This is a genomic window from Serratia sp. CC22-02, assembly GCF_900182895.1.
In the GTDB taxonomy this organism is placed as follows: domain Bacteria; phylum Pseudomonadota; class Gammaproteobacteria; order Enterobacterales; family Enterobacteriaceae; genus Serratia; species Serratia nevei.
In genome coordinates, this window is sequence record NZ_FXUD01000006.1 from 227,209 (window position 1) to 283,404 (window position 56,196).

The window sequence follows — 56,196 nt, forward strand, 5'->3', positions numbered from 1 at the left end:
GCCATGCACTCGGCGCTGCAATTGACCGAGGCGGCGCGTCCGGTGTTGCGCGGCGAGGTGGCGCTGCAGCTGGCGGTGCCGCGCATCCAGAGCCTGAAGTCGCGCAGCAGCGCCAACCAGAAATCCTACGGCGGCAATTACGATCGCAAGCTGTTCGCCAAGCTGCGCAAACTGCGCAAATCGATTGCCGACGAAGAAAACATTCCGCCTTACGTGGTGTTCAACGACGCCACGCTGCTGGAAATGGCCGAACAGATGCCGATCAAGGCCGGCGATCTGCTGAGCGTCAACGGCGTCGGCCAGCGCAAACTGGAGCGTTTCGGCGCGCCCTTTATGGCGATGATCCGCGACCATCTCGACAATGACGAAGACTGAGGGCGATAAATCATGCTGATGCTGTTTCTCACCGTGGCGCTGGTGCATCTGATTGCGCTGATGAGCCCGGGGCCGGACTTCTTTTTCGTGTCGCAAACCGCCGCCAGCCGCTCGCGCCGCGAGGCGATGATGGGCGTGGTCGGCATTTCGCTCGGCATCGTGGTGTGGGCCGGCGTGGCGTTGATGGGGCTGCATCTGATCCTGCAGAAGATGGCCTGGCTGCATCAGATCATCATGGTCGGCGGCGGCATTTACCTGTGCTGGATGGGGTGGCAGCTGCTGCGTTCCGCGCGGGCGCAGCAAGCGCAGCCGGCGGCGGAGACTCAGGTGGCGTTGCCGAAGGCCGGGCGCAGCTTTATTCGCGGCTTCCTGACCAATCTGTCCAACCCGAAAGCGGTGATCTATTTCGGCAGCGTGTTCTCGCTGTTCGTTGGCGACAGCGTCGGCGCCGGGGCGCGCTGGGGACTGTTCCTGCTGATCGTCGCCGAGACCTTCGTCTGGTTCAGCCTGGTGGCGGTGGTGTTCGCGCTGCCGGCGATGCGCCGCGGCTACCAGCGGTTGGCCAAGTGGATCGACGGGGTGGCGGGCGTGCTGTTCACCGGCTTCGGGTTACACCTGATCTTTACCCGCTGATCGGCAGTGACATGCCCAAGGCCGAGCAGCGATGCCCGGCCTTTTTTGTCAGGCTTTGCGGGCGGTCGCCAGCAGCCCCGCCACCAAAATGAACAGCGAACCGAACACCCGGTTGAGCAGCTGCATCTGGCGCGGCGTTCTCAGCCAGCCGGCGATGCGCGTCGCCAGGGTGGCGTAACCGATCATCACCAGAATATCCACCACCACGGTAGTGACGCCGAGCACCAGATACTGCTCGGCCTGCGGCTGATTGGGCAAGATGAACTGCGGGAACAGCGCGGCGAGGAACACGATGCTTTTCGGGTTGGTCAGGTTGACCAGCACCGCGCGGCGGAACAGACGGCGGCGCGGCATGCTGCCCGCCAGCGCATGCAGATCCAGCGCCCCGGCGGCGCGCCATTGCTGGATGCCGAGCCACACCAGGTAGGCGGCGCCCAGCCATTTCAGCAGCTCGAACGCCAGCAGCGATTGAGAAATCAGCGCGCCGAGACCGATGCCCACCAGCACGATGTGCGCGCTCAACCCGACCTGCAGCCCGGCGATCGACGCGGCGGCGCCGCGATAGCCGTGGCTGATGCCGGTGCTCATGGTGTTGATGGCGCCTGAGCCGGGGGACAGGCTGAGGATAAGCGTGGTCAGCAGGTAGGTTAACCACCAGTCCAAGGTCATGGTTCTCGGCTCCCTGAAAGTGTCGTTTTGTGCCACAATGCGCCGAGGCGGCGCCGTTTTTTGTAAGAATTGAATCACAATACGCTAGTATGATTTCTTGTGCCAGCGGTCACATTTTCCGCCGGCCCCACAGGGAAAACGCTCTCGATGACCTCGTTCACTCTCAGCTCCGATGACTGGTTAACGCGTGAAACGCAGTTCGCTGCCTTCGCCACCGGGCCGCTGCTGGACTTCTGGCGGCTGCGGGAAGAGGGCGAGTTCAGCGGCGTGGACGGCGTGCCGATCCGCTTTGTGCGTTTTCGCTCCGCGCGACATCAGCGGGTGGTGGTGGTCAGCCCCGGCCGCATCGAAAGCTACGTGAAATACCCCGAGGTGGCCTACGATCTGTTCCACTGCGGTTACGACGTGGTGATCGTCGATCATCGCGGCCAGGGGCGCTCCGGCCGTTTACTGGCGGATACGCACCGCGGTCATGTGGTAAACTTCGCCGACTACGTGGACGATTTCGAGCAGCTTTGGCAGCGCGAGGTCGAATCGCGCGGTTATCGGCAGCGCTTCGCGCTGGCGCATTCGATGGGCGGTGCGATCCTGGCGCAGTTCCTGCAGCGCCGGCCGCAGGCATTCGACGCGGCGGCGTTTTGCGCGCCGATGTTCGGCATCCAGTTGCCGATGCCGGGCTGGCTGGCCGACCGCATTCTCGACTGGGCGGAGACGCGCCCGGCGATCCGCGACTACTACGCGGTGGGCACCGGCCAGTGGCGTCCGTTGCCCTATGTGGTCAACGTGTTGACCCACAGCCGCGAGCGCTATCGGCGCAGCCTGCGCTATTACGCCGATTACCCCGAGCTGCAGGTGGGCGGGCCGACCTACCATTGGGTGCGGGAGAGCATCCGCGCCGGCCGGCAGATTATCGCTCAGGCCGGGGAGATAACAACGCCGCTGTTGCTTTTGCAGGCCGGTGAGGAACGGGTGGTCGACAACCGTTCGCATCAGGCTTTTTGTCAGGCTCTGTCAGACGCGGGGCGCCCTTGCGAAGGGGGGCTCCCGTGGGTTATCAACGGCGCACGCCATGAGATCCTGTTCGAGCGGGACGCGATGCGCGCCGAAGCACTGAACGCAATCCTGCGCTTCTTTGCTCAACACTTAGGCGGCGCGCTGCCGCCGACAACTCCATCAGAGGTTAGAACATAACGCTATGTATCACGTCGTCGCTTCCGATTTAGATGGCACGCTGCTGTCTCCCGACCATACCCTGTCGCCGTACGCCAAAGAAACGCTGAAGTTGCTGACCCAGCGCGGCGTGCATTTCGTGTTCGCCACCGGCCGCCACCATATCGACGTGGCGCAGATCCGCGACAGCCTGGAGATCAGCGCCTTTATGATCACCTCTAACGGCGCGCGGGTGCACAACACCGCCGGCGAGCTGATTTTCAGCCATAACCTGGACGGGGATATCGCCCGCGATCTGTACGGCATGCTGCACGACGATCCGGAGATCACCACCAACGTCTACCGCAACGATGACTGGTTCATCAACCGCGAAAGCCCTGAGCAGGAAGAGTTCTTCCAGGAGTCGGTGTTCAAATATCAGCTGTTCGAGCCGGGCCTGCTGGAAACCGACGGCGTCTGCAAGGTTTACTTCACCTGCGAAGATCACGAGCGGCTGCTGCAGGTGGAAGATGCCATCAACGCGCGCTGGGGCGATCGGGTCAACGTCAGCTTCTCGTTCCCGACCTGCCTGGAAGTGATGGCGGGCGGCGTGTCGAAAGGGCATGCGCTGGAAGAAGTGGCCAAGATCATCGGCTATACGCTGCAAGAGTGCATCGCCTTCGGCGACGGCATGAACGATCTGGAGATGCTGTCGATGGCCGGTAAGGGCTGCATCATGCGCGATGCGCATCAGCGCCTGAAGGATATGCTGCCGGAGCTGGAAGTGATCGGCTCCAACGTCGATAACGCGGTGCCGCACTACCTGCGCAAGATGTTCCTCTGAAATCACCCGGCCGTTTCTCTGAAATAACAAGGGCGCCTTGCGGCGCCCTTAAAGTCAATGATAAACCGGATGACGTTGCCGAGCTGACAGTGGGCAATATCTAAAAAACAAGGAAAATCAATTTATTGATTTTCGACTGATATCCACAAAGGAGGAAAAACCACGTTTTTTCCTCCTTTGTCAGCAATTCAAGGGCGCCTTGCGGCGCCCTTGGCATTACTTGTGCTGGCCCTGCTTCTGCAGGAACTGCACGCCCTTGTCCGGGAAGTCGGTGAACACACCGTCGACGCCGGCCTGGTTGTAAATCACGTCATACAGCTGGTTCACGTCGGTCACGTACTTCGGCAGCGCATCGGCGCGGATGGTGAACGGGTGCACCGCCAGCTTGCTGGCATGCGCTTCTTTCACCATGTCGGTCAGCACGATGTGGCCCGGCTTGGATTGATCCGCGACCACCAGCATGTGGTAGTCCGGCCCGATGCCGTCGGCATACTGAGCGATTTTCTTCATCGCGCCCGGCTTGAACATCCAGTCGTAGTCGTATTCTACCCACTTGCCGTCGGCTTTCTGCTCGTAGGTTTCCTGCCAGTCGTTATAGGCGATCAGCTGCACCAGCTTCAGATCCATGCCCAGCTTCGGCTCCAGCTCGTTCTTGATGCGTTTGAGCTCGTTGGCGTCGAAGCACTGCAGGTAGACGTTATCGTTCTTGCCGGTGTAACCGTACTGCTTGAGTACCGCCAGCACTTTGCTGGAGATGTCTTTGCCTTCCTGTTTGTGGAACCACGGCGCCTTGATTTCAGGGTAGATGCCGATGTTTTTGCCGGTCGAATGGTTCAGACCCTGCACGAACTCGATCTCTTCCTGGAAGGTGTGTACGCGGAAGTCGGATTTGCCCATCGGGAAGCGGCCAGGATAACCCTGTACCTTCTTGCCGTTTTCGATTTCAAAGCCTTCGGTGAACTTCAGCGATTTGATCTCCGCCAGCGTAAAGTCGATGGCGTAGTAGCGGCCGTCTTTGCGCGCGCGGTCCGGGAAGCGTTCGGCGACGTCGGTGACGCGATCGAGGTAATGGTCGTGCAGCACCACCAGCTCGTTGTCCTTGGTCATCACCAGATCTTGTTCGAGGTAATCGGCGCCCTGGGCGTAGGCCATCGCTTTCGCCGGCAGGGTGTGTTCCGGCAGGTAGCCGCTGGCGCCACGGTGGGCGATCACCACTTTGTCCGCCGCCTGTGCGGCGCTGACCATCGAGGTGGCGAGAATGATCCCTGTCAGCAGGGCTTTGACTTGAGTCCGCATTCCGTTTTTCTCCGTGTTGTTGGGGGCAGGGTAGTAAAAAGGCCGCAGGGCGGCCTTTAAATCATGCAAAAGTCGTGTGACGCTTAACCGCGCTTGGCGGCGATTTCCGCGTGGTGTTTCTTTTCGTTCAGCATGGTCAGCAGCAGCAGGATAACCGCCAGCACGCCGCCGCCGATCATCACCATGAAGCCGCCGTCCCAACCGAAGAAGTCCACGGTGTAACCGACGATGGCGCTGGCCGCAACCGAGCCGCCCAGGTAGCCGAACAGACCGGTGAAGCCCGCGGCGGTGCCGGCGGCTTTCTTCGGCGCCAGCTCCAGCGCGTGCAGGCCGATCAGCATCACCGGGCCGTAGATCAGGAAGCCGATGACCAGCATACAGATCATGTCCACGGTCGGGTTACCGGCCGGGTTCATCCAGAACACCACGGTGGCGATGGTCACCAGCGTCATGAAGAACACGCCGGTGGCGCCGCGGTTGCCTTTGAACACTTTGTCCGACATCCAGCCGCACAGCAGGGTGCCCGGGATACCGGCGTATTCATACAGGAAGTAGGCCCAGGACGACTTGTCCAGCGCGAAGTGTTTCACTTCTTTCAGGTAGGTCGGCGACCAGTCCAGAATGCCGTAACGCAGCAGATAGACGAACACGTTGGCGACCGCGATGTACCACAGCAGCTTGTTCGGCAGAATGTACTGCATGAAGATCTGCTTGGCGGTCAGCTCTTCTTCGTCTTTTTCGCTGTAGTCGTCCGGATAGTCGTTTTTGTACTCTTCAATCGGCGGCAGGCCGCAGGATTGCGGGGTGTCGCGCATCAGGGCGAAGGCGATCAGGGCAACCAGGATGGCACCGAAGGCCGGCATGTACAGCGCCGCGTGCCAGTCGTTGAACCAGGCCATACCCAGCAGGAACAGCAGCGGCGGCAGGCCGCCACCCACGTTGTGGGCGCAGTTCCAGATGGAAACGATGCCACCGCGTTCTTTCTGCGACCACCAGTGCACCATGGTGCGGCCGCACGGCGGCCAACCCATGCCCTGGAACCAGCCGCACAGGAACAGCAGGACGAACATGATGGCGATGCTGGAGGTGGCCCACGGCACGAAGCCCATGAACAACATCACCGCCGCCGCCAGGATCAGGCCGGCAGGCAGGAACACCCGCGGGTTGGAACGGTCGGAGACCGAACCCATGATGAATTTGGAGAAGCCGTAGGCGATGGAGATGCCCGACAGCGCGAAGCCGAGGTCACCGCGGCTGAAGCCTTGTTCGATCAGGTAAGGCATGGCCAGGGTGAAGTTCTTACGCACCAGATAGTAAGCGGCGTAACCGAAGAAGATCCCCAGGAAAATTTGCCAGCGCAGCTTACGGTAGAGCGGGTCTACCTTATCGCTCGGCACACGGGCGGTGTGTGCGGCCGGCTTAAAAATACTCAACATGAGCGCCTCCGATGGCTTTATCTGTTATCACATCAATATGACCTTTTACGTTCATTTGATGATTGAGCGGATATCGAATGTGGTGTTTTTGTGTTCCATAACGAGCGCCATTGTCATCAAATACGCCTGGTGTCGCTGTGACGAATGGCGCAATTGTTACACTTTCATGAAACCACGGCGGATTTTGAGCGATTCGTTAACGTTATGAAATAGAAAAACGTCCAAAAATCGTGATTATGATCACATTGATGGTTTTTTGTGGACATTTTTATTTCGTTTCATGTTCGTTATTGTTCCTTATCAAACAAAGACCCTAATAACCGTGGCTCAATAGGCTCATAACTACCGATCCTGAGGGAGCGACATGAGCAGCTATTTTGACGGCGGCGAAACGGATGTGATCATCATCGGCGGCGGCGCCACCGGTGCAGGCATCGCCCGCGACTGTGCGCGGCGCGGCTTGCGCTGCATCTTGCTGGAGCGCCACGACATCGCCACCGGCGCCACCGGCCGCAACCACGGTTTACTGCACAGCGGCGCGCGCTATGCGGTGACCGACGGCGAGTCGGCGCGCGAGTGCATCGAAGAGAACCGCATCCTGAAACGCATTGCCCACCACTGCATCGAGCGCACCGATGGGCTGTTCATCACCCTGCCGCAGGACTCGCTGGACTATCAGCAACAGTTTATCGCCGCCTGTCGCCAGGCCGACATCGACGCTGAAGCGATCGATCCGCAGCTGGCGCTGCGCCTGGAGCCGGCGGCCAACCCGGCGCTGATCGGCGCGGTGCGGGTGCCGGACGGCACCGTCGATCCCTTCCGGCTGACCGCCGCCAACATGCTGGACGCGCGTGAACACGGCGCGCAGATCCTGACCTACCACCAGGTGGTGGGGCTGCTGCGCAGCGGCGACCGGGTGACGGGCGTGCGCGTTTACGACCATCAGAATCAGCGGCGTTATGAGCTGCATGCGCCGGTGGTGGTCAACGCCGCCGGCATCTGGGGCCAGCAGATCGCCGAATACGCCGACTTGCGCATCCGCATGTTCCCGGCCAAAGGGGCGCTGCTGATCCTCGGCCACCGTATCAACAACATGGTGATCAACCGCTGTCGCAAACCGGCGGATGCCGACATCCTGGTGCCGGGCGACACCATCTCGTTGATCGGGACTACCTCGACCCATATCGACTACGACCAAATTGACAACATGCTGGTGACCCCGCAGGAGGTGGACATTCTGATCCGCGAGGGAGCGCTGCTGGCGCCCACCCTGGCGCAGACCCGCATTCTGCGCGCCTATGCCGGGGTGCGGCCGCTGGTGGCCAGCGACGACGATCCCAGCGGGCGCAACGTCAGCCGCGGCATCGTGCTGCTCGATCACGCCGCTCGCGACGGGCTGGAAGGGTTTATCACCATCACCGGCGGCAAGCTGATGACCTACCGCCTGATGGCGGAGTGGGCCACCGATAAGGTGTGCGAAAAGCTTGGCGTAAACCGCCCGTGCACCACCGCGCAGGACGCGTTGCCCGGCTCCCGCCAGTCGGCGGAGGAAACGGTGCGCAGCGTGGTTTCTCTGCCCGCCAGCATTCGCGGCTCGGCAATTTACCGCCACGGCGATCGCGCCAGCCAGGTGCCGGCGGCCGATCGGCTCGACACCAGCCTGGTGTGCGAATGCGAGGCGGTGACCGCCGGGGAAGTGCGCTATGCGGTCAATTCGCTGACCGTCAATAACCTGGTGGATCTGCGCCGCCGCACCCGCGTCGGCATGGGCACCTGCCAGGGGGAACTCTGCGCCTGCCGCGCCGCCGGGCTGCTGACGCGCTTCAAGGTCAGCACGCCGCAGCAGTCCATCGCGCAGCTGTCGCAGTTCCTCAACGAACGGTGGAAAGGCGTACGGCCGATCGCCTGGGGCGATGCGCTGCGTGAGAGTGAATTTACCAGCTGGGTTTACCAGGGGTTATGCGGGCTTGAGGCCCAGGCCGACAAGGAGCAGGAGGCGGATGATGCGATTTGACGTAGTGGTGATTGGCGGCGGCCTGGCCGGCCTGAGCTGCGCCATTGCCGTGGCTGAACAGGGCAAACGCTGTGCGGTGGTCAGTTCCGGCCAGAGCGCGCTCTACTTCTCCTCCGGCTCGCTCGATCTGCTGGCGAGATTGCCGGACGGCACGCCGGTCGAGATGCCGCTGGCGGCGTTACCCCAGTTGGCGCAGCAGGCGCCGCAGCATCCGTATGCCCTGATCGGGCCCGGCCGGGTGGCGGCGCTGTCCGCCGCCGCGCAGCGGCTGCTGGAGCGCTGCGGGCTGAACCTGCAGGGCGAGGGCGCCAATAACCATCTGCGTATTACGCCGCTGGGGACGCGCCGCGCCACCTGGCTCAGCCCGCAGGCGATCCCGACGCTGCCGCTGACCGGCCAACTGCCGTGGCGGCGTATTGCGGTGATCGGCATCGAGGGGTTCCTCGACTTCCAGCCGCAGATGGCCGCCGACTCCCTGAGCCGGGAGCTCGGCGTAGAGACGGAGGTAGCCTATCTGCACATGCCGGCGCTGGACAGATTGCGCAATAACCCCAGCGAGTTCCGCGCGGTGAACATCGCCCGGGTGCTGGATTTGATGGAAAGCCTGCCGCCGATGGCCGAGGAGCTGCGGCGGTTGGCGGGCGAGGCCGACGCGCTCTTCCTGCCGGCCTGTTTGGGCCTGGAGGACGATGCGTCGCTGGCGGTGCTGCAGGATGCGGTCGGCAAACCGATCCGGCTGCTGCCGACGCTGCCGCCTTCGGTGCCCGGCATGCGCTTGCATCAGGCACTGCGGCGGCGTTTCCAACAGCTGGGCGGCGTTTTCATGCCTGGCGACAGCGTGCTGCGCGCCGAGTGTGAAGCTGGCCGCGTCACCGGCCTGTATACCCGTAACCACGGCGATATTCCGCTGCGGGCGCAGCAGGTGGTGCTGGCCAGCGGCAGCTTCTTCAGCAACGGGCTGGTGGCGGATTTCGACGGGGTGCGCGAGCCGATCTTCGAACTGGACGTGCACAGCCGCGCCGATCGCGCCGACTGGAGCCGGCGCGAGCTGTTTGCACCGCAGCCTTATCTGCAGTTTGGCGTGCGCACCGACGGCAGGCTGCGGGCGATGAAACAGGGAATGCCGTTCGACAATCTGTATGCCATCGGCGCGGTCGCCGGCGGCTACGATCCGCTGCAGCAGGGCTGCGGCGCCGGCGTGTCATTGATCGGTGCGCTGCACGTCGCGCAGCAGATCGCCGCGGAGGAAAACGCATGAGCCTGCATCAGGACCACAGCTTTGAAAGCTGCATCAAATGCACCGTCTGCACCACCTACTGCCCGGTCGCCAAAGTGAACCCGCTCTATCCGGGGCCAAAACAGGCGGGGCCGGACGGCGAGCGGCTGCGGCTGAAAGATCCGGCGCTGTACGACGAAGCGCTGAAATACTGCACCAACTGCAAGCGCTGTGAAGTGGCCTGCCCGTCCGACGTCAAAATCGGCGACATCATTCAGCGCGCCCGCGCCGACTTCGCCCAGAGCAAGCCGACGCTGCGCGACGCCATCCTCAGCCACACCGACATCATGGGCTCGCTGTCGACGCCGTTCGCGCCGATCGTCAACGCCGCTACCGGGCTGAAACCGGTGCGCAAGCTGTTGGACAAGGCGCTGAAGATCGATCACCGTCGCGAACTGCCGAAATACTCGTTCGGCACTTTCCGCCGCTGGTACCGGCAACAGGCGCAGGTTCAGCAGCGTTATGCCGAGCAGGTGGCGTTTTTCCACGGCTGCTTCGTCAACTATAACCATCCGCAGCTGGGCAAGGATTTGATCCGGGTGTTCAACGCGCTGGATATCGGCGTGCAGCTGCTGAAACGCGAGAAATGCTGCGGCGTGCCGCTGATCGCCAACGGGTTTATCGAGCAGGCCAAAAAGCAGGCCAGGGTCAACGCCGAATCGCTGCATGAAACGGTGTTGGAACGCGGTATCCCGGTGGTGGCAACCTCATCGAGCTGCACCTTCACCCTGCGCGACGAATACCCTCATCTGCTGGACGTGGACACCACCCCGGTGCGCGATCGGGTGGAGCTGGCGACGCGCTATCTCTATCGCCTGATCAATCAGGGGCGTAGCCTGCCGTTGAAGCACACGCCGCTGCGGGTGGCATATCACACGCCTTGCCATATGGAGAAGATGGGCTGGACCGCCTACACCCTGGAGCTGCTGCGGCAGATACCGGGGCTGGAGCTGGTGGTGCTGGATTCGCAGTGCTGCGGCATCGCCGGCACCTACGGGTTCAAATCGGAGAACTATGCCACTTCGCAAGGTATCGGCGCGCCGCTGTTCCGGCAGATAGAAGAGAGCGGGGTGGATCTGGTGGTGACCGACTGCGAGACCTGCAAATGGCAGATAGAAATGTCCACCAGCAAGCGCTGTGAACATCCGATCACCCTGCTGGCGCAGGCGCTGGCGTAAAAACGAAAGGGCCGGCAAACCGGCCCCCTGTGGGATTACTGCTTCAGCTTCAGGGTGGAGATGATGCCTTCGGCTTCGGTCTGCGCCTGCTGCTGATTGTCTGCCGGCAGCGAGATCTGGATGGTCAGCAAGTTGTTGTTCAGTGCGCCAACCAGAATGGAAGAGTAAGCTTTCTTGCCACTGTTGGTGACGATGCTGTCCAGCTGACGCAGCGGCACGCCGTCTACGTCGATAGCCTTGTTGGTAATCAGCTGCAGATTGGCGTCGTTCGCGCGTTGGTTGTTTTCCAACCGTTGGGCCAGGGTTTCCAGACTGTCGGCGGTCTTGTCGCCCAGGATCACAACCACTAGGCGCTGGCTGGTGCTGTCAGCATATGCGTGCATGTTGTTGGCCGGTTTTTCCAACTTGCTGGTTTGATCCGCCATGCCGACCGGCAGGGTGAACGTCAGTTTACCGTCCAGCAGGCTCACCTGCTGCCCGGCCGGCGCGCTGGCCGCCGCGCCGTCTGGCGCTGCCTTGGTGTCTTTGGTGTTGCCGTCGCAGGCCGCGAGGCCAAGCGCCAGCAGGCTGATACCCATCAATTTCGCTACTTTACGCATCGGGCTTCCTTATTCCTTTCCGGTAGGGATTCACTGTCGTATCGCAACCTATTCCAGGTTGAAATGCAAGGCAGATGTTGTCACAAGTTTTTTTCCAGTAATAGCCGATAATCAGCCACTTCGCCTTTCTTTTCCAGCTGAACAATCTGATAGTGATGGGTGAGCAGCATCGTCAGCATGGCGCGGAACCGGTTACGGGTTTTGACCGTCAGCTGGTGATAGCCCTGCGCCTGCGCCCAGCGTTCCTGTTCGGCCAACAAGGCCTGCGCCACGCCGTGGCGACGAAACGCCGGCAGCACCCCGCCCAACCAGCTGTAAAACACCGTTTCCTGCTGTTGATAACCGAGCTTAAAACCGGCCGGCTGACCGTCGATTTCGGCGATCAACAGGCTGGCGGGGGCGATGCCGATGCGCCGCTGCAGATCGGCCAGGCTATGCAGGTTGCCGAATTCGGGGATGCGTTGATAAAGACGGTGGATTTCTTCGAGCGTGGCGTTGCGAACGATTGGGGTCATGAGCGGCCTCCAAGGATAAGGCCGCCCAGAATAGCACGGCTCAGCTCGGCTGCAGGCTGCCGCTGCGCGCCGCGATGCGTTTGAGCAGCATGTTCAGCAACACGCCGTACATCGGCAGGAAGAACAGCAGGCAGATCATCACCTTGAAGCTGTAATCCACCAGCGCGATCTCCACCCAGTTGTTGGCCATGAAGGGATCGCTGCTCTTGTAGAAGGCGATGAAGAAGAACGCCAGCGTATCGCTGATGTTGCCGAAGAACATCGCCGCTGCCGGCGCCACCCACCAGGCGCTGCGCTGGCGCAGGCGGTTGAAGACGTGAACGTCGAGGATCTGGCCGAGCACGTAGGCCATAAAGCTGGCGACGGCGATGCGCGCCACGAACAGGTTAAAACTGCCCAGCGCCGCGAATCCCTGCCACTCTCCCTGATAGGTGACGGTGGAGATCACGTAAGAGATGAACAGCGCCGGCACCATCACCGCCAGGATAATCCGCCGCGCCAGCGGCGCGCCGAAAATGCGCACGGTCAGATCGGTCGCCAGGAAGATAAACGGGAAGGTAAAGGCGCCCCAGGTGGTATGGAAGCCGAAAACGGTGATCGGCAGCTGCACCAGGTAGTTGCTGGAGGTAATGATGGCGATATGAAACAGCGAAAGCCAGACCAACGCCGTGAAGCGCTGCTGTGCGGTAAACGAATACATATTGTAGCCTTTTTAGCAGTGGGGTGAGGGAACCCAGTGTGTCTTGTTAAAACAGCAAAAAACGCTGCGCGGCGGCATGATACGCGTTTGCGCAACCAATGCAATGGTTAAATTTAACGCAAACGTTAACGCATCTTGCACAGAAAAACTACCGGCGTAAACTAGGCGCTAATGAGATGCGGCGAGCGTTCGCCGATCGTTTTTGAACGAGAAAAATTGCATGACTGACTTATTTGCCCAGGCAGACCAGACGCTCGACGCGCTGGGCCTGCGTTGCCCGGAACCGGTGATGATGGTGCGTAAAACCGTGCGCCATATGGACAACGGCGAAACGCTGCTGATTATCGCCGACGATCCGGCTACCACCCGCGATATCCCGGGGTTCTGCCGTTTTATGGAACACACGCTGGTGGCGCAGGAGACCGAGCAGGCGCCATACCGTTATCTGTTGCGTAAAGGCGTATAACGGCGGCATGATCGTGTCGATGAAAGAAAAGTCTCTTTCCCCGAAATGACAACGGGCGCGGTATGCCGCGCCCGTATTGGTTTCCGAACTTAGCTGCGCTTTTTCAACAGCCGCAGCGCGTTGGCGGTGACCAGCGCGGTGGCGCCGGAGTCAGCCAGCACCGCCAGCCACAAACCGGTCAGCCCCAGCAGACTGGTGATCAGGAAGACCCCCTTCAGCCCCAATGCGATGGTGATGTTTTGCCGGATATTGGCGTGGGTGGCGCGCGAGATGCGGATCATCTCCGCGACGCCTACCAGCCGGTTGTGGGTCAGGGCGGCATCGGCGGTTTCCAATGCCACGTCGGTGCCGCTGCCCATGGCGATGCCGATGCTGGAGGCCTTCATCGCCGGGGCGTCGTTGATCCCGTCGCCGATCATCGCCGTCGGGCGCAGTTCGCTCAGTTCGGTAACCGCGATGACCTTATCTTCCGGCAGCAGACCGGCGCGATAGTCGAGGCCCAGCTCGCCGGCGATCGCCGCGGCGGCGCGCGGGTTGTCGCCGGTCAGCATCACGCCGCGAATACCCAGCGCGTTCAGTTCGGCTATGGCCTGTTTGGCGTCGCCGCGCAGCGTATCGCGCAGCGCCAGCAAGCCGATGGGCGCGCCGTCTTCCAGCACCACCACCGCCGTTTTGCCGGCGTTTTCCAGCTTGTCTACCTGGCTCTGCCATTGGGCGTCGAGCAGGCCCGGTGCCAGCTTGCCCGGCGCGCTGATCAGCACGGTCTTGCCGTCCACGATCCCTTCCACGCCGACGCCGGCCAGCGCGCGGCGCGCCTGCGCCAGCGGCAGCTCCGTCCCGCTTTCGGCGGCGCGGTTGATGATCGCCTGCGCCAGCGGGTGATGTGAACCGGCTTCCACCGCGGCGGCAAGCTGCAGCAGCCGCTGTTCGGTGAGTGTGCCGATCGGCAGCACGTCGGTCACCGTCGGCTTGCCTTCGGTCAGGGTGCCGGTTTTATCGAAGGCGATAGTTTCGATCTGGCCCAGTTGCTCCAGCGCCGCACCGCCTTTAATCAGCGCGCCGCGCCGCGTGGCGGCTGCCAGCCCGGATGTGATCGCCGCCGGGGTCGAGATCACCAATGCGCATGGGCAGCCGATCAGCAGCAGCGTCAGGCCACGATAGATCCAGGTATCCCACGGCTGCGAGAACAGCAGCGGCGGCACCAGGATCACCGCGACGGCCAGCAGCATAATGGCCGGGGTGTAATAACGGCTGAACCGATCGAGGAAGCGTTCGATCGGCGCGCGGCGCTCTTCGGCCTCTTCAATCAGCTGTAAAATGCGGTCGATGGCGTTTTTGCCGGGCTCGGAGATCACCTTCATCTGCGCCGCCTGATCGACGGACAGACTGCCGGCGGCCACTTTCTCACCCTGTTGGCGCTCGACCGGCACCGATTCGCCGGTCAGGGCGCTTTCGTCGAAGCTGGCGAACGGATTGAGCAGCTCGGCGTCGGCCGGCAGGCGCCCGCCGGGTGCGATTTCAATCACATCGCCCGGACGCAGGCTGGCGACCGGCACGCGTTTGCGCTCGGTACCTTGCAGCAGCAGCGCATCTTCCGGCACCAGCTCCATCAGCGCCGTCACGCCGCGCCGCGCGCGGTTGGCGGCGTAGGATTCCAGCAGTTCACCGACCATAAACAGCAGCAGCACCATCGCCGCCTCGGCAGTGGCGCCGATGAACAGCGCGCCGATGGCCGCCACGCTCATCAGCGTTTCGATGGCGAACGGCGTGCCGGAACGAATCAGACGCAGCGCCTTGGCGGCGACCGGTGCCAATCCGACCAGCGTGGTGGCGATAAAGGCAATGCGGCCCAGCTCCGGGTTAACCCGATCCAGCACCCAGCTGACGACCATCAGGGTGGTTAACAGCAGCAGCGGTGCGAATTCGCCGAAGCGTGAAGTTTTCGGCGCGGCGGCTTTGGCGGTCTGAGTGCCGAGCAGGGTAAAGCCGGCCTGAGCGACCGCGTCCTGGATCCGCAGGCTGATGTCGGACTGCGCATCGACCACCAGTTTCTCGGTGGCGAACAACACGCGCGCGCTGTCGACGCCGGGGAGTGCGGTGACGGCATTTTCGATTTTCTTGGCGCAGCTGGGGCAGTCCATGCCGGTGACTTTCCAGCTGAAACGTTGGCTACCGGAAGGGGGAGCGGCGGCCAGCCTGTCGCTTTCCTCGTCCGGATCGTCGGGCGCGGCGGTGCAGCAGCCGCTATCGCCATGATCGTGATGGTGGTGGGCGTGTTCGGCCTGTGCGGCGGCGTTTTTCGGCTCGCTGCTGCAGCCATGCTGGGTTTTGCTGTGGCTGTGGTTGCAGCCGCATCCGCCTTCGGTGTGGTGATGTTCCTGATTGTGCATAACGTCCCCCCTTCGGGCTGTTAAACGGGTTTGCTCAGCTGACTCTACACCCTGGAGTCAACTCCAGAGTCAAGCGCCGGATGAGAATTATTGCTAACGGCGTTCGAGTGTATAAAGGGGTATTCATTCAATAATGAATAATGCGAATTTAAATCTATAGGCTTTTCTTATCCCCTATTTGGGTGCAAAGCCTCACTGCCGTTAGTTTAAATAAGAAAATAATATTCCTATAGAAACTAAAAAGTCGCCTGACCTAATAATAAAGAGTTATTAACCTATGACGCTTTAGCAAAATTTACCTTTTTGCCCGTACCAAGCCAGCATGATTCGCTTGTGCCTGCAGGCCGCATTGTTATTGAAGTTTGGTGCCAACTTATCCTCGTTAAGTTTCATTTGTTTTGTAAAGAAGCCTAAAAAGCAGCATAACAAACTTTCGTTGAGACAATAAAAGGTTGATTATTTTATGTTCAGTTTCGCGGCCCTGCCTATAATTGGAATCGATTACCATTTTTAATGGCAATCTTATTTGCTGATATATATGCATTAATTCTACCTAACACACTGCCGGCAACGGCGCATAAGCCCCTTCCAGCAAGCTTAAGGTTCATTAACCGTAGCTTACGGGGAGGTTATGTCTATCTGTCTGATTGATAACGATCAGATAATGAGTGGAATCGAACCAATGCAATCTACTAAAAAGGCAATTGAAATTACTGAATCCAACTTCGCAGCCGCCAAAACCGGCTACGATGCTGTAGCCGACCTGCTGCATTATCATGAGCGTGGCAACGGGATTCAGATTAATGGCAAGGATTCATTTTCTAACGAGCAAGCTGGGCTGTTTATTACCCGTGAGAACCAAACCTGGAACGGTTACAAGGTATTTGGCCAGCCGGTTAAATTAACCTTCTCCTTCCCGGACTATAAGTTCTCTGCCACCAACGTCGCCGGCGACACCGGGCTGAGCAAGTTCAGCGCGGAACAGCAGCAGCAGGCTAAGCTGTCGCTGCAGTCCTGGGCTGACGTCGCCAATATCACCTTCACCGAAGTGGCGGCCGGTCAAAAGGCCAACATCACCTTCGGCAACTACAGCCAGGATCGCCCCGGCCACTATGATTACGGCACTCAGGCCTATGCCTTCCTGCCGAACACCATTTGGCAGGGCCAGGATCTGGGCGGCCAGACCTGGTACAACGTCAACCAGTCCAACGTGAAGCATCCGGCGACCGAAGACTACGGCCGCCAGACGTTCACCCATGAGATTGGCCATGCGCTGGGCCTGAGCCATCCGGGCGATTACAACGCCGGTGAAGGCAACCCGACCTACCGCGACGTCACTTACGCGGAAGATACCCGTCAGTTCAGCCTGATGAGCTACTGGAGCGAAACCAACACCGGTGGGGACAACGGCGGTCATTACGCCGCTGCTCCTCTGCTGGATGACATTGCCGCCATTCAACATCTGTATGGCGCCAACCTGTCGACCCGCACCGGCGACACCGTGTACGGCTTTAACTCCAACACCGGTCGTGACTTCCTCAGCACCACCAGCAACTCGCAGAAAGTGATCTTTGCGGTCTGGGATGCGGGCGGCAACGATACCTTCGATTTCTCCGGTTACACTGCGAACCAGCGCATCAACCTGAATGAGAAATCGTTCTCCGACGTGGGTGGTTTGAAGGGCAACGTCTCGATCGCCGCCGGGGTGACCATCGAGAACGCCATTGGCGGTTCCGGCAATGACGTGATCGTCGGCAACGCGGCCAACAACGTGCTGAAAGGCGGCGCGGGCAATGACGTGCTGTTCGGCGGCGGTGGGGCGGATGAGCTGTGGGGCGGTTCCGGTCAGGATACCTTCGTGTTCACCGCTGCCAGCGATTCTGCACCGGGTGCTTCGGACTGGATCCGCGACTTCCAGAAAGGGATCGACAAAATTGACCTGTCGTTCTTCAACAAAGAGGCGCAGAGCAGCGATTTCATCCACTTCGTCGATCATTTCAGCGGCGCGGCCGGTGAAGCATTGCTCAGCTACAATGCTTCCAACAACGTGACCGATCTGGCGGTGAACATCGGGGGTCATCAGTCGCCGGACTTCCTGGTGAAAATCGTCGGTCAGGTAGACGTCGCCACCGACTTTATCGTGTAACACAGCAACGACACGCCCGGCGCAGTCTCGGCCGGGCGTGATGCGGGAGCCCGGTATGAAAGGTACTTTAACGCGCACCGCTCTGGCGGCGGGCGGCATGATGGTGACGAGTGCGGTCATGGCTGGCAGCCTGGCGCTGCCGACCGCGCAGTCGCTGGCGGGGCAATGGCAGGTGGCCGACAGCGAACGGCAATGCCAAATCGAGTTTTTGGCGAATGAGCAAAGTGAAACCAACGGCTATCAGCTGGTGGATCGGCAACGTTGTCTGCAAAGCGTGTTTGCGGCCGAGGTGGTGGGCTGGCGCCTGGCGCCCGGCGCCGGACGGCATCGCCCTGCTGCGGGCGGATGGCAGCACGCTGGCGTTCTTCTCGCGCGACGGCGATCTGTATCGCAATCAGCTGGGCGCCGATGATGCCTTAACGTTGAAAGCGTTGGCTTGATGTGGGAACGGGTTCGGCGTGCCGAACCCGCGGCAGGTCGTTACAGATAGAGTGAGCGCACGATCAGGAAGTGGCCGGAGAAATAACAGAAAGCGACGATGGCGTCCGCTGCGCGGAAGGTGAAACGGTAGCGGTTGATCAGCCAAACCACGTTGGCCAGCAGCAATAGCGAGGTGCCGGTCAGCAGCGAGAAGCCGAAATCGGTGCTGCGCAGGAAATATTGTTCGCCCGCCAACCAGACCATCAGCAGCGTCATCGCCACGTAGGTGACGATCGGCCAGCGCATCTCTTCCAGCCGGGTCCAAAGGGTGGCCAGCAGCAACGCGCCTATCGCCAGCAGCGCCAGCGGCAGCGGCCAGAACAGACTGAACGTCATCTGGCTGGCGAAGCTCAGGGTATACAGCAGGTGGGAGAGGAAAAAGGCGCCGATGGCGTACAGCACCCGCTCGCGCGGCAACAGGAGCAGCGCGTCGCCGATCAGCGTCGCCAGCAGGCCGAGTACGATCAGATAACCTGCCGCGCTGAGCACCGGCGCCTGCCAGGCCAACAGCAACAGCAGCAGCAGCGTGACGGGTTTGAACACCCAGCGTTGCCAGCGCGGCCCACGGTATGAGGCGTCGACGAACAGCCAACCGGAAAAGAATACGGCAAGGAACGGCCAACTCATTATGTCTTCCTTATGTATGAGGGAGCCGCAACAACCGGCTCCAAACTGTCACCCATGTCACTTCTTATTTCAGTGTAGGTAGCCTGCCGACGATCGACAATGCTTTCTTGAGAATGCTATGTTTACGCCGATTTGGCCGCGAAGGAAATGGGAAACCGATGAGTAAGCCACCGTTGTTTTTTGTCGCCGTGATTGCGCTGATCGCCGTGCTGGCCACGCAACGCTATTTCAAACAGCGCCAGCAGGAGGCGGAAAACGACCGCGCACCGATGCGCAGTCTGCAGGTGACGGTGAGCGACAAGCGAAGCTTCCCGGTCGCCAAAACCCGTGCGCCGCAGCGCGAACCGCTGGTCAATGAGCCGATGTATTACGAGGTGGTGTTCCGCCCGGTACAGGGCGGTGAAGACATCCAGCTTCGGCTGAAACAGTGGCAATACAACCCGATAGAACAAGGCGCGCAGGGCACGTTGAACATGCAGGGCACGCGCTTCGTCTCTTTCACCGTTCAGCCGTAGCGGTCACTTCTTCTTGATGGGAGGCTGTTTCTTCTGCCAGGCCAACAGCTCGAACACGCCAAAGATAAAGATCTTGGCTTCTTGCCAGTAGCTGATCGGCTGATCCTTCGGCTGGGTGGATTTCAGCAGCACCAGCTGCAGGCCGTGCATCACCACCATAAAGAACAGCGCCACGTCGATGAAATACTTCAGCGGCTTGGGAAACGGATGGAACAGGTTAGAGAGCAGGAAGCCCCACACGCACAGCATCAGCAGGCGGCCCAGATTAATCAGCATGGTCGGTTTTCTCTTGCGAACGAATATAAAGGCGATAGGCCACCTGGCCGGCGACTTTCTCCCGGTGCAACTGCCAGCTGGCAGGCACGTCCGCCGCGGCGCTTTCCGCCTCGGCTTCTACATAGATCCAGGCCTCGTCGGCCAGCCAGCCTCGCTGCTCCAGCAACAAGGCGGTCTCCGCCAGCAGGCCTTTGCGAAACGGCGGATCGAGAAACACCACGTCAAACGGTTGGCCCTCGCCCGCCAGCCAGCTCAGCGCGTTGGTGTTGATAACCACCCCTTTGCCCTGCAGCAGCGCCAGATTTTTTTCCAGCTGCTGCGCCACCGGCCGTTCGAATTCCAGCAGCGTGGCGCTGCCGGCGTAGCGCGACAGCGCTTCCAGCCCTAATGCGCCGCTGCCGGCGAAACAGTCCAGACAGCGCGCGCCCTGAATCACCGGCGCCAGCCAGTTGAACAGGGTTTCGCGCACCCGATCGGTGGTGGGGCGCAGCCCCGGGCTGTTCGGCACCGGAAGCTTGCGACCGCGCCATTGGCCGCCGATGATGCGGATCTGTCCGGCTGCGGCCTGGGGCGGTTTTTTGGCCGTCGCCCGTGGCGAGAGTCTTGTCATAAGCGTTGTTTGATTTCTTTTGCGGCGCGGGGCCGCAGAGGTTAACGAAAAGTTGCCCCTATTCTACCGGTGACGGGCGTCGGGGGGAACGGTAAAACTTTGTTGTCTGATTTCACACCGGAAAGCATGCCGGATGCGTGTTGCTGCGCGAGGGAAAGTGATAGACTCGGCGGATTATTGTCAGCATATATCCTTCAGGTATGTAGGGTAAGCGAGCCTTCGGTACGGAGTAGAGTCATAACATGGCAAAAGATAAGAAACGTGGGTTTTTCTCCTGGCTGGGCTTTGGCCAGAAGGAAAAGGAAGAAGAGCAACAGCAACCTGAGCAGCCGGTAGAGCAGGCGGAGCCTCAGGCCGCGGAGACGCCGGCTGAACCGGCTGTCGCCAAGCTGGATGACAAGCTCCCCGCCCAGGAATCTGAACCTGCCGCCTCCGTCGACACCCCGGGAGAGTGGGATAACGGTCAGGCCGGCGAACAAATCGCGGAGAACCTGCCGGCGGCGGCCGAACACCCAACGGCGCAAGCGTTGGCCGAAGAGATTGTCAGCGTGACCGAGCAGGTAGTGGCGCAGCAGCAGCCGATCGCCGAGCCAGAGCCGGTTGTCGAACCTGAGCCGGTCGTTGAGCCAGAGCCAGTCATTGAGCCCGAACCGGTCGTCGAACCTGAGCCGGTCGTCGAGCCAGAGCCAGTTGTTGAGCCCGAGCCGGTCGTTGAGCCAGAGGCGGTCGTTGAGCCAGAGGCGGTCGTTGAGCCTGAGCCGGTCGTCGAGCCTGAGCCGATTGTTAAGCCAGAGCCTGTCGTCGAACCTGAGCCGGTCGTTGAGCCAGAGCCAGTTGTTGAACCTGAGCCGGTCATTGAGCCTGAGCCGGTCATTGAGCCTGAGCCGGTCGTCGAGCCTGAGCCTGTCGTCGAACCAGAACCCGAGCCGGAAGAAGAAGAGCTGCTTGAACCTGTGGTGCCGGCCGCTGCGCAAGAGCAGGAGCGCCCGACCAAAGAAGGCTTCTTCGCTCGCCTGAAGCGCAGCCTGCTGAAGACCAAGCAAAACCTTGGCTCCGGCTTTATGGGGCTGTTCCGCGGTAAAAAGATCGACGACGACCTGTTCGACGAGTTGGAAGAACAGCTGCTGATCGCCGATGTCGGCGTGGATACCACGCGCAAGATCATCACCTCCCTGACCCAGCACGCCAGCCGCAAGCAGCTGAAAGACGCCGAAGCGCTGTACGGCAAGCTGAAGGAGGAAATGTCCGAAATTCTGGCCAAGGTCGATCAGCCGCTGGATGTCAGCGGGAAAACCCCGTATGTCATCCTGATGGTCGGCGTGAACGGCGTGGGTAAAACCACCACCATCGGTAAGCTGGCGCGTCAGTTCCAGGCGGAAGGCAAGTCGGTGATGCTGGCGGCGGGGGATACTTTCCGCGCCGCGGCGGTAGAGCAGCTGCAGGTGTGGGGCGAACGTAACCGCATCCCGGTGGTGGCGCAGCATACCGGCGCGGATTCCGCTTCGGTGATCTTCGATGCAGTGCAGGCTGCCAAAGCGCGCGGCATCGATGTCTTGATCGCCGATACCGCCGGCCGTCTGCAGAACAAATCGCACCTGATGGAAGAGCTGAAGAAGATCGTCCGCGTCATGAAAAAACTGGACGACCAGGCCCCCCATGAGGTTATGCTGACGCTCGATGCCAGCACCGGCCAGAATGCGGTCAGTCAGGCGAAATTATTTAATGAGGCCGTGGGCTTAACCGGCATCACGCTGACTAAACTGGACGGTACCGCCAAGGGCGGGGTGATCTTCGCCATCGCCGATCAGTTCGGTATCCCGATTCGCTATATCGGCGTTGGGGAAGGCATCGAAGATTTGCGGCCGTTTAAGGCTGACGATTTTATTGAGGCACTTTTTGCCCGAGAGGATTAATACGGATGATTCGCTTTGAACAGGTCAGTAAAGCTTATCTGGGCGGACGGCAAGCGCTGCAGGGGGTCGATTTCCATCTGCGCCCGGCGGAAATGGCGTTTCTGACCGGCCATTCCGGCGCGGGGAAAAGTACCCTGCTGAAACTGATTTGCGGTATCGAACGGCCCAGCGCCGGCCACATCTGGTTTGGCGGCCACGACATCAGCCGTTTGAAAAACCGCGAGGTGCCGTTCCTGCGTCGGCAGATCGGCATGATCTTCCAGGATCACCATCTGCTGCTGGATCGCACGGTGTATGACAACGTGGCGATGCCGCTGATCATCGCCGGCGCCAGCACCGAAGACATCCGTCGCCGCGTCTCCGCCGCGCTGGACAAGGTCGGTTTGCTGGATAAAGCGAAAAACTTCCCGATTCAGCTGTCCGGCGGTGAGCAGCAGCGCGTGGGCATCGCCCGTGCGGTGGTGAACAAGCCGGCGGTGCTGCTGGCGGATGAGCCGACCGGCAACCTGGACGACGCGCTGTCGGAAGGCATTCTGCGCCTGTTTGAAGAATTCAACCGTGTCGGCGTCACCGTATTAATGGCGACGCACGACACCGGGCTTATCGCCCGCCGTAATTACCGCATCCTGACGCTGAGCCAGGGCCGCATGCAAGGGGGCGCTCACCATGGCCAATAACGCAAAAACCGCCAAGAGCAAGGCGCTGCGCGGCGGCTGGCGCGAACAGTGGCGTTACGCCTGGATGAACGCCATCAAAGACATGCTGCGTCAGCCGTTGGCGACGCTGCTGACGGTGATGGTGATCGCCATCTCCCTGACGCTGCCGAGTGTGTGCTACATCGTGTGGAAAAACGTCAGCACCGCGGCCAGCCAGTGGTACCCGACGCCGCAGCTGACGGTCTACCTGGATAAGTCGCTCGATGACGACGCGGCGCTGAAAGTGCTCGATGCCATCAAGGCGGAAGCCGGCGTGGAGAAGGTGAACTACCTGTCGCGTGAAGAAGCGCGCGGCGAGTTCCGCAACTGGTCGGGTTTTGGCGGCGCGCTGGACATGCTGGAAGAGAACCCGCTGCCGGCGGTGGCGATCGTCACGCCGAAGATGAGCTTCCAGAGTTCGGACACCCTCAACACCCTGCGCGATCGCGTAGCGGCGGTGCAGGGCGTGGAAGAAGTGCGTATGGATGACAGCTGGTTTGCCCGCCTGGCGGCGCTCACCGGGCTGGCGGGCCAGATCGCGGCGATCATCGGCGTGCTGATGATCGTGGCGGTGTTCCTGGTGATCGGCAACAGCGTGCGTCTGAGCATCTTCAGCCGTCGCGACACCATCAACGTGATGAAGCTGATCGGCGCCACCGACGGCTTTATCCTGCGGCCGTTCCTCAACGGCGGGGCGATGCTGGGCTTCGCCGGCGCGCTGCTGTCGCTGGTGCTCTCCGGCGCGCTGGTGTGGCAGCTGGAGTCGGTAGTCGCCGGGGTCGCCAAGGTATTCGGCACCACCTTCACCCTGCACGGGCTGGGCTGGGATGAGGCGTTGCTGCTGCTGATCATCTCCGCGATGATCGGCTGGATCGCCGCCTGGCTGGCGACAGTGCAACATTTACGCCGATTTACACCACAGTAAGATTTTTTTGGTATACTCTTCTCCTGCTGCTTTTGATCGCGTTGCGGGAGAAGAGTGACCTCAAGCGAAGTCAGCACCACACCTCTCTTCTTAGCGCACAAATTCCCTATCGCCCTGCACCTTCGTCACGTATTGTCAGCAACAATGCTTGCAAAAAAGGGTGAACTTATAGGGCGGAGTACGGTCAAAAATTGCAGCAAATGTTAAGGTGCCCGGCGTGTGGAACCGCTTTTGCTTCAGCAACTGCCGTAGAATCAATCATTTCCCCGCTGTAATAATCACCTGCATGATTTTGTATTCTCATAGAGAGGGTTTGAATGACCAAAGAAATGCAAACTTTAGCCTTAGTACCCCAAGGTAGCTTGGAAGCCTATATCCGGGCAGCCAACGCCTATCCGATGCTGACGGCAGAGGAAGAGCGGGAGCTGGCTGAACGGCTGCATTATCAGGGCGATCTGGATGCCGCTAAGCAGCTCATCCTGTCTCACCTGCGCTTTGTCGCTCATATTGCCCGCAACTATTCAGGCTACGGTCTGCCGCAGGCGGATCTGATTCAGGAAGGTAATATCGGCCTGATGAAAGCCGTTCGCCGCTTCAACCCTGAAGTCGGCGTGCGTCTGGTTTCCTTTGCGGTGCATTGGATTAAGGCGGAAATCCACGAGTACGTATTGCGCAACTGGCGCATCGTGAAAGTGGCGACCACCAAAGCGCAGCGCAAGCTGTTCTTTAACCTGCGCAAAACCAAACAGCGTTTGGGTTGGTTCAACCAGGACGAAGTGGAGCTGGTGGCCCGCGAGCTGGGCGTCACCAGCAAAGACGTGCGCGAGATGGAATCTCGCATGGCGGCGCAGGACATGACCTTCGATCCGACTCCGGACGACGAGGCCCGCGATGGCCAGGCGATGGCGCCGGTGCTGTACCTGCAGGACAAGAGCTCGGACTTCGCTGAAGGCATCGAGGAAGATAACTGGGAAAGCAACGCCGCAGACAAACTGGCCTATGCGCTGGAAGGTCTGGACGAGCGCAGCCAGCATATCATCCGCGCCCGTTGGCTGGACGACGACAACAAGTCGACGCTGCAAGAGCTGGCCGATCAGTACGGCGTTTCCGCCGAGCGTGTGCGCCAGCTGGAAAAGAACGCCATGAAGAAATTGAAAATGGCGATCGAAGCCTGAGTCGATGCGATATTCGAAAAAAAAGCCCGGCAAGCCGGGCTTTTTCATGCCTGAAATTCGGCGTTATGGCGCAACAGTGGCGAAGTCCGGCGCCGGGCAGTCGTAGCCGAATTTTGCCGCCCACGGGTAGCGGGTGCCGGTGTTGATGTAGCGCTGATAAAGCGCCCGGCCGGTCTTGGCGTCGCGCTTGATAACCCAGCTGGCGGCGTTACACAGCACGGCGGCGTAGGCCTGGCTTTTCGGCGGCAGCAGATCGGCCGCCTGTTGCGCCAACCCCACCGCCTGCCAGCGATAGTGCAGGAAACGGTTGTCTTCCAATGGCAGCGCCGCCTTGGCGCGCGCAGCTTCTGCGCTGTCTATCCAGCTTTTGTGCTTCAGCTCGCGAGTATCGAACGCATCCCCCAGATAGGAATAGCTGGCGCCATAGATGGCGTAGTCCGGCGTCATCTCATAGCCGGTAAACTCCAGCCCCTGGGCGCGTAGCAGGTTGGCGGCGCGATAGTAAGCCTGTGCGCGCGTCAGCGGCGCGGCGGACTTGTCCTTGGCGGCCTTCAGCTCGTCGGCATACTGCTGCGCCGCTTGGCGGTAGTTGGGGATATCGAAGTAGGCCTGCGCCTCTGCGGCCCGCCCGGCGCGCATCAAGCGCCGCGCCAACAGTTCGCGCAGCTGCACTTCCGGCGTGATCTGCTGGCCGCCGTAGTCGTCCGGGTTAACCGGCTTGAGCGGCGTCGTCGGCGCCGGGGCGTGCTTATCGACAAAGCCTTTCAACTCATCGACGGTCAACACCCGCTCCGCCACGTCGGCCACGTCGGCCCAGTAGATCGCCTTGCCGCGATACAGCAGGTCCATCGCCTGCAGATAGTCGCCGCGGTTGAGCGCCAGGATAGCCTGTTCGCCGGCCACCCGGCACTCGGGCACGATGGTTTCCGCGACGAAGTCGGCGTTGCGCTGTTCGCCCCAGCTTTCGTCGGCGGGGAATGCGCTTGCCGCCTTGGCATAGGCGGCGGTGGCGGCTTTCACGTCACCGTCACGCAGCGCCATCTTGGCGCGCAGCCACCACGCCAGGCCGCTGTCGCCGGCGTTTTTCAGCAGGCTGGCCGCCATCGGGTACTGCCCGGAACGGTAGGCCAATGCCGCCAGCCGATCGCTGCCGGCGAAGCCGCTTTTCACCGTGCCGTCCAGCAGCGTCAGGATCTGGCTGATGATCTGTGCGGAGCGGCCGTTGCCGTCGGTATCCGCCATCTGCAGGTTGCCGCTGCGGGCGAACAGTTCAATGGTCACCAGCTGTTGGATTAAGGGATCGCCGATAACCTGTTTCAGCGTTTCCAGATGGTCGGGATTGACCAGGAAACTGGAGACGTACTGCAGCGACTGCCCGCCGCTCGGATCGCCCTGCGCCGCCTGCTGTGCGTACAGGTGGGCGGCGGGGGCGACGTCACCCAGCCACAGGTGGATGCGCGCCTGCTGCCCGAGGCTGCTTAGCGCCAGCTGATCGGGGTCGGCGGCGCCGCTTTTCACCCGATCGATCACTTGCTGGAACGCCGCCAGCGCCTGTTCAAGTTCGGCTTTAGGCGGATGCTCGGCGGCGGGCGCCGCTTCACCCGATTCATTCATCGGCGTGCCGTGGTCATTCATCAACACCCGACCAAGCGAATACTGCGCCCGTAGCCCCCAGTCGCCCTGTTCGGCGGCCGGCAGCTTCAGCACCTGCTGGAAATAGTCTGTGGCGCGCGGATCGTGGCTGGCGAAAGCGACGGCGCCCAGTTGATAAAGGCGCGCGGCGTTGGACAACCCCTGCGTATTGACGGCGTCAGCCTCTTCCACCGTTTTGGCGGCGCGCATTTTGCCGATCGCCACCGTTTCCGGCGACTGCGGCATCGGTTTCGGCGGCATCGGCGGCGGGGGGGCTTGCCAGTGCGGCAGCTGCTTATCCGCCGGCACCAGCCGGCCGGCTTCGAAGGCGAAATTGCCCTCCGGCATATACAGCAGGGTGCCGTTGCGGTCGATCAGCAGTCGGTTAGGAAAATCCGGGCCGCAGGCATAGCCGTTCAGCGGCAGCGCCAGCGCGGCGCCGATCAGCATGGCCAGCGGAAGAAGGCGGCGGGTGTTCCGTGCCGCGCGCGAATCAAGGTGTGACAAGGGTGCCTCCTGGCGTCAGTTGTTGGCAGCGCAGCCAGCCCAGCGGCCGGGATTGCCCGGCGCGCAGCTGGTCGCCGCTGATGCGGATAAAGCGTTGCCGTTGCGGTGCGGATTCCAGCCGGTAGTTGCCGACCGCGTCCGCTGCCAGGCAGTCGTCGGCGCGGATGACCACCTCTTGCGGCAGCGGGGCGTCCACCGGCCCGTTGTTATGAATTATCAGATCATACAGCCCGTTTTGCTGTGGCTGAGGCCTAAATTTTACCTGCCAGTCGACGTTCAGCGGCCGCCGTTCGATCACCGCTCGCAGCGTGGCGAGCGACCAGGCGCGCCGATCGTCCACCAGCGGCAAGCGAAACCAGATAATGCCGCGCAGCCGGGGCGGCGTTTGCTGCGCCAGCGCTTGCAGAAAATCGGCGATCTGCTGCGGCGCGACCGTCAGCTCGCGGCCGTTGCCCGCCACGCGCAGCGAGGATTCGCTCTCCACCTGCGCGCCCTGCGCATCAAACCCCAGCAGCGCCATGCCGTAGGCCGGCAGCGCGACGCGAAACGGCTTCGGTGTGACGGCGGCGTACTGCCGCACCCAGCGCAGCGCCAAGGGGCCGTCAAACAGCCCCTGCTGCGGCGAGAGCACCGCGTGCACCTGCAGGACGGAGCTGTCGGCCTGCTGCAGTACGCCGGGCAGAGCGGGTGAGCCGATCCAAGCCGGCAGGGCGGTGATGCCGAGTTGCAAAGCGGTGGGCAGCCGTTGGCGCAGCCGCTGTAGAAAGCGCTGGTAGTCCGGCAGGCGGGCGGTGGCGGCGTCATGATCGATCTCGACGCCGGTGACGGGCAGCCCGGCCGCCTGCCAGCGTTGGGTGAGCGCCAGCAGACGCTGGATAATGGCTTCTTGGTCCAGCTGCGGCAGCTGGCCGTCGAGGCGTGCTACCAGCCAGAGCGGGCGGCCGTCCTGCTTCAGCAGGCTGAGATCGGCTGGGATCTCCCGCCAGCCCTCGCGCGGATGTACCTGCAGCGCCAGCACGCGCAGCCCACCGAACAGATCGCGGCTGTGCGCCAGCGCATCGGCGTGCTGCGGCGTCCAGACCCGCTGCCAGACATAAACCTGCTGATCCCAGCCTGAGGCCAGGCGCAGCGCCTGCTGGCGCCCGAGGAGCGCGGCCGCCAGCCCCAGCGCAATCAAGACCAGCGCCGCCAGCCGGCGTTTCATTTTTGCCAGAGATCGCCCTGCGGTGCGAAGCCGCAGGCGCGCATGAAGTTATCGACTTCCCCGCGTTCGCGCGGCGCCAGGCCGGCGGTCGACAGCTGCCAGTGGGCGACCTGCGGCAGCTGGCGCTGCGCATCCTGCACCAGGTAAAGACCGACGCCACGGCGGCGCGTCACTTCGCGCACCAGCAGGTCCTGCAGTTCGGCGCGGTCGTCCTGCAGCGCGATTTTCACCGCCCCCAGCAGCCGCTCGTTGAAGCGGGCGGCGAATAGCGCCTTGCCGTCGCTCAGCCAGCTCTGCCACTGTTCCGGCTGCTGGTGCGGCCAAATTTTACCGAGGTCGATAAGGTCTTGCGGGGACAGCGCGGTCAGGCGCTCGATGGTCAGTTTCATGCAGAATTTCCGCGCAGCTAAATGATGCCGACAGTGTAATAGATCTTGTGCAGAGCGTTGTGTAAGTTTTTCTGTACGATTACTGTGCAATATGTTTTTTGCACGGGGCATTTTCCGAGTAAATAGTTAGTAAACGGATTGTTAACCAGCACAACGCACTACGCCTCAAGGTAAAGAGCGCAGATTTAATTCGAATTTTATCCTGTTTACACCGCTTGTTTCTGCCGGATGAAGTTGATTTGCAGAATAAAATTCCTGTTTAATGGCATGAAAAATAAAGTCTTATTAGAAAATAATGCCGATAAAACGCCTAAATCATTATTACTTATAACAAAAGCGGTCAATAACGATCGGGCGCAGGCAAACACAACAGGTACGTTCACAACGACAGATGGGGATTTGCGGATGAAATTAACAACAGGTAAGGCACTGCTGGCGGGTTGTATTGCGATGGCCATGAGCCAGGCGGCCATGGCGAAAGACATCAAGGTGGCGATCGTCGGGGCGATGTCCGGCCCGGTCGCGCAGTATGGCGACATGGAGTTTACCGGCGCGCGCCAGGCGATTGCCGATATCAACGCCAAGGGCGGTATCAAGGGCGACAAGCTGGTTGGCGTGGAATACGACGACGCCTGCGACCCGAAACAGGCGGTTGCGGTCGCCAACAAGGTGATCAACGACGGCATTCGCTACGTGATCGGCCACCTGTGCTCCTCGTCTACCCAGCCGGCGTCCGATATCTATGAAGACGAAGGCGTGATCATGATTACCCCGGCGGCCACCAACGCCGATCTGACCACCCGCGGCTACAAGATGATCCTGCGCACCACCGGCCTGGACTCGGATCAGGGCCCGACCGCCGCCAAATACATCCTCAGCGACATCAAGCCGAAGCGCATCGCCGTGGTGCACGACAAGCAGCAATACGGTGAAGGCTTGGCCCGCTCGGTGCGCGACAGCCTGAAAAAACAGGGCACCGAAGTGGCGATGTTCGAAGGCATCACCGCCGGCGACAAAGACTTCTCCACCTTGGTGGCGCGCCTGAAGAAAGAAAATATCGACTTCGTGTACTTCGGCGGTTACTACCCGGAAATGGGCCAGATCCTGCGTCAGGCCAAGCAGGCCGGGTTGACCACCCGCTTCATGGGGCCGGAGGGCGTGGGCAACTCCTCGCTGTCCAACATCGCCGGGGCCGCTTCGGAAGGCATGCTGGTGACGCTGCCGAAACGCTACGACCAGGTGCCTGCCAACCAGCCGATCGTCGATGCATTGAAAGCCAAGAAGCTGGATCCGACCGGCCCGTTCGTCTGGACCACCTATGCCGCGCTGCAGTCGCTGACCACCGGCATGGAGCGCAGCGGCAGCCAGGAGCCGGCGGATATCGTCAAGGATCTGAAAACCGGCAAGCCGGTGGAGACCGTGATGGGGCCGCTGACCTGGGATGACAAGGGCGATCTGAAAGGCTTCGAGTTCGGCGTGTTCGAATGGCATGCCAACGGCACGTCCACACCGATCAAATAAGCCATAATGATTAGGGTGGGGCGCAGCCCGCTGCGCCCGGCGGGTCGGCTTGCCGGCCCCGTCTCCCTTTACCCGCCGGTTCTCCGCCGGCGGGTTTCGCAGCCAAGGGTTCAGAGTATGTCAGAGCAGCTCCTCTATTTTCTGCAGCAGATGTTCAACGGCTTAACGTTGGGCAGCACCTATGCATTGATCGCCATCGGTTACACCATGGTTTACGGCATCATCGGCATGATCAACTTCGCCCACGGCGAGGTGTACATGATCGGTAGCTATGTCTCCTTTATCGTCATCGCCGCCCTGATGATGCTCGGTATCGACGTCGGCTGGTTGCTGATCGGCGCCGCGTTCCTGGTCTCGATCGTCATCGCCAGCGCCTACGGCTGGAGCATCGAGCGGGTGGCCTACAAGCCGGTGCGCAACTCCAAGCGCCTGATTGCGCTGATCTCGGCCATCGGCATGTCGATATTCCTGCAAAACTACGTCAGCCTGACGCAGGGCTCACGCGATCTGGCGCTGCCCAGCCTGGTGACCGGCCAGTGGGTGCTGGGGGAAAGCAACGGCTTCGCCGCCACCATCAGCACCATGCAGCTGATCATCTGGCTCGTGACCTTCCTGGCGATGCTGGCGCTGACGCTGTTTATCCGTTATTCGCGCATGGGCCGCGCCTGTCGCGCCTGTGCGGAAGACCTGAAGATGGCCAGCCTGCTGGGCATCAACACCGACCGGGTGATCTCGCTGACCTTCGTCATCGGGGCGGTGATGGCGGCGGTGGCCGGGGTATTGCTCGGCCAGTTCTACGGCGTCATCAACCCTTACATCGGCTTTATGGCCGGTATGAAAGCCTTCACCGCCGCGGTTCTGGGCGGTATCGGCAGCATTCCCGGCGCGATGATCGGCGGCCTGGTGCTGGGCGTGGCGGAAGCGCTGACCTCCGCCTACCTCAGCACTGAATATAAAGACGTGGTGTCGTTCGCGTTGCTGATCGTGGTGCTGCTGATCATGCCGACCGGCATCCTCGGGCGTCCGGAGGTTGAGAAAGTATGAAACTCAATCTGCTCAATGCGCTGATCGCCACGGCGGTGCTGTTCGTGATGGCGTCATTCCTGATGGGCATGCAGCTTAGCCTGGACGGCACCAAGCTGGTGGTGCACGGCGCGGCGGAAGTGCGCTGGATGTGGATCGGCATCGGCTGCGTCATCGTCTTTTTCTTCCAGCTGTTGCGCCCGCTGCTGCAGCAGGGATTGAAAAAAGTCTCCAGCCCGGCGTTCGTGCTGCCGAGCTTCGACGGCACCACGCCGCGGCAAAAGCTGCTGGCGGCTCTGCTCATCGTCGCGGCGGTCGCCTGGCCGTTCCTGGTCTCGCGCGGCACGGTGGATATCGCCACCCTGACGCTGATCTACGTGATGCTGGGCCTCGGCCTCAACGTGGTGGTGGGCTTGTCCGGTCTGCTGGTGCTCGGCTACGGCGGTTTCTACGCCATCGGCGCCTACACCTACGCGCTGCTGAATCACTATTACGGCCTCGGCTTCTGGGAGAGCCTGCCGCTGGCGGGCATCGTCACCGCCGCCTTCGGCTTCCTGCTCGGTTTCCCGGTGCTGCGGCTGCGCGGCGACTATCTGGCAATCGTGACGCTCGGCTTCGGTGAGATCGTGCGCATCCTGCTGCTGAACAATACCGAGATCACGGGCGGGCCGAACGGCATCAGCCAGATCCCGAAACCGACCTTCTTCGGCCTGGAGTTCAACCGCAGCGTGCGCGACGGCGGCTGGGATACCTTCCATAACTTCTTCGGCCTGAAATACGATCCGAGCGATCGCATCGTGTTCCTGTACCTGGTGGCGCTGCTGCTGGTGGTGCTGACGCTGTTCGTCATCAACCGCCTGCTGCGTATGCCGCTGGGGCGCGCCTGGGAAGCGCTGCGCGAAGACGAGATCGCCTGCCGCTCGCTGGGCCTCAGCCCGACGCGCATCAAGCTGACCGCTTTTACCATCAGCGCCGCTTTCGCCGGGTTTGCCGGTACGCTGTTCGCCGCGCGCCAGGGGTTCGTCAGCCCGGAATCCTTCACCTTCGTCGAATCGGCCTTCGTACTGGCGATCGTCGTACTGGGGGGCATGGGCTCGCAGTTCGCGGTCATTCTGGCGGCGATCCTGCTGGTGGTGTCGCGCGAGCTGATGCGCGATCTGAATGAATACAGCATGTTGCTGCTGGGTGCGCTGATGGTGCTGATGATGATTTGGCGGCCGCAGGGGCTGTTGCCGATGAAACGGCCGCAGCTGAAGCTGCAGGCGGCGGACATTCACGCGGGCAAGGGGGAGCAGGCATGAGCGTTCAACCTTTGCTGCAGGTGGAGGGCCTGTCGATGCGTTTCGGCGGGCTGCTGGCGGTCAACAACGTGGCGTTGACGCTGAACGAAGGTGAAATCGTGTCGCTGATCGGCCCCAACGGCGCCGGTAAGACCACGGTGTTCAACTGCCTGACCGGTTTTTACCGCCCGACCGGCGGCACCATCAAATTGCGCGATCGCCACCTGGAAGGGTTGGCGGGGCAGGCCATCGCCCGCATGGGGGTGGTGCGCACTTTCCAGCACGTGCGGCTGTTCCGTGAAATGACGGTGATCGAAAACCTGCTGGTGGCGCAGCATCAGCACCTGAAAAGCGGCGTGTTTGCCGGGTTGCTGAAAACCCCGGCCTTCCGCCGCGCCGAAGCCGAAGCGCTGGCGCGCGCGGCGGAGTGGCTGGAGCGCGTCGGCCTGCTGGAAATGGCCAACCGCTCGGCGGGCAACCTGGCCTATGGGCAGCAGCGGCGGCTGGAGATCGCCCGCTGCATGGTGACCCGGCCGGAGCTGCTGATGCTGGATGAACCGGCCGCCGGCCTCAACCCGAAAGAGACCGACGAGCTGGATCACCTGATCGTCGAGCTGCGCGATCGGCATAAGGTATCGGTGCTGCTGATCGAGCACGACATGAAGCTGGTGATGGGCATTTCCGACCGCATTTACGTGGTGAATCAGGGCACGCCGCTGGCGCAGGGCACACCGGCGGAGATCCGCAACAACCCGGACGTGATCCGGGCTTATTTGGGCGAAGAATAATATGTTGTCATTCAATCAGGTATCCGCCCATTACGGCAAAATTCAGGCGCTGCATCAGGTCAGTCTCACGATAAGCCAGGGCGAAATCGTGACGTTAATCGGCGCCAACGGCGCCGGTAAAACCACGCTGCTCGGCACCCTGTGCGGCGAGCCGCGCGCCAGCGAAGGCAGCATCGTCTTTCAGAACCAGGACATCACCCAGTGGCAAACCTCGCGCATCATGCGCGAAGCGGTGGCGATCGTGCCGGAAGGGCGGCGCGTCTTCTCGCGCATGACGGTGGAAGAAAACCTGGCGATGGGCGGCTTCTTCGCCGATCGCCGGCAGTATCAACAGCGCATCGAACGGGTGTTCACTCTGTTCCCGCGCCTGCTGGAACGCCGAAGCCAGCGTGCCGGCACCATGTCCGGCGGCGAGCAGCAGATGTTGGCCATCGGCCGCGCGCTGATGAGCCAGCCGAAGCTGCTGCTGCTCGACGAGCCCTCGCTCGGGCTGGCGCCGATCATCATCCAGCAGATTTTCGACATCATTCAGCAGCTGCGGGAAGAGGGCATGACCATCTTCCTGGTGGAACAAAACGCCAATCAGGCGCTGAAATTGGCGGACCGCGGTTATGTGCTGGAAAACGGCCGCGTGGTGTTGGAAGATACGGGGGCTGCATTGTTAGCCAACGAAGCAGTGAGGTCGGCGTATCTGGGCGGTTAATCCGCCCCCCTACGAATTAAAATAATCAGGTACGAGAAGAAGAAATGAAGACAGAAGGGTTACTCGCGCAGCGCATCGTTAACGTAAAAAGTTCGGCCATCCGTGAATTGCTTAAACACAGCAAGATGGAACACGTCATTTCGCTGGCGGGCGGCATCCCCTCTGATGCGCTGTTCGATTTCGAAGGATTGAGCATCGCCACCCAGCAGGCGATCACCGAACAGCCGAAAAGCGCGTTCCAGTATGGCCTGACCGAGGGCAGCCCGCTGCTGCGTGAGCGCATTTGCGCGCTGTGCGCCGAGCGCGGCGTCACCGCTGGCGCGGAAGAGGTGATGGTCACCGCCGGCTCGCAGCAGGCATTGGATTTGGTGATGCGCGCCATCGTCAACCCCGGCGACGTGTTCGTGGTGGAGCGCCCGACCTACCTGGCGGCGCTGCAAACGTTGGAGCTGGCGGAAGCCAACATCATGTCGGTCTCGTCCGACAGCGACGGCATGGTGGTGGAAGAGCTGGCCGAGCTGCTGAAAACTCAGCGCATCAAGGGCGTGTACGTGGTGCCGAACTTCGGCAACCCCAGCGGCATCACCCTGAGCGCCGCGCGCCGCGAACTGCTGGTGAAGCTGGCCGCCGAACATAACTTCCTGATCATCGAAGACGATCCGTACGGCGAGCTGCGTTTTACCGAAGAGCGCCACCCGACGCTGCATCAGGTGTCGCAGCGGGTGCTGGGCAACACCGACCACATCATCTATACCTCGACCTTCTCCAAGATCCTGGCGCCGGGCCTGCGGTTGGGCTGGGCGATCCTGCCGCCGTTCCTGCTGCATAAAGTGGCGATCATCAAGCAGGCGGCGGATCTGCACGCCAGCGCGCTGTCGCAGAGCATCGTCGAATGCTACCTCGGCCTGGGCCGCCTGCCGGCGCAGATCGACAAGATCCGCGCCGCCTACAAACAGAAGGGCGAGATCCTGGCCGGTTTGGTGGAGCAGGAGCTGGGCGACTACATCACCTTCGATAAGCCGAAGGGCGGCATGTTCCTGTGGGCGCGTTTCCGCCAGCCGTTCAACGCCACCGAATGGCTGAACGCTACCCTGCAGCAGGGCGTGGTGTTCGTGCCGGGGGAATACTTCTTCTCCGACAACCCGGATCGTTCGACCTTCCGCCTGTCGTTCGCCACCGCCACCGAACAGCAGATGCAGGAAGCGGTGGCGCGTCTGCGCCGTTCGCTGTAATCCTCGCGGCGGCGGAGCCCATGCCCGCCGCCGACATCAAACCGCCATCTTCACTTCACCTTGCCGTCATGTGGCTGTCATATAACGGTTATTTTTCTGTCATCCGCGCATGGCATGTTATCCCCCGTCATCTTTCGAGCCGCAGCGTTGTTGGCTGCCCGACTGCCCCCCTGTCACTTAGTTAGCTAAGCTCCAGGGTGCCAGCAGGTTGCCGCCTAGCTGCAACTCGAAAGCTATAGGGGGCACTCCCTCATCAAGAATTGATTCTTTTCGCTCACGCGCTTTTACACCAGCTTTTTTCAGGAGTTAGGCATGCTCACCTACGCTATTCGCAAAACCACGCTGTGCGTCGCGTTGACCCTGGCGGTCAGCACTCAGGCGCTGGCGGCGACCGAGATCCCGTTCTGGCATTCGATGGAAGGCGAACTGGGTAAGGAAGTGGATTCCCTGGCGGATCGCTTCAACCAGTCGCACAGCGACGTCAAGATTGTGCCGGTTTATAAAGGCAACTACGAACAGAGCCTGGCGGCGGGCATCGCCGCTTACCGCTCCGGCAAGGCGCCGGCGATCCTGCAGGTTTACGAGGTGGGCACCGCCACCATGATGGCCAGCAAGGCCATCAAACCGGTCTACGAGGTGTTTAAAGAGGCCGGCATCAACTTCGACGAGTCGGTGTTCGTGCCGACGGTAGCCGGCTATTACACCGACAACAAGAGCGGCCATCTGCTGTCTCAGCCGTTCAACAGCTCCACGCCGGTGCTGTACTACAACAAAGACGCCTTCAAGAAGGCCGGCCTGAACCCGGACCAGCCGCCGAAAACCTGGCAGGAGCTGGCGGCGGATACCGCCAAGCTGCGTGAGGCCGGCATGAAGTGCGGCTACGCCAGCGGCTGGCAGGGCTGGATCCAGCTGGAGAACTTCAGCGCCTGGCACGGCGTGCCGTTCGCCAGCGAAAACAACGGGTTCGGCGGCACCAACGCCAAGCTGGAGTTCAACAAGCCGCTGCAGGTCAAGCACATCGAGCTGCTGGAGGCGATGAACAAGAAGGGCGATTTCACCTACTTCGGCCGCAAAGACGAATCCACCGAGAAGTTTTATAACGGCGACTGCGCCATCACCACCGCTTCTTCCGGTTCGCTGGCGGACATCAAGCACTACGCCAAATTCAACTACGGCGTCGGCATGATGCCGTACGACGCTGACGCGAAAAACGCGCCGCAGAACGCCATCATCGGCGGGGCCAGCCTGTGGGTGATGAACGGCAAAGACGCCGCCACCTACAAGGGCGTGGCCGAGTTCCTGCAGTACCTGGCGCAGCCGGAAATCGCCGCCGAATGGCACCAGAAGACCGGCTATCTGCCGATCACCACCGCGGCTTACGATCTGACCAAGCAGCAGGGCTTCTACGACAAGAACCCGGGTGCCGACGTCGCCACTCGCCAGATGCTGAACAAGCCGCCGTTGCCGTTCACCAAGGGCCTGCGCCTGGGCAACATGCCGCAGATCCGCAGCGTGGTGGATGAGGAACTGGAAGGCGTGTGGACCGGTAAGAAAACGCCTCAGCAGGCGTTGGACGCCGCCGTGCAGCGCGGTGACGTGCTGCTGCGCCGTTTCGAAGCATCGACCAAGTAACCCTGCGTCGCGGGCCCGTCCGATCGGGCTCGCGTCTTCACGCCGATCCTTCCGTACCCGATTAATGGTTTAACTGCTATGTCATCTTCCCGTCCCGGTTTCGGCTGCAGCTGGTTGCCCTATGCGTTGGTGCTGCCGCAGCTGCTGATTACCGCCGTCTTCTTTTTATGGCCCGCCGGCGAGGCGCTGTGGTATTCGGTGCAGAGCCTCGATCCGTTCGGCCTGTCCAGCCAGTTTGTCGGGCTGGATAACTTTAAGCAGCTGTTTCAGGATCCTTACTATCTCGACTCGTTCTACACCACGCTGATCTTCAGCTTCCTGGTGGCGGGCATCGGGCTGGCGGTGTCGCTGTTCTTTGCCGCGCTGGTGGACTACGTGCTGCGCGGCAGCCGCCTCTATCGCACGCTGATGATCCTGCCCTATGCGGTGGCGCCGGCGGTGGCGGCGGTGCTGTGGATCTTTCTGTTCAACCCCGGCCTGGGGTTGATCACCCATTTCCTCAACGGGCTGGGCTATAACTGGAACCATGCGCAAAACAGCGGCCAGGCGATGTTCCTGGTGGTGCTGGCCTCGGTATGGCAGCAGATAAGCTATAACTTCCTGTTTTTCCTCGCGGCGCTGCAGTCGATCCCGCGCTCGCTGGTGGAGGCGGCGGCCATCGACGGCGCCGGCCCGGTGCGGCGTTTCTTCCATCTGGTGCTGCCGCTGATCGCGCCGGTGAGCTTCTTCCTGCTGGTGGTCAATCTGGTGTACGCCTTCTTCGATACCTTCCCGGTGATCGACGCCGCCACCGGCGGCGGGCCGGTGCAGTCCACCACCACGTTGATCTACAAGATCTACCGCGAGGGCTTCGCCGGATTGGATCTCTCCAGCTCTGCCGCGCAGTCGGTGATCCTGATGCTGCTGGTGATCGGCCTGACGGTGATCCAGTTCCGCTTTGTTGAACGTAAGGTGCGCTATCAATGATTGAGAATCGACGTGGGCTGGATATCTTCAGCCATGTGATGCTGATTATCGGCGTGCTGGTGGTGCTGTTCCCGCTGTACGTGGCCTTTGTCGCCGCCACGCTGGACGACAAGCAGGTGTTTCAGGTGCCGATGACGCTGGTGCCCGGCGGCCACCTGTGGGAGAACATCCGCAATATCTGGCAGGGCGGCGTGGGCAACCTCAAGGTGCCGTTCTCGCTGCTGCTGCTGAACAGCGTGATCATGGCGCTGGCGATCACCTTCGGCAAAATTGCGGTGTCGGTGCTGTCGGCTTACGCCATCGTGTACTTCCGCTTTCCGCTGCGCAGCCTGTTCTTCTGGCTGATTTTCCTCACCCTGATGCTGCCGGTGGAGGTGCGTATTTTCCCGACGGTGGAGGTGATCTCCAACCTCAACCTGCTGGACAGCTACACCGGCCTGACGCTGCCGCTGATGGCCTCGGCCACCGCGACCTTCCTGCTGCGCCAGTTCTTCATGACGCTGCCGGATGAGCTGCTGGAGGCGGCGCGTATCGACGGCGCCGGGCCGATGCGTTTCTTCTGGGACATCGTGCTGCCGCTGTCGAAAACCAATCTGGCGGCGCTGTTCGTCATCACCTTTATCTACGGCTGGAACCAATACCTGTGGCCGATCCTGATCACCAGCGACGCCTCGATGGGCACCGCGGTGGCGGGCATCAAGAGCATGATCTCCACTTCCGGCGCGCCGACCCAGTGGAACCAGGTGATGGCGGCGATGATTCTGACTTTATTGCCACCGCTGGCGGTGGTGCTTCTGATGCAGCGCTGGTTTGTGCGCGGTCTGGTTGATAGCGAGAAATAACGACGATGGCAGGATTAAAACTACAGGCGGTCACCAAGTCTTACGACGGTAAAACGCCGGTGATCAAACAGATCGACCTCGATGTGGCGGACGGCGAATTCATCGTGATGGTCGGCCCGTCCGGCTGCGGCAAATCCACGCTGCTGCGAATGGTGGCCGGGCTGGAACGCACCACCAGCGGCGATATCTATATCGATACCCGGCGCGTGACCGATCTGGAGCCCAAGGATCGCGGCATCGCGATGGTGTTCCAGAACTACGCGCTCTATCCGCACATGAGCGTGTACGACAACATGGCCTACGGCCTCAAGATCCGCGGTTTCGGCAAGGATCATATCCGCCAGCGGGTGGAGGAGGCGGCGCGCATCCTGGAGCTGGAGCCGTTGCTCAAACGCAAACCGCGCGAGCTTTCCGGCGGCCAGCGCCAGCGCGTGGCGATGGGGCGCGCCATCGTGCGCGAACCGGCGGTATTCCTGTTCGATGAGCCGCTGTCCAACCTGGACGCCAAACTGCGGGTGCAGATGCGCCTGGAGCTGCAACAGCTGCATCGTCGTCTGAAAACCACCAGCCTGTACGTGACCCACGATCAGGTGGAGGCGATGACGCTGGCGCAGCGGGTCATCGTAATGAACAAGGGCGTGGCGGAGCAGATCGGCACCCCGAGCGAAGTGTACCAACGGCCGGCTTCGCTGTTTGTCGCGGGCTTTATCGGATCGCCGGCGATGAACCTGCTGCCCGGCACCCTCAGCGCCGACGGCGGCCAGCTGCTGCTGGCGGAAGGCATGGCGCTGCCGTTGCCGGCGGCCAAACCGCAGTGGGCGGGGCGGCAGTTGACGTTGGGCATTCGGCCGGAGCATATTCAACTGGTGGCGCAAGGCCAGGGCGTGCCGCTGCAGCTGCAGACGCTGGAACTGCTGGGGGCCGACAATCTGGCGCACGGCCAGTGGGGCGGCCACGGGGTGATCGCGCGGCTGTCGCACGAAACCTTGCCGGCGGCGGGCAGTACGCTATATTTGCAGCTGCCTGCTCAGGCGCTGCACTTCTTTGACACCCACAGCGGATTACGGATGGATTGATGACTAGACCCTGGCCTTACCCTCATATCGTTGCCCACCGCGGCGGCGGTTCTCTGGCGCCGGAAAACACCCTGGCGGCGATCGACGTCGGCGCGCGCCACGGCCACAAGATGATCGAGTTCGATGCCAAGCTGGCACAGGACGGGCAAATTTTCCTGCTGCACGACGACACGCTGGATCGCACCAGCAACGGTTGGGGCGTGGCGGGCGAGCTGCCGTGGGACAAACTGGTGCAGCTGGACGCCGGCAACTGGTACAGCTCGGCCTTCAAGGGCGAGCGGCTGCCGCTGTTGTCGGAGGTGGCGGAACGCTGCCAGGAACACGGCCTGATGGCCAATATCGAGATCAAGCCGACCACCGGCAGCGACGATGAAACCGGCCGGGTGGTGGCGCTGGCGGCGCGGCTGCTGTGGCAAGGGCAGACCGACCCGCTGCTCTCTTCCTTCTCGGTAGAAGCGCTGGCGGCGGCGCAGCGCACCGTGCCGGATTTGCCGCGCGGCCTGCTGCTCGAGGCCTGGGACGACAACTGGCGCGAGCTGACCGAACGCCTGGACTGTGTCTCGCTGCATATCGATCACAAAGCGCTGACCGCCGAGCGGGTAAAAGCGTTGAAAGACGCCGGGCTGCGCATTCTGGTGTACACCGTCAACCAACCGGATCGCGCGCGCCTGCTGCTCGACTGGGGCGTTGACTGCATTTGCACCGACCGGATAGATTTGATCGGCCCGGATTTTTAATCCGGCACCGATGAATCCCGCGACGACAAGCCTTGCCGCCGCACCACCGGAAGGAATGCGATGCCTGGCTTTATCCTGTCACTGTGGCACCAGATCGTGCTGTCTTTACCGCTGTTTGTTCTGATTGCGTTGGGTTATGGGCTGATTCGCTGGGGGAAATGGCCTGCCAGCATCACCGATGGCCTGACGCGCTTCGTGTTTTCCCTCGCCTTGCCCGCCATGTTGTTTCGCATGATGTGCGACTTCTCGCAGCGCCCGGCGGTCGACGCCCGGCTGCTGATCGCGTTCTTCGGCAGTTGCCTGATCGTGTTCGTGCTTGGCCGCCTCGTCGCCCGGCATCTCTTCCGGCTGGATGGCGTCGCCGGATCGGTGTTTGCGCTGGGCGGTATTTTCTCCAATAACGTGATGCTCGGCTTGCCGATCGCCGGCGTGATGCTGGGGGAGGCGGCGATCCCGTCGGTGGCGCTGGTGCTGGTGTTCAACGGCCTGATCCTGTGGACGCTGGTGACGGTGTCGATCGAATGGGCGCGCAACGGTTCGCCGACGCTGAGCGGTTTTGTTAAAACCGCGCGTAGCGTGCTGACCAATCCGCTGATCGTCGGCATCTTGTCCGGCACTCTGTTCAGCCTGACCGGCCTGCCGCTACCTGCCTTCGTCGATCGGCCGGTCAGCATGCTCGGCCAGGTGGCGGCGCCGCTGTCGCTGGTGGTGCTTGGCATGGGGCTTGCCGAGTACCGCATCAGCGAAGGCTGGCAGCTGAGCAGCGCCATCTGCGTGCTGAAGTTGCTGGTGCAGCCGCTAGTGATTTGGCTGCTGGCCTGGATGATGGATCTGCCGCCGATGGAAACCCGCGTTGTGGTGCTGCTGGGGTCGATGGCGGTGGGGGTGAACGTCTACCTGATGTCGCGCCAGTTCAATACGCTCACCGGCCCGGCCGCCACCAGCTTGGTGATGTCCACCGTGCTGGCGGCGATCACCACGCCGCTGATCCTCACCGTTATGGGCGTGCGGGCGTAGCCGGCATCGGCGCCTGCGGCACCGCCGGCGCGGTGCGATTGAACGGATCGCGCGGCTGATTGCCATTAGGCAGCAGTTGCCCGCCGTTCGGCGTGGTTTGCATCAGCTGTTGCCGCTGATTGTCGAACTGCCGCTGTTGCTGCAGGCGGCGTTGGTCCATTTGCCGATTGTTCAACAGGCGCTGTTGCTGGGCCTGCTGGCTGCTTTGGTTGAGAAACTGCTGCTGTGAACGCAGATCGGTTACGCCGTTGGCCGCCGCAGCCAGGCCGGGCAGCCACAGCAGGGCGAACAGGATGTGAGAAGTTTTCATGATGGTTACCTCGCCTTTTTATTAAGCCTAACCCAGCGGTGAAATTTTGCCGGTAGTTTATCTTTTGTTCGGATGTAAACCGCCTTTTCACCAACGCGGTGCGCATCTTCCGTTACAATCGCCCTTTCGGTCTTTTTAGGGTGAACCCATCGTGCTGCTTTTGGTTATAACCACCATTCTGTGGGCATTTTCTTTCAGCCTGATTGGCGAGTACCTGGCGGGCCACGTCGACAGCGGATTCTCAGCGCTGGTGCGCATCGGGCTGGCGGCGCTGGTGTTTCTGCCGTTTCTGCGTTGGCGCAACATCAAACTCAAGGTGATCCTGCTGTATATGCTGGTGGGCGCCTTCCAGCTGGGCATCATGTACCTGTTCAGCTTCCGCGCCTATCTGTACCTGACGGTGCCGGAATTCCTGCTGTTCACCGTGCTGACGCCGCTGTACATCACGCTGATCTACGACTTGCTGAGCGGCCGGCGCCTGCGTTGGGGCTATCTCTTCAGCGCGTTGCTGGCGGTGCTGGGCGCGGCGATTATCCGTTATCACCAGCTGAGTGAGCATTTCTGGTGGGGGCTGCTGTTGGTGCAGGCGGCGAATATCAGCTTCGCCATCGGCATGGTCGGCTATAAGCGCCTGATGGAAGTGCACCCCTTGCCGCAGCACACCGCATTTTCCTGGTTCTACCTGGGGGCGGCGGCGGTGGCGGTGGTGGCCTGGTTCCTGTGGGGCAATCCGCAGCAGCTGCCGACCACCAATCTGCAGTGGGGCGTGTTGATCTGGCTGGGCGTGGTGGCGTCGGGGCTGGGCTACTTCATGTGGAACTATGGCGCGACGCAGGTGGATGCCGGCACGCTCGGCATCATGAACAATATGCATGTGCCGGCCGGTTTGTTGGTCAACCTGGCTATCTGGCAGCAGCAGCCGCACTGGCCGAGCTTTATCATCGGCGGGGCGGTGATCGTTGCTTCACTGTGGGTACATCGCCGCTGGGTGGCGCCGAAACAGCTCGGCTAAGCGGGCGGGCCACCCCGGCCGGGGGGGCCCGAAAGTTTATACGCCGGCCGCCAACGCTTTCGCGCCGGTCGCGCCAGGGCGTGCGGCGTCGCGCACAAACGGCAGATGATCGCAGGCGTGCTGGCGGGCCGAGCGGATAAAGGCTTCGGTCACCGCCTGGCGCTGTTCACCGTCGCGCACGGCGGCATACAGGCGGCTCCACAGGCCGTCACCCAGGGTTTTGGTCACCACCAGACCCTGCTGTTCGAAACTCTCCACCACCCAGTGCGGCAGCGCCGCAATCCCCATCCGCGCCGATACCATCTGGATCAGCAGCAGCGTGTTATCGACGTTCTTCAACGCCGGGCTGACGCCCGCCGGCTGCAGAAAATGCCGCCAGATATCCAGCCGTTGGCGCTGCACCGGGTAAATCAACAGCGTTTCGTCACTCAAGTCTTCCGGCTCGATGTGTGGCCTGCCGGCCAGCGGATGATCCGGCGCCAGCACCAGGCGCACCTCGAAATCGAACATCGGCGAATAGTGCAGGCCGCTGCGCGGCAGAATATCCGACGTCATCACCAGATCCAGTTCACCCTGTTGCAAGGCCGGTTGCGGATCGAAAGTCACGCCGGAAGTGAAGTCCATCACCACCTGCGGGAAACGCCGGCGGAAGTTGTCCAGCGCCGGCGTCAGCCACTGAATGCAGCTGTGGCATTCGATGGCGATGCGCAGCGTGGTCTGATGCGGCTCGTGGCAGGCCTGCAGCGCCTGCTGGATCTGCGGCAGCACCTGCTCCGCAAGCTGCAGCAGGATCTCGCCCTGGGCGGTGAAGCGCAGGGGCTGGCTCTTGCGCACGAACAGCTTGAAGCCCAGACGTTGTTCAAGATCGCTGAACTGGTGCGACAGGGCAGACTGCGTCTGATGAAGTTGGGCCGCCGCCCCCGCCAGCGAACCGCTGTTGCGCAGGGCCTGCAGCGTCCGTAAATGTTTCAGTTCGATCATGAGAGTCCTTCACATTGACAGTGAATAAATTGCGCTTGTGGTTAATACAGTACCTGCTGATTATGGATGTGTAAACATCTGGACGGCTAAATGGGGAATATGACGATGGCAATTTTGAATCACACACTGGGTTTTCCTCGCGTTGGGCTACGACGTGAGCTGAAAAAAGCTCAGGAAAGCTACTGGGCCGGCAATTCAACGCAGGAAGAACTGTTGGCGGTTGGCCGCGAGCTGCGCGCTCGTCATTGGCAGCAGCAACAGCAGGCCGGGGTGGATTTGGTGCCGGTCGGCGATTTCGCCTGGTACGATCATGTGTTGACCACCAGCCTGCTGCTGGGCAACGTGCCGGCGCGCCATCAGAATGCGGATGGCTCGATCGATCTGGACACGCTGTTTCGCATCGGCCGTGGCCGCGCACCGACCGGCGAGCCGGCGGCCGCGGCGGAAATGACCAAATGGTTTAACACCAACTACCACTACATGGTGCCTGAATTCCAGCAAGGCCAGCAGTTCAAGCTGGGCTGGACTCAGCTGCTGGACGAAGTGGACGAAGCGCTGGCGCTCGGCCATCGCATCAAGCCGGTGCTGCTGGGCCCAGTGACCTATCTGTGGCTGGGTAAGGTGAAGGGCGAGCCGTTCGACCGCCTGTCGCTGCTGAAAGACATCCTGCCGGTTTACCAACAGGTGCTGGCCGAGCTGGCGAAACGCGGCGTCGAGTGGGTGCAAATTGATGAGCCTGCGCTGGTGCTGGAGCTGCCGCAAGCCTGGCTGGATGCGTTCAAACCGGCTTACGACGCGCTGCAGGGGCAGGTGAAGCTGTTGCTGACCACGTATTTCGACAGCGTCGGCCACAACCTCGATACCGTCCGCACGCTGCCGGTGCAGGGGCTGCACGTCGATCTGGTCGCCGGCCATGACGATATTGCCGCGCTGAGCGCCGCATTGCCGAACGACTGGCTGCTGTCGCTGGGGGTCATCAACGGCCGCAACGTCTGGCGCGCCGATCTGAGCCGCTGGTTCGAACGTCTTCAGCCGCTGGTGGGCACCCGCCCACTGTGGATCGGCAGCTCCTGTTCACTGCTGCACAGCCCGATCGACCTGAGCGTGGAAAGCCGTCTGGACGAAGAAGTGAAAAGCTGGTTCGCCTTCGCGCTGCAAAAATGCGCCGAGCTGGCGCTGTTGAGCTCGGCGCTGAACGCGCCTGACGCGGCCAAGCAGGCTGAACTGGATGCCTACAGCGCACCGATCCGCGCCCGCCGTCAGTCGAGCCGCGTGCACAACCCACAGGTTGAGCGTCGCCTGGCCGCGATCACCGCGCAGGACAGCGAACGCCACAGCGCTTACGCCGAGCGCGCCAGGGCGCAGCGCGAGCGTTTCAACCTGCCGGCCTGGCCGACCACCACCATCGGTTCGTTCCCGCAGACCACCGAGATCCGCGGCCTGCGTCTGGACTTCAAACAGGGCCGTTTGGACGGCAACAACTACCGCACCAGCATCGGTGAGCACATCAAACAGGCGATCGTCGAGCAGGAGCGCCTCGGGCTGGACGTGCTGGTGCACGGTGAAGCCGAGCGCAACGACATGGTGGAGTATTTCGGCGAGAACCTGGACGGCTTCGTGTTTACCCAAAACGGCTGGGTGCAGAGCTACGGCTCCCGCTGCGTGAAGCCGCCGGTCATCATCGGCGACGTCAGCCGCCCGGAAGCCATCACCGTCGAATGGGCCAAATTCGCCCAGTCGCTGACCGACAAGCCGGTGAAAGGCATGTTGACCGGGCCGGTGACCATCCTGTGCTGGTCGTTCCCGCGTGAAGACGTGACCCGCGAAGTGATTGCCAAGCAGATTGCGCTGGCGCTGCGCGACGAGGTGGAAGATCTGGAAAAAGCCGGTATCGGCATCATCCAGATCGACGAACCCGCCCTGCGCGAAGGGCTGCCGCTGCGCCAATCCGACTGGGCCGCTTACCTGAACTGGGCGGTGGACGCCTTCAAACTGAACGCCGCCGTGGCGCGGGACGACACCCAGATCCACACCCACATGTGTTACTGCGAGTTCAACGACATCATGGACTCCATCGCCGCGCTGGACGCCGACGTGATCACCATCGAGACCTCGCGTTCCGATATGGATCTGCTGGAAGCCTTCAAGGAGTTCGAATACCCGAACGAAATCGGGCCGGGCGTCTACGATATCCACTCGCCGAACGTGCCGAGCGTGGAATGGATTGAAGCGTTGCTGCGTAAAGCGGCGCAGAACATCCCGGCGGAACGCCTGTGGGTTAACCCGGATTGCGGCCTGAAAACCCGCGGCTGGCCGGAAACCCGGCAGTCGCTGGCCAACATGGTATTGGCGGCACAGCGCCTGCGCGAGCACGCGTGATGCCGTGCGGCGGATAAACCGCCGCTTATAGATTTACTGGTGTGATGATTGGGCGCTTCGGCGCCCTTTTTTATGCGCGGGAAATTATTTGACGCCGTGCTGGGCGAACCATGCCAGCATGCGCTGCCAGCCATCTTGCGCCGCTTCGGCGTTGTAGCTGGGACGATAATCGGCGTTGAACGCATGCCCGACCTCGGGATACACCACGATTTCGGCCTCGGCGTTGGCGGCGCGGATCGCCTGACGCATGGTTTCCACCGTCTCCAGCGGGATGCCGCTGTCCTGCCCGCCATACAGCCCCAGCACCGGCGCCGACAGGTGGGTGGCGACGTCGACCGGCTGCTTCGGTGAATTCAGCGTTTTCTCGCCGACCAGTTTGCCGTACCAGGCGACCGCCGCCTTCAACTGCGGGTTATGCGCCGCGTACAGCCAGGTGATGCGGCCACCCCAGCAAAAACCGGTGATCGCTAGCTTGCCGGCGTCGCCGCCGTGGCGGATAGCCCAGTGCGCGGCGTGATCCAGATCCGACAGCACCTGACGATCCGGCACCTTGGTGACCAACTGCTGGAACAGCTCGCCGATATCGGTGTAGTCGTTGGCGTCGCCCTGGCGGAAATAGAGCTCGGGCGCGATCGCCAGATAGCCCTGCTTGGCCAGGCGGCGGCACAGATCCTGAATATGTTCATGGACGCCGAAGATTTCCTGCACCACCAGAACGATGGGGAAGGGGCCACTCTGGTCGGCGGGTTTGGCGACGTAGGCCGGCAGCGCGTCGCCCTGAGAAGGAATGGTCGTTTGCCCGGCGTGAATGCCCTGTTCGTCGGTGATAATCGCGGAGGCGGCCAACGGCGCGGCGGCCGGGGCGAATCCCCCCTGAGCCTGTTCTAATGTCATCACATGTTCGGTTTTCATTGCGGTCTCCGTGCAATAGAAAAAAGCGCTGAGATTAACTATAGGAAAGATTATCCATTATTGGCGCTGCGTGGCGCACTTTCGGACAAGTTGATAAAAAACGGCTAATTATCTGGCTTTGCGGCATTTTTAAGCGCTTTTTATCATGTTATTACGCGTTTTGCCCCGCGTAAGTGCCATAAGGTGCGTTAGAGGGCTTTTTTGTCCCTAAGCAACCGATAAGATGGGGTTATTTGGGATTGATCAGCTAAATAGTTTCAGCCGGCAACCGACGGGCAGAGGGCGGCAAGATTTGTCGGCTAGACTGAGGTATAGCGGTGCGCTCTGGGGGCGTTATAGTGCTTTTTTGTGATAAAAATCACAAAAAATATGTAGCATGTAATTTGTTTCTCTTTTCATAGTGACTATCGTCACGAAATTAAGCGGCGATTTTCAGTAGAGTGCTTTTTTGTTCCTCCCAATAAACATGATCCATGAGGAGTCTCGTATGTCTCAGTCTGACGTTTTTCATCTCGGCCTCACCAAGAACGATTTACAAGGGGCCCAGCTTGCTATCGTGCCGGGCGATCCGCAGCGCGTAGAGAAGATTGCCAAGCTGATGGAAAATCCGGTGCATCTGGCCTCCCATCGTGAATTCACTACCTGGCGCGCGGAGCTGGACGGCAAGGCGGTGATCGTCTGCTCTACCGGTATCGGCGGCCCCTCTACTTCTATCGCGGTGGAAGAGCTGGCGCAGCTGGGCATTCGCACCTTCCTGCGCATCGGCACCACCGGCGCCATTCAGGCGAACATCAACGTCGGCGACGTGCTGGTCACCACGGCGGCGGTACGCCTCGACGGCGCCAGCCTGCACTTTGCGCCGATGGAGTTCCCGGCGGTCGCGGACTTCGCCTGCACCACCGCGCTGGTGGAAGCGGCCAAGGCCAGCGGCGCTACCACGCACATCGGCGTGACCGCCTCCTCCGATACCTTCTATCCGGGCCAGGAGCGTTACGACACTTACTCCGGCCGCGTGGTCAGCCGCTTCAAAGGCTCGATGGAAGAGTGGCAGGCGATGGGTGTGATGAACTATGAAATGGAATCCGCCACGCTGTTGACCATGTGCGCCAGCCAGGGCCTGCGTGCCGGCATGGTGGCCGGGGTGATCGTCAACCGCACCCAGCAAGAGATCCCGAACGCCGAGACCATGAAAAACACCGAAAGCAAAGCGGTGCAGATCGTGGTGGACGCCGCTCGCCGCCTGCTGTAATCGCCTTTCCCCCAGCGGGCCGCCGACGCGGCCCGTTTTTCCATTCGCGGCGAATCTGTTACGGTGATACTCCTCAGCGCTGCGCCGATGGCTGCCGCGCGTTGTCATAACAAAAACAACGAGGACGTTTATGACCGCCCAGATCCTGCTTCATCCTTCGCTCGCGCCGCTCGACGGCGGCATCAATTTCCGCGACTTCGGCGGCAACGGCGTGGCCGACGGGCGCCGCATCAAGCGCGGCCTGCTGTTCCGCTCCGGCTCCCTCGAGCGGCTGACGGAAAACGACTGCACCTTTCTCGCCGGTGTGCCGGTGCGCTCGGTGCTGGACTACCGCGATGCCGACGAGGTGCAGGCCAAGCCGGATATTCTGTGGAATGGCGCCGATTATCACCACGTGCCGGCCAACCCGCTGAGCAGCGAAGTCAACGCCAACCTGGAGAAGCTCACCAACGAAACGTTGGCCGCCTTCGACGCCCGGGCGTTCATGCTGGAGCTGTATCGCCGCCTGCCGTTCGGCAATGCGGCCTATCAGCGGCTGGCGCAGCTGTTGAGCAATCCTGGCGGCGGTGCCATCGTGCAGCACTGCGCGGTCGGCAAGGATCGCACCGGGGTCGGTTCGGCACTGGTGCTGTTCGCGCTGGGGGCCGACGAAGCGACGGTGCTGGAAGACTATCTGCTGACCGAAACCACGCTGGCCACTTTCCGCGAGCAGATGTTGGATCAGCTGTCTATCAAGCTGAATGCGGCGGCGCTGGAGCAATTCGCCTACGTGCTCAGCGCGCGCGAGGAGTTCCTGATGACGGCGTTGGGCTGCATCCGTCAGCAATACGGTTCCACCGACCGCTGGCTGGAAGCGGAATACGGCCTGGGCGCAGCCCAGCGCGAAGCGCTGCAGGCGTTCTACCTCGAGTAAATCGCCGCGCGTTTAGCCGGGGTTTAACTCGCCCCGGCCTATCCTAGGCGGCGAATTATCGCGTATCAGGAGCCCCGCATTGAGCCTCAATGACGTTATCAACTGGGTCAGCGACGTCGTGCGTCAGCACGAAGGCTGGGCCATTCCCATCATCTTTTTCCTGGCGTTCGGCGAGTCGCTGGCGTTTTTGTCGCTGCTGCTGCCGGCCACGGTGATCCTGCTGGCGCTGGGCGCGCTGATCGGCGAAAGCGGCATCGCCTTTTGGCCGATTTGGGCCGCTGCCGCCGTCGGGGCGTTTTTCGGCGACTGGCTCTCTTACTGGATCGGCTATCACTATCAGGACCGGGTGGCGCATATGTGGCCGCTGTCGCGCAATCCGCAGCTGCTGGCGCGCGGCCACGCGTTCTTTGAACGCTGGGGCGTGCTGGGCATCTTCATCGGCCGCTTCTTCGGCCCGCTGCGCGCCGTGGTGCCGCTGGTGGGCGGCATTTGCGGCATGCCGCAGCGTTATTTCCAGTTAGCCAACGTCACGTCGGCGATGATCTGGGCGTTCGGCATTCTGGCGCCGGGGGCATTCGGCATCAAGTGGCTCAGCCAGTGGCTGGGCTGATTTCTCGCTAAATTGCGCAGCGCCGCGCAATATTGTGCGCGGCGGGCAAAATCAGGCTGGACATCCATACAGGCTCCCCTTAACGTGACGGGCAATGGGCGTGCGAAACGCCGGAACGGCAAGGTGCAACAGGAGGCAGGGTGGATACCAGTCTGATTTATGGGATTGGCGGCGTAACGATCGGCATGCTGTTGGGGTGGTTGATCGCCAGTCTGCGGGTGCAACAGACGAATGCGCAGCATGAAACCGAGCTGCGGTTGCTGGAGCAAGCGTTGCAGCAGGCGCAGCAGGAAACGGTGGCGCGACAGGAGGCTCTGCAGCGCCACGAGCAGCAGCTGCGGCAGAGCGAGCTGGAGCTACGTAACCTGCATAGCCAGCTGGCGGCCGGGCATGAAAAGCTTCAACAGCTCAACCATTGGCGCAACGAATGCGAATTGCTCAATCAGGAGCTGCGCGCCCAGCGCGAGGTTAACAGCGCGCAGGAGGCCGAGCTGCGCGAAGTCACCATCCGTCTGGAAGAGACGCGCATGGCGGCGGAGGAGAAGCAGCGCCTGCTTATCAACAGCGAACAACGCCTCACCACCCAGTTTGAAAACCTCGCCAACCGCATTTTTGAACACAGCGGCCGCAAGGTGGACGAGCAAAATAAGCAAAGCTTGGATCGGTTGCTGCTGCCGCTGCGTGAACAGCTGGACGGTTTCCGCCGTCAGGTGCAGGACAGCTTTGGTCAGGAGGCGCGGGAACGTCACACGCTGACGCACGAAATACGTAATCTGCAGCAGTTGAACGCACAGATGGCGCGCGAGGCCATTAACCTCACCAAGGCGCTTAAAGGCGACAACAAAACGCAGGGCAACTGGGGCGAAGTGGTGCTGAGCCGGGTGCTGGAGGCCTCCGGCCTGCGCGAAGGGCACGAGTATGAAACGCAGGTCAACGTGCGGGTGGATCACCAGAGCCGCATGCAGCCCGATGTGATCGTGCGCCTGCCGCAGGGCAAGGACGTGGTGATCGACGCCAAGATGTCGCTGATCGCCTACGAGCGCTATTTCAACGGTGAAGACGAGGTGGAGCGCGAAGCGGCGCTGAGCGAACATATCGCGTCGCTGCGCGGCCACATTCGCATGCTGGGCCGCAAGGACTATCAGCAGCTGCCGGGGCTGCGCTCGCTGGATTATGTGCTGATGTTCATTCCGGTCGAGCCTGCCTTCCTGCTGGCTATCGATCGCGAGCCGGAGCTGATCAGCGAAGCGCTCAAGCACAACATCATGCTGGTCAGCCCGACCACGTTGCTGGTGGCGCTGCGCACTATCACCAACCTGTGGCGCTATGAGCATCAAAGTCAGAACGCCCAGCGCATCGCCGATCGCGCGGCGAAACTGTATGACAAGATGCGGCTGTTCGTGGACGATATGTCCGCGCTGGGGCAGAGCCTGGACAAGGCGCAGGGCAGTTATCGTCAGGCGATGAACAAACTGAGCGAAGGCCGTGGTAACCTTATCGGCCAAATTGAAGGTTTCCGCGCGTTGGGGGTTGAGGTCAAACGGCCGATCAACCCGCTGCTGGCGCAGCAAGCCGGCGCGCAACACGATGAAGCGGAAGAGGCGAACGACGATGATGTCGCCGCGCTGCCGCAGACGAAAGACGATGACGATACCGCCGGGGAACCGGGCTTCGTTTCGCACGGCTGAGGCCGTGGCGAGGTGGGGTATTCCCCAGGCTTCTGGTACACTCATCCACACAAAATTGACTGAATAGCAGGCAGGACAATGGCAGATCAACCGCAGGAAACCACCGATTTCGGTTTTCGCACCGTCGCTAGAGACGAAAAACAGGCCATGGTGGCGGACGTTTTTCATTCGGTAGCGGCAAAGTATGACGTGATGAACGACCTGATGTCGTTCGGCATCCACCGTATCTGGAAGCGTTTCACCATTGACTGCAGCGGCGTGCGCCGTGGGCAGCGCGTGCTGGATCTGGCCGGCGGTACCGGCGATCTGGCGGCCAAGTTCTCCCGCATGGTCGGCGAGCAGGGGCAGGTGGTGCTGGCGGACATCAACGATTCGATGCTGAAGATGGGGCGCGAGAAGCTGCGCGATCGCGGCATCGTCGGCAACATCAATTACGTGCAGGCCAACGCCGAAGCGCTGCCTTTCCCGGACAATTACTTCGATTGCATCACCATCTCCTTTGGCCTGCGCAACGTCACCGACAAAGACAAAGCGCTACGCTCGATGTTCCGCGTGCTGAAGCCGGGTGGCCGCCTGCTGGTGCTGGAATTCTCCAAGCCGCTGCTGGCGCCGCTGAGCAAAGCTTACGATGCCTACTCGTTCCACGTATTGCCGAAGATCGGCGAGCTGGTGGTGAAGGATCCGGACAGCTACCGCTACCTGGCGGAATCGATCCGCATGCACCCCGATCAGGAAACCCTGAAGGGCATGATGGGCAACGCCGGTTTTGAAAACGTCACCTATTTCAACCTGACCGGTGGGATTGTCGCCCTGCATCGCGGCTTCAAGTTCTGAGAGGGAGATGCCGATGCTGTTTACCCCTCTGCTGACCGGTGCGCTGGAAACCTCGCTGAATAATCTGCTGTTTCGCGATCGCAGCATGAAAGCCGCTCGCCAACGCCTGGCGGGCAAGGTGCTGCGTATCGAACTGGAAGAGCTGGCTTCACCGCTGGTGCTGGTGTTCAGCGAACTGCGCGTGGACGTGCTGGGCCAGTCTGAGGACAGCGCCGATTGCACCGTGCGCAGCCGCATTCCCGCCTTACTGAAGCTGCGCGATCGCCAGCAGTTGCCGGTGCTGATGCGCAGCGGCGAATTGACGGTGGAAGGCGATATTCAGGTGGTGCAACAGCTGGTTGGCCTGCTCGATCTGGCGGAGTGGGATCCGGCGGAGTGGCTGGCGCCCTATATCGGCGATATCGCCGCCCAGGGCATTACGCAGGCGCTGGGAAAAGGCGCCTCGCTGCTGAAAACCGGCTTTATGCGCCGGCAGCAGGACATGGCGGAGGCGTTGACGGAAGAGTGGCGTCTGGCGCCGGGGCCGCTGGAAGTGGTGTGGTTCAACGAGGAAGTTGATGCACTCGCCCGCAGCGCGGAAGCGCTGTCTGCCCGCATGGACAAGTTGGAGGGCAAGCGATGACCCCAGGCGAACTGCGCCGTTTGTATTTTATCGTTCGCGTTTTTCTCAGCTATGGGCTGGACGAACTGATCCCTAAAATGCGTTTGACGCTGCCGCTGCGCTTCGGCCGCCGGCTGCTGTTCTGGATGCCGAATCGGCACAAGGACAAGCCGCTGGGTGAACGCCTGCGGCTGGCGCTGCAGGAGCTGGGGCCGGTCTGGATCAAGTTCGGCCAGATGATGTCGACCCGCCGCGATCTGTTTCCGCCGCAGATTGCCGATCAGCTGACTTTGTTGCAGGACCGGGTCGCGCCTTTCGACGGCGCGCTGGCGCGTAAACATATCGAACTGGCGATGGGCGGCCCGCTGGAAACCTGGTTCGACGATTTCGATCAGCAGCCGCTGGCCTCTGCTTCGATCGCGCAGGTGCATACCGCGCGGTTGAAAACCACCGGCCAGGAAGTGGTGCTGAAGGTGATCCGGCCGGATATCGGGCCGATCATCAAGGCCGACGTGCGCCTGATGTACCGTTTGGCCGGCTGGGTGCCGAAGCTGTTGCCGGACGGCCGCCGTCTGCGCCCGCGCGAAGTGGTGCGTGAGTATGAGAAAACCCTGCTGGACGAATTGAACCTGCTGCGCGAAGCGGCCAACGCCATTCAGCTGCGCCGCAATTTCGACGGCAGCCCGATGCTGTACGTACCGGAAGTTTATTCCGACTACTGCCGTGAAAGCGTATTGGTGATGGAGCGCATCTACGGCATTCCGGTCTCGGATATCGCCACGCTGGAGCAGCAGGGCACCAACATGAAACTGTTGGCGGAACGCGGCGTTCAGGTGTTCTTTACCCAGGTATTCCGCGACAGCTTCTTCCATGCGGACATGCATCCCGGTAATATTTTCGTCAGCTACGAACATCCGGAAGATCCTTGCTATATCGGCATCGACTGCGGCATCGTCGGCTCGCTGAACAAGGATGATAAACGCTACCTGGCGGAAAATTTCATCGCCTTCTTCAACCGCGATTACCGCAAGGTGGCGGAACTGCACGTCGACTCCGGTTGGGTGCCGCGCGACACCAATGTGGAAGACTTTGAATTCGCCATCCGCACCGTGTGCGAGCCGATTTTCGAGAAACCGCTGGCGGAGATTTCCTTCGGTAACGTGCTGCTGAACCTGTTCAACACCGCACGCCGCTTCAATATGGAAGTGCAGCCGCAGCTGGTGTTATTGCAGAAGACCTTGCTGTATGTTGAAGGACTGGGGCGCCAGCTCTACCCGCAGCTGGATCTGTGGACCACGGCCAAGCCGTTCCTTGAGAGCTGGCTGCGCGATCAGGTCGGCATCCCTGCCGTGGTGCGCGCGCTCAAAGAAAAAGCGCCGTTCTGGGCGGAGAAGCTGCCGGAACTGCCCGAGCTGTTTTACGACAGCCTGCAGCAGCATAAACTGTTGCAACAAAGCGTTGATAAGCTGACCAACCAAATGCAGGCTCAGCGGGTTCGTCAGGGGCAGTCACGTTATTTGTTCGGCGTTGGCGCTACACTCTTGGTAAGCGGCACGCTGTTGCTGCTGGGGCAAATCGAGGTGTTTCCTGCCTGGATGATGGCCGCCGGCATCGTATGCTGGGTGATTGGCTGGAAGCGAACCACCTGATTTAATTCGTCACTCTGGTAAAGTCGGCCCTATAATGCGGGCTGGCTTTGAAAGACCCTTTAAAATTAGAGGTAATTAAAATGGGCGGTATTAGTATTACGCAATTGTTGATCATCGCAGTGATCGTGGTGCTGCTGTTCGGTACCAAAAAACTGCGCACGCTGGGCTCCGATCTCGGCGCCTCGATCAAGGGCTTCAAGAAGGCGATCGGCGACGACACGCCGTCGACCCCCAACACGGCTGAGAAAAGCAGCCTGGATGACGCTGACTTCTCGGCCAAGCCTATTACCGATAAGCAGCCGGAAGTGAAACCGGAAGAGTCGAAGAACAAAGAGCAGGTATAAACCGTGTTTGACATTGGGTTTAGTGAGCTGCTGCTGGTGCTGGTGATCGGCCTGGTTGTTCTGGGGCCGGAACGGTTGCCGGTCGCGGTCAGAACGGTGTCGGGCTGGATCCGCGCGCTGCGCTCGCTGGCGGCCTCGGTGCAGCACGAACTGTCTCAGGAACTGAAGCTGCAGGAGCTGCAGGACAGCCTGAAAAAAGCGGAACAGGCTGGTTTGCAGAACCTGACGCCGGAGCTGAAGGCGTCAATGGATGAGCTGAAAGACGCGGCGGAATCATTGAAACGTACCTACCGGGGCGAGAAAGAAGAGCTGGCGAACACCATTCATAACCCGCAGGTCACCGATCCGGAAGCCTTGCACGACGGCGTGACGCCGGCGGAAGCGGCAACCAGCGCCAGCGCGCCCGCCGCCGTGCCAAAACCGGCAGCGGAGCCTGAGGCCGTCGCGCCTGTGTCATCGGCCGCGCCAGTGCCAGCGCAGCAGGCTAAAGCACCGGTGGAAACCGCGCCGGCACCTGTCGACCCTGTTGCGGATAAAACCCCAGCGTCTCACCAACCTAGTGGCGATCGTTAATACATGGCTGTTGAAGATACCCAACCCCTTATCAGTCATCTGATAGAGCTGCGCAAGCGGCTGTTGAACTCGATTATTTGCGTGCTGGCGGTGTTCGTGGTGCTGGTGTTTTTCGCCAACGACATCTACCAGCTGGTCTCTGCGCCGCTGCTCAAGCAGCTGCCGGCCGGGGCGAGCATGATCGCTACCGACGTGGCGTCACCGTTCTTTACGCCGATCAAGCTGACCATGATCGTCTCGGTGTTCGTCTCAGCGCCGATGATTCTGTATCAGGTGTGGGCATTCATCGCACCGGCGCTGTACAAGCATGAACGCCGCCTGATGATGCCGCTGCTGGTGTCCAGCAGCCTGTTGTTCTACCTCGGCATGGCTTTCGCCTACTTCATCGTGTTCCCGCTGGCCTTCGGCTTCTTTGCCAAGACCGCGCCGATGGGGGTGACCATCGCGACCGACATTAAAAACTACCTCGATTTCGTCATGGCGCTGTTTATGGCGTTTGGCGTCGCCTTCGAAGTGCCGGTCGCCATCATTCTGCTGTGCTGGAGCGGCGTCACCTCGCCGGAAGATCTGAAGAAGAAACGGCCGTATGTGTTGGTCGGCGCGTTTGTGGTCGGCATGCTGTTGACGCCGCCGGACGTGTTCTCGCAAACCCTGTTGGCAATACCGATGTATCTGCTGTTTGAAGTGGGA

At 61.4% G+C, this 56,196-nt stretch carries 55 protein-coding genes (2 of these 55 cut by a window edge); 39 read left to right on the plus strand and 16 right to left on the minus strand.

Features of this window, described 5'->3' with window-relative positions:
• Both recQ and rhtC read left to right on the plus strand, forming a co-directional pair.
• A protein-coding gene (recQ, locus tag QOL81_RS19670) for an ATP-dependent DNA helicase RecQ (protein ID WP_060424201.1) crosses the window boundary here: on the plus strand, positions 1-375 show its end. Its footprint begins 1,458 nt before the window's first position; the window shows 375 of its 1,833 coding nt (coding positions 1,459-1,833); its start codon lies beyond the left edge, outside the window; its stop codon occupies positions 373-375.
• Between the two features lie 12 nt (positions 376-387).
• Positions 388-1,008: a threonine export protein RhtC gene (gene rhtC, locus QOL81_RS19675; RefSeq protein ID WP_142109126.1), complete on the plus strand. Its 621-nt coding sequence runs from the start codon at positions 388-390 to the stop codon at positions 1,006-1,008.
• 48 nt (positions 1,009-1,056) lie between these two features.
• Here rhtC and rhtB read toward each other — a convergent pair whose 3' ends face one another.
• Complete coding sequence (rhtB, locus tag QOL81_RS19680; RefSeq protein WP_025304879.1) at positions 1,057-1,677, minus strand: homoserine/homoserine lactone efflux protein; 621 nt, start codon at positions 1,675-1,677, stop codon at positions 1,057-1,059.
• Between the two features lie 147 nt (positions 1,678-1,824).
• Here rhtB and pldB point away from each other — a divergent pair, with 147 nt between their 5' ends.
• Together pldB and yigL are read left to right on the plus strand one after the other, a co-directional pair.
• Entirely contained in the window at positions 1,825-2,868 is a 1,044-nt protein-coding gene (gene pldB, locus QOL81_RS19685) for a lysophospholipase L2 (protein WP_060424198.1), read from the plus strand.
• Between the two features lie 4 nt (positions 2,869-2,872).
• Positions 2,873-3,670, plus strand: coding sequence for a sugar/pyridoxal phosphate phosphatase YigL (gene yigL, locus QOL81_RS19690; protein WP_019452532.1), 798 nt, complete (start codon positions 2,873-2,875; stop codon positions 3,668-3,670).
• A gap of 216 nt (positions 3,671-3,886) precedes the next feature.
• Here the strand turns inward: yigL and glpQ are convergent, their stop codons facing one another.
• Positions 3,887-4,966: a glycerophosphodiester phosphodiesterase gene (glpQ, locus tag QOL81_RS19695; protein ID WP_015376272.1), complete on the minus strand. Its 1,080-nt coding sequence runs from the start codon at positions 4,964-4,966 to the stop codon at positions 3,887-3,889.
• An 83-nt stretch (positions 4,967-5,049) separates the two neighbouring features.
• Positions 5,050-6,402 carry a glycerol-3-phosphate transporter gene (glpT, locus tag QOL81_RS19700; protein WP_047729425.1) on the minus strand — a complete coding sequence of 451 codons (1,353 nt, stop codon included), beginning with the start codon at positions 6,400-6,402 and terminating at the stop codon, positions 5,050-5,052.
• A gap of 364 nt (positions 6,403-6,766) precedes the next feature.
• On the opposite strand from glpT, the gene glpA reads away from it, so the two are divergent.
• From glpA to glpC, 3 genes are read left to right on the plus strand one after another with little or no spacing between them, the layout of a single operon-like run.
• The gene (glpA, locus tag QOL81_RS19705) at positions 6,767-8,416 is read left to right on the plus strand and encodes an anaerobic glycerol-3-phosphate dehydrogenase subunit A (protein ID WP_048795660.1); all 1,650 of its coding nucleotides are present in this window, start codon (positions 6,767-6,769) and stop codon (positions 8,414-8,416) included.
• Positions 8,406-9,674 (plus strand): glycerol-3-phosphate dehydrogenase subunit GlpB, encoded by a 1,269-nt coding sequence (glpB, locus tag QOL81_RS19710; protein WP_060424196.1) that lies wholly within the window; start codon positions 8,406-8,408, stop codon positions 9,672-9,674. Before glpA ends, glpB begins: the two co-directional genes overlap by 11 nt.
• Positions 9,671-10,870, plus strand: a complete 1,200-nt coding sequence (gene glpC / locus QOL81_RS19715) for an anaerobic glycerol-3-phosphate dehydrogenase subunit GlpC (RefSeq protein ID WP_060424194.1) — start codon at positions 9,671-9,673, stop codon at positions 10,868-10,870. The genes glpB and glpC overlap by 4 nt, the downstream gene beginning before the upstream one ends.
• A 35-nt stretch (positions 10,871-10,905) precedes the next feature.
• Here glpC and QOL81_RS19720 read toward each other — a convergent pair whose 3' ends face one another.
• The 3 genes from QOL81_RS19720 to QOL81_RS19730 form a co-directional block, all read right to left on the minus strand.
• A complete protein-coding gene (locus QOL81_RS19720; protein ID WP_060424192.1) occupies positions 10,906-11,469 on the minus strand; it encodes a DcrB family lipoprotein in 564 nt (187 codons plus the stop codon).
• Positions 11,470-11,549: 80 nt separating this feature from the next.
• On the minus strand, positions 11,550-11,984 hold the full coding sequence (locus tag QOL81_RS19725) for a GNAT family N-acetyltransferase (RefSeq protein ID WP_169317948.1): 435 nt from the start codon (positions 11,982-11,984) through the stop codon (positions 11,550-11,552).
• A gap of 40 nt (positions 11,985-12,024) precedes the next feature.
• The gene (locus QOL81_RS19730; RefSeq protein WP_060424186.1) at positions 12,025-12,684 is read right to left on the minus strand and encodes a 7-cyano-7-deazaguanine/7-aminomethyl-7-deazaguanine transporter; all 660 of its coding nucleotides are present in this window, start codon (positions 12,682-12,684) and stop codon (positions 12,025-12,027) included.
• Between the two features lie 220 nt (positions 12,685-12,904).
• On the opposite strand from QOL81_RS19730, the gene tusA reads away from it, so the two are divergent.
• Positions 12,905-13,150, plus strand: a complete 246-nt coding sequence (gene tusA / locus QOL81_RS19735) for a sulfurtransferase TusA (protein ID WP_025304890.1) — start codon at positions 12,905-12,907, stop codon at positions 13,148-13,150.
• Positions 13,151-13,239: 89 nt separating this feature from the next.
• Here tusA and QOL81_RS19740 read toward each other — a convergent pair whose 3' ends face one another.
• On the minus strand, positions 13,240-15,540 hold the full coding sequence (locus QOL81_RS19740; protein ID WP_283439992.1) for a zinc/cadmium/mercury/lead-transporting ATPase: 2,301 nt from the start codon (positions 15,538-15,540) through the stop codon (positions 13,240-13,242).
• 682 nt (positions 15,541-16,222) lie between these two features.
• Between QOL81_RS19740 and QOL81_RS19745 the strand changes: the two genes are divergently transcribed.
• Together QOL81_RS19745 and QOL81_RS19750 are read left to right on the plus strand one after the other, a co-directional pair.
• Positions 16,223-17,686 carry a serralysin family metalloprotease gene (locus QOL81_RS19745; protein WP_193158553.1) on the plus strand — a complete coding sequence of 488 codons (1,464 nt, stop codon included), beginning with the start codon at positions 16,223-16,225 and terminating at the stop codon, positions 17,684-17,686.
• Positions 17,687-17,741: 55 nt separating this feature from the next.
• On the plus strand, positions 17,742-18,098 hold the full coding sequence (locus QOL81_RS19750) for an AprI/Inh family metalloprotease inhibitor (RefSeq protein ID WP_283439993.1): 357 nt from the start codon (positions 17,742-17,744) through the stop codon (positions 18,096-18,098).
• Positions 18,099-18,166: 68 nt separating this feature from the next.
• Here the strand turns inward: QOL81_RS19750 and QOL81_RS19755 are convergent, their stop codons facing one another.
• Positions 18,167-18,793, minus strand: coding sequence for a lysoplasmalogenase (locus tag QOL81_RS19755; protein ID WP_049200035.1), 627 nt, complete (start codon positions 18,791-18,793; stop codon positions 18,167-18,169).
• Between the two features lie 158 nt (positions 18,794-18,951).
• On the opposite strand from QOL81_RS19755, the gene QOL81_RS19760 reads away from it, so the two are divergent.
• A complete protein-coding gene (locus tag QOL81_RS19760) occupies positions 18,952-19,308 on the plus strand; it encodes a DUF2500 domain-containing protein (protein ID WP_060424177.1) in 357 nt (118 codons plus the stop codon).
• 3 nt (positions 19,309-19,311) lie between these two features.
• Here the strand turns inward: QOL81_RS19760 and QOL81_RS19765 are convergent, their stop codons facing one another.
• Complete coding sequence (locus QOL81_RS19765; RefSeq protein WP_004934327.1) at positions 19,312-19,584, minus strand: DUF1145 family protein; 273 nt, start codon at positions 19,582-19,584, stop codon at positions 19,312-19,314.
• Positions 19,574-20,194 carry a 16S rRNA (guanine(966)-N(2))-methyltransferase gene (gene rsmD / locus QOL81_RS19770; RefSeq protein WP_060424175.1) on the minus strand — a complete coding sequence of 207 codons (621 nt, stop codon included), beginning with the start codon at positions 20,192-20,194 and terminating at the stop codon, positions 19,574-19,576. The genes QOL81_RS19765 and rsmD overlap by 11 nt, the downstream gene beginning before the upstream one ends.
• Positions 20,195-20,436: 242 nt before the next feature.
• On the opposite strand from rsmD, the gene ftsY reads away from it, so the two are divergent.
• From ftsY to rpoH, 4 genes are all read left to right on the plus strand, one after another.
• Positions 20,437-22,107: a signal recognition particle-docking protein FtsY gene (ftsY, locus tag QOL81_RS19775; RefSeq protein ID WP_283439994.1), complete on the plus strand. Its 1,671-nt coding sequence runs from the start codon at positions 20,437-20,439 to the stop codon at positions 22,105-22,107.
• A 5-nt stretch (positions 22,108-22,112) separates the two neighbouring features.
• Complete coding sequence (gene ftsE, locus QOL81_RS19780; RefSeq protein ID WP_004934337.1) at positions 22,113-22,784, plus strand: cell division ATP-binding protein FtsE; 672 nt, start codon at positions 22,113-22,115, stop codon at positions 22,782-22,784.
• Complete coding sequence (gene ftsX / locus QOL81_RS19785) at positions 22,774-23,727, plus strand: permease-like cell division protein FtsX (RefSeq protein WP_033636680.1); 954 nt, start codon at positions 22,774-22,776, stop codon at positions 23,725-23,727. The genes ftsE and ftsX overlap by 11 nt, the downstream gene beginning before the upstream one ends.
• Before the next feature lie 317 nt (positions 23,728-24,044).
• Positions 24,045-24,902 (plus strand): RNA polymerase sigma factor RpoH, encoded by an 858-nt coding sequence (gene rpoH, locus QOL81_RS19790; RefSeq protein WP_038874147.1) that lies wholly within the window; start codon positions 24,045-24,047, stop codon positions 24,900-24,902.
• 63 nt (positions 24,903-24,965) lie between these two features.
• On the opposite strand, the gene QOL81_RS19795 is transcribed toward rpoH, so the two are convergent.
• The 3 genes from QOL81_RS19795 to panM are packed head-to-tail and all read right to left on the minus strand — an operon-like array spanning position 24,966 to position 28,634.
• On the minus strand, positions 24,966-26,984 hold the full coding sequence (locus QOL81_RS19795; protein WP_502950668.1) for a hypothetical protein: 2,019 nt from the start codon (positions 26,982-26,984) through the stop codon (positions 24,966-24,968).
• 43 nt (positions 26,985-27,027) lie between these two features.
• Complete coding sequence (locus QOL81_RS19800; protein WP_060424165.1) at positions 27,028-28,245, minus strand: DUF3142 domain-containing protein; 1,218 nt, start codon at positions 28,243-28,245, stop codon at positions 27,028-27,030.
• Positions 28,242-28,634, minus strand: a complete 393-nt coding sequence (gene panM / locus QOL81_RS19805; protein WP_049198652.1) for an aspartate 1-decarboxylase autocleavage activator PanM — start codon at positions 28,632-28,634, stop codon at positions 28,242-28,244. The genes QOL81_RS19800 and panM overlap by 4 nt, the downstream gene beginning before the upstream one ends.
• Before the next feature lie 405 nt (positions 28,635-29,039).
• On the opposite strand from panM, the gene QOL81_RS19810 reads away from it, so the two are divergent.
• The 12 genes from QOL81_RS19810 to QOL81_RS19865 all read left to right on the plus strand — a co-directional run bounded on the left by QOL81_RS19810 (position 29,040) and on the right by QOL81_RS19865 (position 41,451).
• A complete protein-coding gene (locus QOL81_RS19810) occupies positions 29,040-30,155 on the plus strand; it encodes a branched-chain amino acid ABC transporter substrate-binding protein (protein WP_025304902.1) in 1,116 nt (371 codons plus the stop codon).
• 117 nt (positions 30,156-30,272) lie between these two features.
• Positions 30,273-31,199 (plus strand): high-affinity branched-chain amino acid ABC transporter permease LivH, encoded by a 927-nt coding sequence (gene livH / locus QOL81_RS19815; protein WP_038874154.1) that lies wholly within the window; start codon positions 30,273-30,275, stop codon positions 31,197-31,199.
• A complete protein-coding gene (locus QOL81_RS19820) occupies positions 31,196-32,479 on the plus strand; it encodes a high-affinity branched-chain amino acid ABC transporter permease LivM (protein WP_169317953.1) in 1,284 nt (427 codons plus the stop codon). The genes livH and QOL81_RS19820 overlap by 4 nt, the downstream gene beginning before the upstream one ends.
• Entirely contained in the window at positions 32,476-33,246 is a 771-nt protein-coding gene (gene livG / locus QOL81_RS19825) for a high-affinity branched-chain amino acid ABC transporter ATP-binding protein LivG (RefSeq protein WP_025304904.1), read from the plus strand. Before QOL81_RS19820 ends, livG begins: the two co-directional genes overlap by 4 nt.
• A 1-nt stretch (position 33,247) precedes the next feature.
• On the plus strand, positions 33,248-33,949 hold the full coding sequence (gene livF / locus QOL81_RS19830) for a high-affinity branched-chain amino acid ABC transporter ATP-binding protein LivF (protein ID WP_038874157.1): 702 nt from the start codon (positions 33,248-33,250) through the stop codon (positions 33,947-33,949).
• Between the two features lie 44 nt (positions 33,950-33,993).
• Positions 33,994-35,181 carry an aminotransferase-like domain-containing protein gene (locus tag QOL81_RS19835; RefSeq protein ID WP_049202437.1) on the plus strand — a complete coding sequence of 396 codons (1,188 nt, stop codon included), beginning with the start codon at positions 33,994-33,996 and terminating at the stop codon, positions 35,179-35,181.
• Positions 35,182-35,493: 312 nt separating this feature from the next.
• Complete coding sequence (gene ugpB / locus QOL81_RS19840; protein WP_049195230.1) at positions 35,494-36,813, plus strand: sn-glycerol-3-phosphate ABC transporter substrate-binding protein UgpB; 1,320 nt, start codon at positions 35,494-35,496, stop codon at positions 36,811-36,813.
• Between the two features lie 78 nt (positions 36,814-36,891).
• Positions 36,892-37,779, plus strand: coding sequence for a sn-glycerol-3-phosphate ABC transporter permease UgpA (gene ugpA / locus QOL81_RS19845; protein WP_015376293.1), 888 nt, complete (start codon positions 36,892-36,894; stop codon positions 37,777-37,779).
• Complete coding sequence (ugpE, locus tag QOL81_RS19850; protein WP_019455301.1) at positions 37,776-38,621, plus strand: sn-glycerol-3-phosphate ABC transporter permease UgpE; 846 nt, start codon at positions 37,776-37,778, stop codon at positions 38,619-38,621. The genes ugpA and ugpE overlap by 4 nt, the downstream gene beginning before the upstream one ends.
• A gap of 5 nt (positions 38,622-38,626) precedes the next feature.
• Complete coding sequence (locus QOL81_RS19855) at positions 38,627-39,697, plus strand: sn-glycerol-3-phosphate import ATP-binding protein UgpC (protein WP_283439996.1); 1,071 nt, start codon at positions 38,627-38,629, stop codon at positions 39,695-39,697.
• Complete coding sequence (gene ugpQ, locus QOL81_RS19860; protein WP_141957700.1) at positions 39,697-40,434, plus strand: glycerophosphodiester phosphodiesterase; 738 nt, start codon at positions 39,697-39,699, stop codon at positions 40,432-40,434. Before QOL81_RS19855 ends, ugpQ begins: the two co-directional genes overlap by 1 nt.
• A 60-nt stretch (positions 40,435-40,494) precedes the next feature.
• Positions 40,495-41,451 (plus strand): AEC family transporter, encoded by a 957-nt coding sequence (locus tag QOL81_RS19865; RefSeq protein ID WP_049202434.1) that lies wholly within the window; start codon positions 40,495-40,497, stop codon positions 41,449-41,451.
• Here the strand turns inward: QOL81_RS19865 and QOL81_RS19870 are convergent.
• On the minus strand, positions 41,432-41,761 hold the full coding sequence (locus tag QOL81_RS19870) for a hypothetical protein (protein WP_038874168.1): 330 nt from the start codon (positions 41,759-41,761) through the stop codon (positions 41,432-41,434). The genes QOL81_RS19865 and QOL81_RS19870 overlap by 20 nt on opposite strands.
• 151 nt (positions 41,762-41,912) lie before the next feature.
• On the opposite strand from QOL81_RS19870, the gene QOL81_RS19875 reads away from it, so the two are divergent.
• On the plus strand, positions 41,913-42,773 hold the full coding sequence (locus QOL81_RS19875) for a carboxylate/amino acid/amine transporter (protein WP_283439997.1): 861 nt from the start codon (positions 41,913-41,915) through the stop codon (positions 42,771-42,773).
• 36 nt (positions 42,774-42,809) lie between these two features.
• On the opposite strand, the gene metR is transcribed toward QOL81_RS19875, so the two are convergent.
• Positions 42,810-43,754 carry an HTH-type transcriptional regulator MetR gene (gene metR / locus QOL81_RS19880; RefSeq protein ID WP_038874173.1) on the minus strand — a complete coding sequence of 315 codons (945 nt, stop codon included), beginning with the start codon at positions 43,752-43,754 and terminating at the stop codon, positions 42,810-42,812.
• Positions 43,755-43,844: 90 nt separating this feature from the next.
• Here metR and metE point away from each other — a divergent pair, with 90 nt between their 5' ends.
• Entirely contained in the window at positions 43,845-46,133 is a 2,289-nt protein-coding gene (gene metE / locus QOL81_RS19885) for a 5-methyltetrahydropteroyltriglutamate--homocysteine S-methyltransferase (RefSeq protein ID WP_072271075.1), read from the plus strand.
• A gap of 84 nt (positions 46,134-46,217) precedes the next feature.
• Here the strand turns inward: metE and QOL81_RS19890 are convergent, their stop codons facing one another.
• On the minus strand, positions 46,218-47,045 hold the full coding sequence (locus QOL81_RS19890) for a dienelactone hydrolase family protein (RefSeq protein WP_038874174.1): 828 nt from the start codon (positions 47,043-47,045) through the stop codon (positions 46,218-46,220).
• A gap of 487 nt (positions 47,046-47,532) precedes the next feature.
• Here QOL81_RS19890 and udp point away from each other — a divergent pair, with 487 nt between their 5' ends.
• The 10 genes from udp to tatC all read left to right on the plus strand — a co-directional run.
• Positions 47,533-48,294: a uridine phosphorylase gene (gene udp, locus QOL81_RS19895; protein ID WP_004934432.1), complete on the plus strand. Its 762-nt coding sequence runs from the start codon at positions 47,533-47,535 to the stop codon at positions 48,292-48,294.
• 130 nt (positions 48,295-48,424) lie between these two features.
• Positions 48,425-49,207 carry a tyrosine-protein phosphatase gene (locus tag QOL81_RS19900; RefSeq protein WP_049209368.1) on the plus strand — a complete coding sequence of 261 codons (783 nt, stop codon included), beginning with the start codon at positions 48,425-48,427 and terminating at the stop codon, positions 49,205-49,207.
• A 79-nt stretch (positions 49,208-49,286) separates the two neighbouring features.
• Complete coding sequence (locus tag QOL81_RS19905; protein ID WP_019455291.1) at positions 49,287-49,817, plus strand: DedA family protein; 531 nt, start codon at positions 49,287-49,289, stop codon at positions 49,815-49,817.
• Between the two features lie 140 nt (positions 49,818-49,957).
• A complete protein-coding gene (gene rmuC / locus QOL81_RS19910) occupies positions 49,958-51,505 on the plus strand; it encodes a DNA recombination protein RmuC (protein ID WP_283439998.1) in 1,548 nt (515 codons plus the stop codon).
• Positions 51,506-51,583: 78 nt separating this feature from the next.
• Positions 51,584-52,339 (plus strand): bifunctional demethylmenaquinone methyltransferase/2-methoxy-6-polyprenyl-1,4-benzoquinol methylase UbiE, encoded by a 756-nt coding sequence (gene ubiE, locus QOL81_RS19915; protein ID WP_025304918.1) that lies wholly within the window; start codon positions 51,584-51,586, stop codon positions 52,337-52,339.
• 13 nt (positions 52,340-52,352) lie between these two features.
• Positions 52,353-52,961: a ubiquinone biosynthesis protein UbiJ gene (gene ubiJ / locus QOL81_RS19920; protein WP_060424142.1), complete on the plus strand. Its 609-nt coding sequence runs from the start codon at positions 52,353-52,355 to the stop codon at positions 52,959-52,961.
• Positions 52,958-54,589 (plus strand): ubiquinone biosynthesis regulatory protein kinase UbiB, encoded by a 1,632-nt coding sequence (ubiB, locus tag QOL81_RS19925; RefSeq protein ID WP_038874180.1) that lies wholly within the window; start codon positions 52,958-52,960, stop codon positions 54,587-54,589. The genes ubiJ and ubiB overlap by 4 nt, the downstream gene beginning before the upstream one ends.
• Before the next feature lie 80 nt (positions 54,590-54,669).
• A complete protein-coding gene (gene tatA / locus QOL81_RS19930; RefSeq protein ID WP_004934452.1) occupies positions 54,670-54,933 on the plus strand; it encodes a Sec-independent protein translocase subunit TatA in 264 nt (87 codons plus the stop codon).
• A gap of 3 nt (positions 54,934-54,936) precedes the next feature.
• A complete protein-coding gene (gene tatB, locus QOL81_RS19935; protein WP_283439999.1) occupies positions 54,937-55,506 on the plus strand; it encodes a Sec-independent protein translocase protein TatB in 570 nt (189 codons plus the stop codon).
• 3 nt (positions 55,507-55,509) lie between these two features.
• Positions 55,510-56,196, plus strand: partial view of a Sec-independent protein translocase subunit TatC gene (tatC, locus tag QOL81_RS19940; protein WP_004934456.1) — the 5' portion only. The gene runs 84 nt beyond the window's last position; the window shows 687 of its 771 coding nt (coding positions 1-687); its start codon is at positions 55,510-55,512; the stop codon falls past the right edge of the window.

Bases quoted from the DNA above. Each gene is read 5' to 3' on its own strand.
- livH (WP_038874154.1), top strand. From the start codon at position 30,273: ATGTCAGAGCAGCTCCTCTATTTTCTGCAGCAGATGTTCAACGGCTTA.
- livG (WP_025304904.1), top strand. From the start codon at position 32,476: ATGAGCGTTCAACCTTTGCTGCAGGTGGAGGGCCTGTCGATGCGTTTC.
- QOL81_RS19750 (WP_283439993.1), top strand. From the start codon at position 17,742: ATGAAAGGTACTTTAACGCGCACCGCTCTGGCGGCGGGCGGCATGATG.
- glpQ (WP_015376272.1), bottom strand. From the start codon at position 4,966: ATGCGGACTCAAGTCAAAGCCCTGCTGACAGGGATCATTCTCGCCACC.
- ubiB (WP_038874180.1), top strand. From the start codon at position 52,958: ATGACCCCAGGCGAACTGCGCCGTTTGTATTTTATCGTTCGCGTTTTT.
- QOL81_RS19760 (WP_060424177.1), top strand. From the start codon at position 18,952: ATGAGTAAGCCACCGTTGTTTTTTGTCGCCGTGATTGCGCTGATCGCC.
- QOL81_RS19870 (WP_038874168.1), bottom strand. From the start codon at position 41,761: ATGAAAACTTCTCACATCCTGTTCGCCCTGCTGTGGCTGCCCGGCCTG.
- pldB (WP_060424198.1), top strand. From the start codon at position 1,825: ATGACCTCGTTCACTCTCAGCTCCGATGACTGGTTAACGCGTGAAACG.
- QOL81_RS19755 (WP_049200035.1), bottom strand. From the start codon at position 18,793: ATGAGTTGGCCGTTCCTTGCCGTATTCTTTTCCGGTTGGCTGTTCGTC.
- ugpA (WP_015376293.1), top strand. From the start codon at position 36,892: ATGTCATCTTCCCGTCCCGGTTTCGGCTGCAGCTGGTTGCCCTATGCG.
- QOL81_RS19800 (WP_060424165.1), bottom strand. From the start codon at position 28,245: ATGAAACGCCGGCTGGCGGCGCTGGTCTTGATTGCGCTGGGGCTGGCG.
- metE (WP_072271075.1), top strand. From the start codon at position 43,845: ATGGGGAATATGACGATGGCAATTTTGAATCACACACTGGGTTTTCCT.
- ftsX (WP_033636680.1), top strand. From the start codon at position 22,774: ATGGCCAATAACGCAAAAACCGCCAAGAGCAAGGCGCTGCGCGGCGGC.
- QOL81_RS19740 (WP_283439992.1), bottom strand. From the start codon at position 15,540: ATGCACAATCAGGAACATCACCACACCGAAGGCGGATGCGGCTGCAAC.
- glpC (WP_060424194.1), top strand. From the start codon at position 9,671: ATGAGCCTGCATCAGGACCACAGCTTTGAAAGCTGCATCAAATGCACC.
- metR (WP_038874173.1), bottom strand. From the start codon at position 43,754: ATGATCGAACTGAAACATTTACGGACGCTGCAGGCCCTGCGCAACAGC.
- tatA (WP_004934452.1), top strand. From the start codon at position 54,670: ATGGGCGGTATTAGTATTACGCAATTGTTGATCATCGCAGTGATCGTG.
- QOL81_RS19835 (WP_049202437.1), top strand. From the start codon at position 33,994: ATGAAGACAGAAGGGTTACTCGCGCAGCGCATCGTTAACGTAAAAAGT.
- QOL81_RS19730 (WP_060424186.1), bottom strand. From the start codon at position 12,684: ATGTATTCGTTTACCGCACAGCAGCGCTTCACGGCGTTGGTCTGGCTT.
- QOL81_RS19810 (WP_025304902.1), top strand. From the start codon at position 29,040: ATGAAATTAACAACAGGTAAGGCACTGCTGGCGGGTTGTATTGCGATG.
- yigL (WP_019452532.1), top strand. From the start codon at position 2,873: ATGTATCACGTCGTCGCTTCCGATTTAGATGGCACGCTGCTGTCTCCC.
- rsmD (WP_060424175.1), bottom strand. From the start codon at position 20,194: ATGACAAGACTCTCGCCACGGGCGACGGCCAAAAAACCGCCCCAGGCC.
- QOL81_RS19795 (WP_502950668.1), bottom strand. From the start codon at position 26,984: ATGCTGATCGGCGCCGCGCTGGCGCTGCCGCTGAACGGCTATGCCTGC.
- QOL81_RS19745 (WP_193158553.1), top strand. From the start codon at position 16,223: ATGCAATCTACTAAAAAGGCAATTGAAATTACTGAATCCAACTTCGCA.
- glpT (WP_047729425.1), bottom strand. From the start codon at position 6,402: ATGTTGAGTATTTTTAAGCCGGCCGCACACACCGCCCGTGTGCCGAGC.
- panM (WP_049198652.1), bottom strand. From the start codon at position 28,634: ATGAAACTGACCATCGAGCGCCTGACCGCGCTGTCCCCGCAAGACCTT.
- rhtB (WP_025304879.1), bottom strand. From the start codon at position 1,677: ATGACCTTGGACTGGTGGTTAACCTACCTGCTGACCACGCTTATCCTC.
- QOL81_RS19890 (WP_038874174.1), bottom strand. From the start codon at position 47,045: ATGAAAACCGAACATGTGATGACATTAGAACAGGCTCAGGGGGGATTC.
- rpoH (WP_038874147.1), top strand. From the start codon at position 24,045: ATGACCAAAGAAATGCAAACTTTAGCCTTAGTACCCCAAGGTAGCTTG.
- tusA (WP_025304890.1), top strand. From the start codon at position 12,905: ATGACTGACTTATTTGCCCAGGCAGACCAGACGCTCGACGCGCTGGGC.
- ugpQ (WP_141957700.1), top strand. From the start codon at position 39,697: ATGACTAGACCCTGGCCTTACCCTCATATCGTTGCCCACCGCGGCGGC.
- glpA (WP_048795660.1), top strand. From the start codon at position 6,767: ATGAGCAGCTATTTTGACGGCGGCGAAACGGATGTGATCATCATCGGC.
- QOL81_RS19855 (WP_283439996.1), top strand. From the start codon at position 38,627: ATGGCAGGATTAAAACTACAGGCGGTCACCAAGTCTTACGACGGTAAA.
- QOL81_RS19725 (WP_169317948.1), bottom strand. From the start codon at position 11,984: ATGACCCCAATCGTTCGCAACGCCACGCTCGAAGAAATCCACCGTCTT.
- ubiE (WP_025304918.1), top strand. From the start codon at position 51,584: ATGGCAGATCAACCGCAGGAAACCACCGATTTCGGTTTTCGCACCGTC.
- ubiJ (WP_060424142.1), top strand. From the start codon at position 52,353: ATGCTGTTTACCCCTCTGCTGACCGGTGCGCTGGAAACCTCGCTGAAT.
- QOL81_RS19765 (WP_004934327.1), bottom strand. From the start codon at position 19,584: ATGCTGATTAATCTGGGCCGCCTGCTGATGCTGTGCGTGTGGGGCTTC.
- QOL81_RS19900 (WP_049209368.1), top strand. From the start codon at position 48,425: ATGACCGCCCAGATCCTGCTTCATCCTTCGCTCGCGCCGCTCGACGGC.
- QOL81_RS19720 (WP_060424192.1), bottom strand. From the start codon at position 11,469: ATGCGTAAAGTAGCGAAATTGATGGGTATCAGCCTGCTGGCGCTTGGC.
- udp (WP_004934432.1), top strand. From the start codon at position 47,533: ATGTCTCAGTCTGACGTTTTTCATCTCGGCCTCACCAAGAACGATTTA.
- rhtC (WP_142109126.1), top strand. From the start codon at position 388: ATGCTGATGCTGTTTCTCACCGTGGCGCTGGTGCATCTGATTGCGCTG.
- livF (WP_038874157.1), top strand. From the start codon at position 33,248: ATGTTGTCATTCAATCAGGTATCCGCCCATTACGGCAAAATTCAGGCG.
- ugpB (WP_049195230.1), top strand. From the start codon at position 35,494: ATGCTCACCTACGCTATTCGCAAAACCACGCTGTGCGTCGCGTTGACC.
- ugpE (WP_019455301.1), top strand. From the start codon at position 37,776: ATGATTGAGAATCGACGTGGGCTGGATATCTTCAGCCATGTGATGCTG.
- QOL81_RS19820 (WP_169317953.1), top strand. From the start codon at position 31,196: ATGAAACTCAATCTGCTCAATGCGCTGATCGCCACGGCGGTGCTGTTC.
- ftsY (WP_283439994.1), top strand. From the start codon at position 20,437: ATGGCAAAAGATAAGAAACGTGGGTTTTTCTCCTGGCTGGGCTTTGGC.
- ftsE (WP_004934337.1), top strand. From the start codon at position 22,113: ATGATTCGCTTTGAACAGGTCAGTAAAGCTTATCTGGGCGGACGGCAA.
- QOL81_RS19865 (WP_049202434.1), top strand. From the start codon at position 40,495: ATGCCTGGCTTTATCCTGTCACTGTGGCACCAGATCGTGCTGTCTTTA.
- glpB (WP_060424196.1), top strand. From the start codon at position 8,406: ATGCGATTTGACGTAGTGGTGATTGGCGGCGGCCTGGCCGGCCTGAGC.